Genomic DNA, 56,186 nt, shown 5'->3' with positions numbered 1-56,186 from the left:
GCTGGTTGCGTGACAGTGACGAACAATTTGATGTGATCTTCATCGATCCACCGACGTTCTCTAATTCCAAACGAATGGAAGACGATTTTGACGTGCAGCGCGATCACATGATGCTGATGCAGAATCTGAAACGTCTGCTGCGTCGCGGTGGCACCATTATGTTCTCGAATAACAAGCGCGGCTTCAAAATGGACCTCGACGGCTTAGCCGCTCTGGGTCTGCAGGCGCAGGAAATTACCCAAAAAACGTTGTCGCAAGATTTCGCACGCAACCGTCAAATTCACAACTGCTGGCTGGTTAGCCACGCCGGTAAGGAATAAGTTTTATGTCACTGATCAGTATCCATGGCGCTTACCTCTCATTCAGCGATGCGCCGCTGTTGGATAACACCGAACTGCACATCGAAGAGGGCGAACGCGTCTGTCTGGTGGGCCGTAACGGTGCCGGTAAATCCACATTAATGAAAATCATCAACGGCGAGCAACCGCTGGATGATGGCCGCATTATTTACGAACAAGATTTGGTGGTGGCACGTCTGCAACAGGACCCACCTCGCAACATCACCGGTTCAGTCTACGATTTCGTCGCTGAAGGCGTTGCGGAACAGGCTGAGCATCTGAAAGCCTATCACGCGATTTCTCATCTGGTGATGGAAGATCCTAGCGAGAAAAACCTCAACGAAATGGGTCGTCTGCAAACTATTCTGGATCATCAGAATTTGTGGCAACTGGATAGTCGTATCAATGACGTATTGCAGCAGATTGGTCTGGAAGCCGACACCGAGCTTTCCTCGCTCTCCGGCGGTTGGCTGCGTAAAGCCGCGCTGGGCCGTGCGCTGGTGAGCAACCCGCGGGTGCTGATGCTCGATGAACCGACTAACCACCTCGATATTGAAACTATCAACTGGCTGGAAACCTTCCTCAAAACCTTTACCGGCAGCATCGTGTTTATCTCGCACGACCGTTCGTTTATCCGCAATATGGCGACGCGTATTGTCGATCTCGACCGCGGTAAACTGGTTTCATGGCCGGGCGATTACGATCAATTCCTGGTGGGTAAAGAAGAAGCACTGCGCGTCGAAGAGATGCAGAACGCGGAGTTTGACCGCAAGCTGGCGCAGGAAGAAGTCTGGATTCGCCAGGGCATCAAAGCGCGCCGTACCCGTAATGAAGGCCGCGTGCGCGCATTAAAAGCGCTGCGTCGTGAACGTTCAGAACGCCGTGATGTGATGGGCAAAGCCAACATGCAGGTTGGCGAAGCCGCGCGCTCAGGCAAGATTGTGTTTGAGATGGAAAACGTTAACTACAGCGTGGATGGCAAAACGCTGGTGCGTGATTTCTCTACTCAGGTGCAGCGCGGCGATAAGATAGCCCTGATTGGTCCGAACGGCTGTGGTAAAACCACCTTACTGCGTCTGATGCTGGATGAGTTAAAAGCCGACAGTGGTCGCGTGCACTGCGGGACTAAACTGGAGATCGCTTACTTCGATCAGCACCGTGCCGAACTGGATCCGGACCGTACCGTGATGGATAACCTCGCGGAAGGTAAGCAGGAAGTGATGGTGAACGGCAAGCCGCGCCATGTGCTGGGCTATCTGCAGGACTTCCTGTTCCATCCGAAGCGTGCGATGACGCCAGTGCGTGCGTTATCCGGTGGTGAACGTAACCGCCTGTTGTTAGCGCGTTTGTTCCTGAAACCCAGCAACCTGTTGATTCTCGATGAACCGACCAACGACCTCGACGTGGAAACGCTGGAGCTGTTGGAAGAGCTGGTGGATGGTTATCAGGGCACCGTGATGCTGGTGAGCCACGATCGTCAATTCGTCGATAACACCGTGACCGAATGCTGGATCTTTGAAGGCAACGGTGAGATTGGTGCCTTTGTCGGTGGCTATCACGATGCACAGCTGCAGCGCAGCGCGTACAAGCAAACCAAATCCGCCACGGTGAAAGCCCCCTCGGCTGCACCAAAAGCCGCAGATAAAAATGAGCCAAAACGCAGCGCAAACAAACTAAGCTATAACCTGACACGTGAACTGGAACAGCTGCCGCAAAAACTGGAGCAACTGGAAACGCGTATTGGTGAACTGCAGGCGAAGATGAGCCACCCAGACTTTTTCAGCCAGCCGCATGACAAAACTCAGCCCGTTTTGGATGCCTTAGCGCAGACCGAAAAAGAGCTGGAAGTGGCGTTTGAACGCTGGGAAGAGTTAGAAGCGCTGAAAAACGGCGCGTAACACAGAGGACGTCAGTATGTGTGCAACGGATCAGGCGCATCAGTGGATTCTCTGTCCACAGTGTGATTTAACCGTAAAACTGCCTGCCGTGCCGGTGGGCAGTCGCGCGCGCTGTCCACGTTGTCATACCACGCTGACGGCTAACTGGCATGAGCCGCGAAAACGTCCCACCGGGTACGCTTTCGCGGCACTGTTTATGCTGGTGTTGGCGAATCTGTTTCCCTTCATCAATATGCATGTGGCCGGGCTGAGCAGCCAAATCTCGCTGCTCGATATTCCCTCGGTGATGGACCGAGAAGATTACCGCAGCCTGGCGACACTGTTCCTGCTGTTCGTGCAGGGAATTCCCGCGTTTTGCATGATCACCATTCTTCTGTTGGTGAATCGCGTGCGTATGCCGCACAGCTTGCGTCTTGGGCTGGCGCGTATTTTATTCCAGCTACGCAGTTGGGGCATGGCCGAAATCTTTATGGCGGGCGTGCTGGTGAGCTTTGTGAAACTGATGGCCTACGGCGAAATTGGCCTTGGCAGCAGCTTCTGGCCGTGGTGTCTATTCTGTGTATTACAGCTGCGCGCATTTCAGTGTGTAGATCGGCGCTGGGTGTGGCAGAGCATTGATCCACTCCCGGCATTGCCGAGGGTGCCGCAAGCCGGAATCAGTGGGTTGAAGCAGGGACTGCGCAGTTGTCCTTGCTGTACCGCTATCTTATCTGTCGGGCAGGCTGAGTGTCCCCGCTGTGGCGTGGTCGCTGCACCGCGACGTAAGCACAGCTTGCAATGGACGCTGGCACTCTTGATCACCTCGGTGATGCTGTACATTCCCTCAAACATTATGCCGATTATGGTTACCGAGACGCTCGGCTCGCAGTATCCCTCGAACATCATGGCCGGGGTGATTCTGCTGTGGAGCGATGGATCCTGGCCAGTGGCGCTGGTGATCTTTATCGCCAGCATCATGGTGCCTTCACTCAAGATGCTGGCAATTGCCTGGCTATGCTGGCATGCCAGCGGTCGTGGTCAGCGTGATGATGAGAAAATGCACGTGGTGTATGAGGTGGTGGAATTTGTTGGCCGTTGGTCAATGATTGATGTCTTTGTCATCGCTGTGTTATCCGCGCTGGTGCGGATGGGGCAGCTGATGAGTGTTTACCCTGCGCCAGGCGCGCTACTGTTTGCCATGGTGGTGATTCTTACCATGTTTGCAGCGATGACGTTTGATCCGCGCCTGATTTGGGATCGATTACGGGAAACTGAACGAAAGGAGCCGCGTCTTGACGGACAACCATCACGGGACTGCTAAGGTCGACCAGATTAAACGCTGGTCACCGGTCTGGATTGTACCCATCGTCACGCTATTCATTGGTGGCTGGATTTTATTTTATCATTTCAGCCATCAGGGCCCGGAGGTGACATTGATCACCGAAAGCGCTGAAGGTATTGAGGCCGGAAAAACCACCATTAAGAGCCGCAGTGTCAATGTTGGTGTGGTGGAAAGTGCGGTATTAACTGACGATCTGCACCATGTGGAGATCAAAGCACGCCTCAATTCTGGTATGGAAAAACTGTTGCATGCCGACAGCGTATTCTGGGTGGTGAAACCGCAAATCGGGCGCGAAGGGATTACCGGTCTCGGCACATTACTTTCGGGTGCCTATATTGAATTGCAGCCAGGCACGAAGGGCGATCAACCTGAGCACTATCAACTGCTGGATGCGCCACCTCTGGCACCGCCGGATGCCAAAGGCATTCGCATCACACTCGACAGTAAAAAGGCCGGACAGCTAAATGCGGGCGATCCGGTGCTGTTCCGTGGCTATCGCGTGGGTACGGTTGAATCCAGCACCTTTGATACCGATAAACGCATGATGACCTATCAACTGTTCATCGCCGCCCCTTACGATCGTCTGATCACTACCAACGTCCGTTTCTGGAAAGACAGCGGCATCGCCGTCGACATGTCTGCCTCCGGCATGCGGGTGGAAATGGGTTCACTGACTACGCTGTTTAGCGGTGGCGTAAGTTTTGATGTGCCAGATGGCGCGGAATTGGGGCAGATCGCCGAGAATAAAGCGGAATACCATCTGTTTGACGATCAGCGCAGCATCCAGGATTCGTTGTATACCACCCACACCGATTTCCTGCTGTTCTTTACCGATTCGATTCGTGGCTTGCAGGTCGGCGCACCGGTTGAGTTCCGCGGCATTCGTCTGGGGACCGTCTCGCAAGTGCCTTACACCATTCCAGGTGTCAATCAGGCGTTGAATAACGATTATCGTGTTCCGATATTAATTCGCATCGAACCGGATCGCTTTATCAGCCGTCTGGGCGGAGATTTCAACCTTGAGCAGCATCTGCAGGATGGCAAGAAGCGAGGTCTGCGCGCCACGCTGAAAACCGGTAACCTGTTGTCGGGTGCGCTGTACATCGATCTGGACTTCTATGACAACGCACCGGCGTATAAAGGTCCAAATGAGATTGCGGGCCTGGAGGTGATTCCAACGGTCAGTGGTGGATTGAGTCAGATCCAGCAGAAGCTGACGGCAGCGCTGGATAAGATCAACGGTCTGCCATTAAATCCGATGATTACCGAAGCGACAGGCACCCTGAAAGAGAGCCAGCGTACGATGCAGCAACTGCAGAAAACTCTGGATAACCTCAATCACATCACTGCCAGCCCGGCGATGAAAACGCTGCCAGAAGATATGCAGCAGACGTTGCGCGAGTTGAATCGCAGCATGAAAGGCTTGCAGCCGGGTTCACCGGCTTATAACAAACTGGTGGGAGACATGCAGCGACTCGACCAGGTGCTGCGCGAATTGCAGCCGGTGCTGAAAACGCTCAATACCAAGAGCAATGCATTGGTGTTTGAAGCCAAACCGGGCCAGGATCCCCAGCCAAAGAGGGCGAAACAGTGAAAAAAGGGCTGATTATTGGTGCGATGCTGCTCCTGGCAGGTTGTAGCAGCACCATCGAAAACACCTATTATCAACTGCCTGCGGGCAGCAACGTCGCGCGTGTAGACAGCGCATCCAGCGGCAACCAGCCAATGATTTGGGTCGAGCAGGTGTCGGTGCCGGATTATATGGCAGGGAACGGTTTGGTGTATCAAACCAGCGATGTAAAGTATGTGATTGCTGCCAATAACTTGTGGGCCAGTCCGCTGGATCAACAACTACAACAGACATTGATCAGCAACCTCAGCAAAGCGCTACCGGGCCGAATTGTTGCCAGTGCTCCGCTGGGTGAAAGCCATGATACTTTGACGGTGAATGTGACCGGTTTCCAGGGTCGCTATGATGGCCAGGTTGTGGTGAGCGGAGAATGGCTCTTGCAACATCAAGGGCGCTTAATCAAACATGGCTTTAATCTGACTCTGCCGCAAAACGAAGATGGCTATGATGCGCTGGTGCGGACTCTGGCTATCGGCTGGCAGCAAACGGCACAACAAATCGCAAAAAGTGTCATTTCGCTAAATTAAGATTTGTTCGATGCTTATGCTAAGTCCCTGATTTGCCGTTGTGTGACGGACATCAAATCAGGGGCTTTTTTTATCGTCTTATCAGCCAGATATACACGGAATTGACAATTATAGATGTCGTTTTAACGTCAAAATGATGACATTGGCGTGAATTTTGCGCATTGATCTTTCTTCTGCTTGGGGTTAGAACATTACTGTGGTTGAACATTATATCGCCACTCTTTCTTTCCACCCAGAATCCACCAGACCTGAAATGAGGGAATCGAGGCATGAAGAGACAGAAAAGAGACCGCCTGGAACGTGCACATTCACGAGGCTATCAAGCGGGTATTACAGGCCGCTCAAAAGAGATATGCCCCTATCAAATGATCGATGCGCGGTCTTACTGGTTGGGAGGTTGGCGTCAAGCCATGGAGGACAGGTCGGCGGTGGCCTAGCACTGTCGGATGTCCATAAATGAAGGAAGAAACCTCCGCTGAATGCGGAGGTTTTCGTTTGGGGAATTAGAAAGCAGAGGTGTCTTTAAACAGACCCACTTTCAAATCTGTCGCGGTGTAAATCAGGTTACCGTCAACGAAGACTTCACCATCAGCCACGCCCATCACCAGCTTGCGGTTGATCACGCGCTTGAAGTGAATTTTATAAGTGACTTTCTTCGCGGTTGGCAGTACCTGACCGGTGAATTTCACTTCGCCCACGCCCAGTGCGCGGCCTTTACCTTCAGCGCCTAACCAGCCGAGGTAGAAACCAACCAACTGCCACATGGCGTCAAGGCCGAGGCAGCCAGGCATGACCGGATCGCCTTTAAAGTGGCAATCGAAGAACCACAGGTCAGGGCGGATATCCAGTTCGGCTTCCACAAAACCTTTGTCAAATTTACCGCCGTCTTCGGTCATAATGACCACGCGGTCCATCATCAACATGTTATCAGAGGGAAGCGGCGGTCCATTTTCGCCAAACAGTTCACCGCGACCTGAGGCAACCAGGTCTTCTTTGCTATAGGATTCGCGTTTATCTACCATGTTCTCAATATGCCTTCTTTTAGTGAAGCCCGAATATTAGCGAACAGTTGTACGCTGGGCAAATCAATCAGCTGTGGTTGAACCAGTTGAGCCAGCGGAATGGCCACGGACGATGACGAATTTCCTGCTGGTTCAGCTGTGCAATACGTTCCTGAATGGTATTGAGCAGTGACTCGCCGCTCTCACTTTGCCATGCGATACCGGTTAATAAGGGTAACGCTTCATCCACGCTTTCGATTGCCCAGATGTGGAATTGCTCTTGCTTCACCGCATCGACCACAGCTTCGCTGAGGCTCAAATGGCGCACATTGCTGGCTGGCAGAATAACGCCTTGTTTACCTGTCAGCTCGCGTGACTGGCAAATGTTGAAGAAGCCTTCGATTTTTTCATTCAGGCCGCCAACAGGCTGCACATTACCAAATTGGTCCACGGAACCGGTCACCGCAATATGCTGGCTCAGTGGCTGGTTGGCCAATGCGCTAATCAGCGCGCAGAGTTCGGCCAGTGAGGCGCTATCGCCATCCACTTCGGAATAGGACTGTTCAAACACTAACGAGGCTGAGAAGGGCAGCTGTTGCTCGAGTTCAAGTTCAGCTATCAGATAAGCTTGCATAATCATCATGCCTTTCGCATGAATATTACCGCCCAGCTCGGCTTTACGCTCAACGTCAGTGAATTCACCATCACCTGGATGAACAACACAGGTGATACGTGACGGCTCGCCCCACGGACGCGGATGACCAGGAAACTCCACTACCGACAGACCGTTAATCTGTCCCACCACTTCACCTTCAGTTTCAATCATAATCTGATTGAGCAGAATTTCGTCACGCATGCGGTCAGCCAGGTAGCTTTCACGCCATTCGCGCGCTTCCAGTGCTTCTTTTAATGCTTCAGCATTGATGACGTCACCGTGCAGCGCGGTTTCCTGCAGCTGACGGCGTAACCAGCGCGGGCAGAGCGGCAGGGTTTCTTGATCACCCGTGAAGCGAACCGCCTCATTGATCAAGAGCGGCCAGAAGTCGGCTGCAGGCTGGTCCAGACCGGCTTGTTCAGCTTGCGTGAGCGTCCACTGGCACCAGAAGGTCATGTCCTCTTCATCGGTGATCTGCAGGTTCTCTTCGAACTCGCTGTACAGTGCCATTTCATGCACTTCTGCATCCAATTCCTGGAAGCTGGCTAACGCATCACGATCGCCACAAAGTACCAGGCGCAGTTGCAGCGGCAGGGAAGGGATGGCCACTGGCAACGGTTGGCGTTCGTCCTGCGAATACCAGTCAAAGCGGCCTTGCTCGATGCACTTACGCAGACGCAGCCATAGCAGTGGTTGAGCCAGTAGCGTATTCACGGAGAGGATTAAAGTGCCGCCATTGGCTTGATGAATCAATCCTGGCTCGGGCTGGATACGATCTTTGTACTGACGCACACAACCAAACAGCTGTTCTGCTTCAATCCAGTCGGCAAAGTGAACACCGCCCTGACTGGTGAAGGGCCGGTTAGCATCGCTGGGCGGCATCAGGCTGACCGTGTCGCCCATGACATGATAGTCACCGCCATACAGCGCGATCTCTTCAGGCTGGAAGCGCTGCGCAGCTTCGGCGATGCACGCGAGATAATCGCTGTTTTCCTGGCTGCGTAATAGCAACAGAGGAAAACCTAAGGTTTGATGATGCAAATGCGCCAGCGCATTCAGCAGACGCGGCTGAACCGCGGCAAGACTATCGCTATCTTCCAGTGAGACGTTTGAGAAAATGGATTGGTAGCGGATGCTATCCGGCTGCAGGGCTTGCCACGTAATTTGAGTGCTGGTCAAAATATTCGCATTAGTCAGATTTAGGAAAAGCGCGATTATACAGGAATCAACCTTGTTAAGCACTGCGGAGTTCCAGCCCGAAATGTGATGACCACTACATGTTTTTCCTTGCTGCATCCGGGAAAAAAGCTGTTATTCTTAGTTTGTTACGTGATCACGATGAGATTCCGATGAAATACCAGCAACTCGAAAATCTTGAAAGTGGATGGAAGTGGAAATACCTGGTGAAAAAGCATCGGGAGGGTGAATTGATCACCCGTCATCTTGAGCTTAGCGCCGCGCAGGCTGCGGTGGATGCCTTACTGGCGATGGAAAATAGTCCAGTAGAGGTTGCGGAATGGATAGCTCAGCACATTCACCCAGATCTCGAGAACCGTCTGAAGCAGACTATTCGTGCGCGCCGTAAGCGGCACTTTAATGCGGAACATCAGCATACGCGTAAGAAGTCGATCGATCTTGAATATCTGGTGTGGCAGCGTTTGGCAGGATTGGCGCAGCGTCGCAGCAATACGCTATCAGAAACCATTGTGCAGTTGATTGAAGATGCCGAGCGTAAAGAGAAGTATGCCAGCCAGATGTCAACGCTTAAGCAGGATCTGCAGGCGATTCTGGGTAAAGGCGGATCAGAGAACGAATAGCGCTGATGTGTGCAGGATGATGGTGTTGTGAGTCAGTTGAAAAGAGATAAAAAAAACCCCGCCAGAGCGGGGTTTTTTATTGCGTGATAACTTAAGCCTGTGGCTGAGTTACAACGTCTTTGATACCTTTCACGTCGATTTCAACGCGACGGTCTGGCGCCAGGCAGTCGATCAGGGCATTACGGCCTTTCACGCTGTCACAGGTGTTGCCAGTTACTGGGTTAGATTTGCCCATACCGCGTGCAGAGATCTTGTTAGAAGGGATACCTTTAGAAACCAGGTAATCAACTACAGACTGAGCGCGTTTCTCAGACAGTTTCTGGTTGTACTGCTCTGAACCGATACGGTCAGTGAAGCCCAGTACTACAACAGAACCGTCTTTAGGATCCATTGAGCTCAGCTGGCTGTACAGCTGATCCAGAGCCTGCTGGCCTTCTGGTTTCAGAGTCGCTTTGTTGAAGTTGAACAGTACGTCAGACTTCAGAGTGAAACGCTTGGTTTCAACAACTGGCGCTGGAGCAGGTGCTGGAGCAACAACTGGTGCTGCTTCTTCATCCTGACCGAAACGGTAAGAAACGCCGACGCTCAGCATGCTGTTGTCTGGACGCGCACCAACGGTACCTGCGTCACCGATGTTGTTAACCCACTGGTAGTCCAGGCGAGTCGCCCAGTTTTTGGTCAGTGCATATTCAACACCAACAGCAGCCAGCGGAGAAACGCCGGTGTCGTGGTTGCTGATGCGACCAACAGTTGGGTTGGTCTGAGTAGAGTCTGCACGCCATACCATGCCGCCCAGACGGGTGTACACGTCGAAGTCGTCAGTGATTGGGTAGCTCAGTTTAGCAGCCAGCTGAACGCCTTGTGCTTTGAATGCGCCGTTGGTCACGCTGCCTTTGTTAGGCATGCGGCCCAGCCAGTCATAGCCCAGCTCGAAGCCCAAGTACGGGTTAGCCTGGTAGCCCATGAATGCACCAGCACCCAGCTGAGATTCGTGAGTTGGACCGTTGTTGTTCTCGTAGTCGTTACCGTAGTAACCAGTATCGTGATACTGAGACCAGCCCAGTTTAGCACCGGTGTACCAGGTGTTATCTTTAGGAGCGGCCTGCGCTACGGTAGCGAAGCCAGCCAGTGCCACTGCAATTGCGATAGCTGTCTTTTTCATTTTTGCGCCTCGTTATCATCCAAATAGGCAATGAGCAAAAAGGTTGCTCTTTGTGTTAATCCTTCGCCGGGTCTAAACGCTCGCTTTTGACTCTACCGAAAAAACGGAGGTTATTGAGCACCCTGGCGAGATAAAGTCTACAACGAGATTGGAAAGTTACAAGTATGATGTGAGGCCAGCCAGCAAAAAAACAGGGATTTATACACACATTTTAACAAATCACATGGCAAAATCTTCGCCAGCGAATTGAGAAAATGCGGCTAAACCATTGTCAAAGCTGGCGGGAAAAGAATCAGTGGCTTAGCAGCATCCTTAAGAAAAAAAAGCGTGAGAAAATTCCTGGTTTTACTTAATGAAACAAATCCGACGGAATTTTTGGCGTATTTGGTTGTCTGGACAAGACGCGATCGTGACCTTGCGGACGCATAATCAAACCCAGTGCTTCACCTTCTGCCGCTGCCATTTCGAGTTCAAACCGTTCTTCATCATTCAATTCGTACGGAATCCAGGCCAAAACCACACTATAATTTCCCGTGCGCAGAGCCTTCACCATACTTTCCACTGTCGTGAGTCGTTCAGATTCGGTGATATGCATACTTTTCTCAAGCGGTAATCCTGACTGCTGCATCCAGCTGCGATTCAGCTTATGCGCGGGTGTTAACCACAGCTGCCAGCGGGACTGTTCGCTGAGTTGCTTTAACACCGGCAACAGCAGTAACTGCATCATGCCAGGTTGTTCGCTGTAACGTAGTTCAGTAATTCCACCCAGAGAAGGCTGCGTCAGGCTTGAAGAAGCAAAACGTTGAGAACGATCAGCAAGGCCAGAGAATTGAGTACGCATATTTTATATCACTCAGTAATGAACTGTATGGATGTACAGTAATGTCTTCCTGGATAAAGATCAACCTCAATTTCTGAAAACACCTCGCAAATTGTGCACAACGCACACAGCAAATGCTTTTATTCATTGAACAGCTAATGGGTTTTTTCTATCTTCTAACCAGATGAAAACCCAGGATTTTAAGGAATTTTCTCGAATGAGAATTCACGGAAAGGAGCTGTAATGAAAACCAACAATCCACTCGTTAAACAATCCAAAACACAGCTGGCGCCGCTGGGAAAGATCGAATCCCGAACGCAATTTGGTGGCTATGCGCTGACAGTAGAAAAGGTCATTTTTGCGTATATCAATGAAGACGCGCTTTACCTGCGTGCCAGTGAGGCATTGCAGACTTACCACACCCAACGTGCTCTTGAACCGCTGGTCTATCGCAAACGCGGCATACCGGTGCAGCTAAATTACTTCAAAGTGGATGCAAAGCTTTGGCAGGATCCTGAGCAACTATTGCGGTTGTCGGCCAGTTCGCTGCACGCAGCACAGCATGAGTTGGCAAACCGGACAGTGACCTTACGGCTGAAGGACCTGCCTAACCTTAGCCTGCGCATGGAGATGATGCTGCATAAAGTTGGCATCAGTTCAGTGAAAGTGCTGCATGAAATGGGATCGCGCCAGAGCTGGCTCAAACTGCGTGCCGTTAACAAACATATCGGGCTGAAAACGTTAATGGCATTGGAAGGGGCGATTTCCGGACATCACCAGGCAGCATTGCCTGCAGCGATCAGAGATGAGCTCTACGCGTGGTATGTCAAAACGCTCCACCCAAAAACGCGGTGGAGCAACGTTAACTTAATGACTGGATAATGTGCGGCGCAGGCGGGCAATTTCTGGCAGCAGGGCAATCAGTAAACCCAACTGCTGCATCACCAGCGGCGCCTGCGCGTCCGAACTGTTTTTGATATCACTTAATTGCTGCATCACCTGCTGCTGCATGGCTAATGCCTGCTTGTCGTCAACGCGTTCAATCTGCAGCACATCTTCAACAAAACACACTGCATCGTCTAAAATTTTGAGCAATGCGGGATCAGAAAGCCGTTCGCGATGTGCGCCCAGCGCTGAGATGTAGCTCAGGAAAGAGTGATTCAGGCACAGTAACCGGAACGCGTTTTCACGCTGCGGCTGCTGAAGTTTAACTTCGCTACTCATGTTCGAGACCACCGATGCTAATTCCGCATCGGCATTGTGAGCATCACGGCGCGCCACACGATAAGCCAGACGATTATCTTTGCCCTGATGATATTGCTCCAGGATGGCATCGAGATAACGACAATTGGCATTCAGCGTGCGGTCCGCCACGGCGCTAATTTTACGAAAACGCCAATCGGGCCAGACAAATGCCACTGCCAGCCAGGCCAGTCCGCAACCTAACAGTGTGTCAACAATGCGTGGCAACGCCACCTCAAAGCCTTCGCCCAGCAGGTTAAAGCAGAGCAGTACCAGCAAGGTGATGAACAGTGTGGCTTGCGCATACTGAATCTGACGAAAGGCAAAAAACAGTACGCCACTTAGCACGATGAGAATCAGTTGCCCTTCAATAGAGGGCACTAACCACAGTACCGGTAAGCCAATAGCGATACCCGCTAGTGTTCCACCAATACGTAAGGCGAGCCGGCGGCGTGTGGCATTGTAGTTAGGCTGGCAGACAAACAGACTGGTGAGCAAAATCCAGTAGCCGCGATGAAGACCGGTAATCTGAATAAAAGCGTAGCCAACGCAAAGCACGAGGGACATGCGTACAGCATGGCGGAATAATGCTGAACCTGGACTCAGATGACGGCTTAGCCGTAACCGGATATCCGCCCATCCGCTCAGCCCCTCACGCGAAAGATGGTTATCTGCTGAGGCAGGTGGTTCGGCCAGCGCTTGTTCAGATTCAATCGAGGCCAGTTGCGCATCAATCGCACGCAAATTACGCAGCAGCCAAAATAGCGCGCGGATGTGAGGATCCTGCGGATCATTCTGTTGCAATCGTTCCAAAGCTGTTTCAAGCCGGGAGAAGGTGCGCTCAAAACTGCTGTCGTGATGCCATGGCTGGCGTAGCAGGATGCTCTCAGCCAGCTTGCGACAGGCTTGAGCTTGCATATTCAACAGGCGCTGAAAGCGGAACAGCACTTCGTTATAGCGCCAGTCATCGCGCAGCAGGTGATATTGCAGATGGGATGAGCTGGCGCGTTCGTGAATATCCTGCGCGACGAAATAGTAGTGCAAACTGCGACGTGTGCTGCGCGATCCGCGGTCGCCGCGCAAGCGACTCTGAATGGTGGTTTTCGTCTGATTGAGTTGCGCCACCAACTGGCTGTTCACCATCGCCGTGGCAATGGTACTGGCATCATCCTGTTCACCTGCATCTGGATCGAACAAATTAGCCTTGGCCTCCAGATAACTCGCTAACTGAGAAAAGCTGGCCGCCAGTTGCTCCTGCACCGGCCGTACCGGGAAAATCAAATGACCGATAAATGTCAGCAGATTGTACCATAGCGCACCAATCAATAGCAGGGCGGGCTGCATCCACCATTGAGGGAATAAGCCAATACCCAACATGGTATAAACCGCAATGAGCAGCGCACCAAATGCGATAGTGGCATAGCGCTGCCCCAGAGCGCCAAGCAAAATGAAGCCCCAGCTCGAGAGCGCCAACCCGATGGCAAAGGCCCACGGATAGGGAAACAGCAACTCAACCGATACCGAAGCGATGCAGAAACAGACCAGCGTAATCATCAGATTGCGCAGGCGGCCAGTCCATCGATCATCCAGATCGGCCAGCGCAGCCGCCACCACGCCGAGCGTCAAAGGAATGGTCCACTCTATTTGCTGCAGCCACCAGGGAACGGCAGCGCACCCTGCCAGCGCGAAGAAGATGCGCAATAAATAACGCAGGCTGCTATTGAACAAATAGCGTCGCCATCCCGGCATCGCGTTCAGAAGCATCAATCGTCCGCCTTAGTATCGACGACGCGCATTCGCTTCACGCGCGGCCTGAGCCTCTTCCACCGAGACCACACGGCGGCCTACGGGCCAGAGCGCGATAGCGGCAATTTTGAAGTTAGCGATACCGACGGGGATACCGATGATGGTCAGGCATTGGATGATGCCAGCTGAAATATGCATCAGACACAGCCACCAGCCGAAAAACACCAGCCAGAAAATGTTGAGGAAGGTTCCGCCCGCATTCAGCACATGGCTTTTACTGTCAGGGCGCAGCACATCGACATGCACCGCTTCATTACCAAAGGGCAGAAGTGAAAGTTTAGTTATTTCCCAGCAGGATCGCGTTAAAGGCAGGGTAAAGATAAGCACAATGCTGACAAGCGTGGCAAACAGCCAGCTTAGCGTGGTGAACACGCCACCCAAAACGAAGTTAAGAATATTCAATACGGTGCGCATAACACGATTTTCCTTTTGCAATCCGCAATATGTGTCGCCCAGTTTAACGTGTTTTAAGGCTGGAGCGCCAAGGGTCTGACAGGTAAACTGCGCGATAATTGAATTCCACAAGACGGTGCGGACATGGAACTGAAAGCAACATCAATGGGCAAACGTCTGGCTCAGCATCCCTATAATCGGGTGCGTCTGCTGGCCGCTGGCGTGGAAGTCAGTGGCGATCGTCACGAATATCTTATCCCGTTCAATCAGTTAATCAGCATTGCCTGTAAACGCGGCATGGTTTGGGGAGAGCTGGAATTTCACTTGCCAGAAGATAAGGTTGTACGCCTGCATGGCACGGAATGGCAGGAGACGCAGCGTTTCTTCCACTACTTGCAGCATGCCTGGCAGCAGTGGAGCCAGGAGATGAGCGAAGTCAGTGCACAAGTCTTGATGGCTCTGGAACAGGAGATCATCACCTTCACGCAACAGGATCGCTGGTTAAAGCGCAGCGAACTGGCTACGGTAAAAGAGAGCATTCAACGCCAATTTTCCGCCTTACCGTTGCCACTCTCACGCATGAATGAGTTCGATAATTGCCGTGCGCGCTGGCAGTTTTGCCAGCAGTGGTTAGAGCAAGGTGAAACCGCCATTCGCCAGCGCAATCGTGAATGGACGTCGAAGGTCATCAAGGACTACCACGAATTTTTCTCCACTGTCGAAACCACACCGCTCAACGCTTCCCAGTGCGAAGCGGTGGTCAACGGTGAAGACGCCTTGCTGGTGCTGGCCGGTGCGGGAAGTGGTAAAACCTCGGTGCTGGTGGCACGCGCCGGCTGGTTGTTGAAACGCAAGCTGGCACAGCCGGAGCAGATTCTGTTGCTGGCGTTTGGTCGCCAGGCGGCCGAAGAGATGAACGAGCGTATTCAGCAGCGCTTAGGTGAGAGTGCGATTCAGGCGCGAACGTTTCACGCGCTGGCATTGCACATCATCCGCGAAGGCAGCAATAAGCAGCCGGTGATCAGCAAGCTTGAAAGTGACAGCAAGGCGCGGCGGCAACTGCTGATCGACACCTGGCGCGAACAGTGTAATAGCAAAAAAGCGCAGGCGAGCGGTTGGCGCCAATGGTTACAGGAGGAACTGGCGTGGGAGGTCGCTGAAGGCCCATTCTGGCAGGATGACAAGTTGGCGCAACGGCTGGCCTCACGCATGGAGCGCTGGCTGGGGCTGATGCGTATGCACGGCGGTGCGCAGGCCGCCATGATTGCCGATGTGCCAGAAGAGTATCGCGATAATTTCAGTAAACGCGTGAAACTGATGGCCCCGCTATTAAAAGCCTGGAAGGGTGCGTTGAAAGAAGAGGGGGCAGTCGATTTCTCCGGGCTGATCCATCAGGCGATTGCCATTCTCGAAAAAGGGCGCTTTATCAGTCCGTGGAAGCATATTCTCGTGGATGAGTTTCAGGATATCTCGCCACAGCGCGCCGCTTTATTGACTGCGTTACGTCAGCAGAATAAGCGCACCAGTTTGTTCGCGGTGGGCGATGACTGGCAAGCAATATATCGTTTCAGCGGTGCCGAGATGAGTCTGACCACGGCTTTCCACCACTACTTTGGAGATGGCGATCGCTGTGTGCTGGACACCACCTATCGTTTCAATGATCGCATCGGTGAGATTGCCAACCGCTTTGTGCAGCAGAATCCCCATCAGCTGCGCAAGCCGCTCAACAGTCTGAGCAAGGGGAATAAGAAGTCAGTCACGCTGCTGCCGCAGGAGCAACTGGAACCGCTGCTGGATAAATTAAGTGGCTATGCGAAACCGGAAGAGCGCGTGCTGATGCTGGCGCGCTATCACCATTTGCGTCCGGGCATCCTCGATAAAGCCAAAACACGCTGGCCGAAATTGCAGATCGATTTCATGACCATCCATGCCAGCAAAGGGCAGCAGGCAGATTTTGTTATTATGCTGGGGCTGCATGAGGGGCGCGATGGCTTCCCCGCCGAGGCACGTGAATCGATTATGGAAGCGGGATTATTACCCCAGCCGGAAGATTTCCCGGATGCTGAAGAGCGGCGGTTGGCCTATGTGGCCATTACCCGTGCACGTCAGCAGGTGTGGATGTTGTTTGATAAAGATCGGCCTTCCGTTTTTGTCGAACACTTCCGCGAATTGGGCGTGCCGCAAAGTCGGAAGGCCTGAACATTACGCTTTCAGGCGGTCGGCAAGATAGCGCTGATAATCGGGGATTTGGATCTCAAACTGCTGGGCGAACATCGGTGCCTGAATAATGAAATCTGCGGTGGCGCGATTGGTCGCCACCGGGATATTCCACACGGTGGCCAGACGTAGCAGGGCTTTGACATCGGGATCGTGCGGCACCGCATTTAACGGATCCCAAAAGAAGAACAACACATCGATTTTCCCTTCAGAGATTAAAGCCCCCACTTGCTGATCGCCGCCCATCGGGCCGCTTAGCATGGCGTTGACGTCTAAACCGGTGTGGCGATTAATCAGATTACCGGTGGTGCCGGTGGCATAGAGCACATGCGGTTGCAGCGCGCTCTGGTTGGCTTTGACCCACTCCAGTAGCGTTGCTTTGCAGTGATCGTGGGCAACGAGGGCAATGTGTTTCTGAACGTTAAGGGTACGAACGGTCTGCTCCATAGGGCTTCCTGTTTCTTCTCATGCATTAATTTTAAGGCATGAGTTTACCCCTGACATTTCAACACTATCAACTTGCGCGTAAGGTTTTCATCCAACTGATAAATCTCAGGCGTGTAGCAGCATCAAAACGCTGAAACCACTGTTGCAGATAAGGTAACTCACCCACATCCTGCCAGGCAAAATCGAGACTCATCTGGGCATCCGACGCACTCACCGATTGCAGCGCAAAGCGAGGAACCGATGCCGCCTGGGCAGTACGGTTATAATTCAACATGGCCTTTTCCAGATCGCTATCACTACCCTGTGGTAAGCGATCGCGCACGCTGGTGATTTCATTGCCTCGTTCATCAACTAACTGGAAATTGAGCGCCTTATCGAACGTGCTGCGTTCCCGGCGGTTGGCCAGAGCGGGTAAACGAATCGCGACTGAGGTGGCGCTGGCATTGAACGTGACGATCATCGGCACCGACTGAAAATGCGTGGCATCCGCACAAGGTTTTTCAACGCGAAACAGGAATTGATGCTGCCCACGCTCCAGCTCCAGGCTGTCCGCGCCTTTCAGCAACGAGCCTGAGATTTTGCGACCATCGAGCACCAGCAAATCGATTTCAGGATCGAGTTTCAGGGTGATGGCATGGCAGGATGCCGATACGAGTAACACGAGTAAACTCGTAACAGCCAAAGACAGCTTCATTTCAACTCCCGGAGGATGGGGATTAAGGGTGATGTGTAGCAAATTATTACATTATGGCAGTAAATTTACATTTACACATATTTATTCGTGCTGAGGCGCAAAGTTTTTATCCGAGGGGCTTGCACTGTGTCACGCAATGGCAACTACACTCAGGCGAACGAACAAGGAGAAAAAAATGAATGATCAAACGATTCGTGATGTGTTGAGCCGAACCAAACGCATTGCATTGGTCGGGGCGAGCGATCGCGCCGATCGCCCAAGCTATGGTGTGATGAAGTTTTTGCTTGATCAGGGTTATGAGGTTATTCCGGTGAGTCCAAAACTGGCTGGACAGCAATTGCTGGGGCAGACCGCTTACGCCACGCTGGCAGAAATTCCGGGTAAAGTGGATATGGTAGATGTGTTTCGCAATGCTGAGGCCGCGTGGGGTGTGGCACAGGAAGCGATTGCCATTGGTGCCGATACGCTGTGGCTGCAATTGGGCGTGATCAATGAGCAGGCGGCTGTGTTAGCACGAGATGCCGGCATGACGGTGGTGATGGATCGTTGCCCTAAAATTGAAATTCCGCGCCTGGGCATAGCGCCTCTGGCACAGTAAAACAGCAACGGCGACCAAGGTCGCCGTTAGCATTAATGGCGCAGGCTGGGTGCCTGCAACTGCTGCCGGATAGAAGCGGCGAGTTCATCCATCGAAGGTTGCTCAGGATGCTCATACGACGTTTCACCTGCTAATTGAATTTCGGCGACATAGGTGTGTACCTGTTCGCCTTCTTCATCTTCCATCACCACGTGATACCAGGGTGCGGCACGCAGGGTTTCACTGGCGGCCACATCATCCTGTTCGGGTTCATCGAGTGAAAACTCCGGGTCGACATCCACGATAACGCCGAGCACCCCGGAGAGACGGTGACGGACCTGCTGTCCAATTCCAAATTTACTGGTAATCATTGTGCCTCCCAAAACTGTGCCCTGTCTCTAATATGGAGGCAGGGTGCAGATTTTCAAGTCACAGCACGCGGCAGGCAAATCCTTTCAGATAAAGCCCTTCAGGGTAGCTCGCGATCACGGGATGATCGGCTGCCTGACGGAACTGCTCAACAAATTGTACATCACGACCCGCATCGACTGCGGCATCGGCGATAATTTTCTGGAACAGATCGGTGGCCATCAGTCCTGAGCATGAGAATGTCAGCAGAATGCCGTTAGGATTGAGCAACTGCATCGCCAGCATATTGATATCTTTATATCCGCGGCAGGCGCCCATCAGCTGGTTCTTGTTCTCAACAAACTTCGGCGGATCCATCACAATGACGTCAAACTTTTCGCCGCTGTCACGATAGCGACGCAGCAGTTTGAACACATCATCACGAACGAACTGTGCACGCGATAGATCGAGGCCATTCAGCTCCACGTTCTGTTTCGCTACATCCAGCGCATCCTGTGACGTATCCACGCTGATCACTTCACGGCAGCCGCCCATCAAAGCTGACACGGCAAACCCACCGGTGTAGGAGAAACAGTTCAGCACACGAGCGTTCTCAGCGTAGCGACGCGTGGCAAAACGGCTGTCACGTTGATCAAGGTAGTAACCGGTTTTATGGCCACCCTGAATATCGACCAGCAATTTCATACCGTGTTCGGTAATCGGCAATAGCGGCGGAGGCAGCTCGCCGGTCACCGGACCTTGCGTCAGTTCCAGTCCCTCTTTTTTGCGCACGGCAACATCAGAACGATCGTAAATAGCGCAAGTTGGGAAGCATTGCTGCAAAGCAGAGAGAATCGCCGGACGTTGATATTCAGCCCCGGCAGAGAGCAGTTGCAGCACCATAAAGTTGCCGAAACGGTCAATGGTCACGCCAGGCATGCCGTCCGATTCACCGGCAATCAGGCGATAGCTATCAAGGCCATCGCGCTGCGCAAGCCATTCGCGCCACTGCTGCGCTTTTTCGAAAGCACGCACAAAAAAGGCGATATCGATTGACTCATCCTGCTGCCAGCTCCAGACGCGCGCGCGAATTTGTGACTGCGGGGAATAAGCGGCACGGGCCAGCCATTTACCATTGCTGTCGCAGACATCAATGGTTTCACCAGACTGGGCTTTGCCTTCCATACGGGCAACGGCACCTGAGAACACCCACGGATGGCGGCGGAGCAGGGATTTTTCACGTCCCTTAGCGAGAATCAATCGAACAGTCATGTTTGCTATGCTTACCTGAAAAAATGAGGCGCCATTTTCCGGTGGATGGCGGCAAATTGCAACGCACAATGGGGAGATCGCCATGGCGAACACTTGCTATAAAATTTGGGTGCACGGTATTGTGCAAGGCGTGGGCTTTCGATATTACACGCAGTCACAGGCCAATAAATTAGGCGTTACTGGCTATGCGCATAATCTGCGTGACGGCAGTGTTGAAGTACTGGCCGCTGGCGATGAACAAAAGGTGGATGCGTTAATCGCCTGGTTAAAAGCAGGTGGGCCGACCAGCGCTCGGGTTGATAAAGTGCTGGTGGAACCTCATCAACCCACGCCGATGCCCACGCGATTTACGACTGGCTAATTACAAACACTTGGCAGGTTTTGGCAAACCGGCAATTTTAGTGGCTTGTTTTGCCGGACCTTCCGGGAACAGTCGGAACAGGTAACGGCTATTGCCTTTTTCCTCGCCATATTTCTGCGCCATGGCTTTCACCAGCATGCGCACCGCAGGGGAAGTATTGAACTCCTGATAGAAGGCGCGCACAAAGTGCACCACTTCCCAGTGAGCCTCACTCATCACAATGGCTTCATTCTCCGCAATCACCGCAGCGAGTGCTTCGCTCCAGTCCGCACTATTTTTTAAGTAGCCTTCCGCATCGGTGGCGATCTCTTTACCGGCAAAAATCACAGTTATTCCTCACAGCATTAAGGCGCGTATTGTAAGTTCGCCTGCGGTAAAAAAGCAAAAACCCCGCCGAAGCGGGGTTAGTCGTGTTAACTGCAATGACTTAATCTTTGCTGGCGAAACCTAACAGGCTCAGCAGACTGACAAAGATATTGTACAGCGAGACATACAAGCTCACGGTGGCGCGGATGTAGTTGGTTTCGCCACCATGAATGATGTTACTGGTTTCCCACAGAATCGCACCCGCAGAGAACAGGATAAACAGCGCACTGATCGCCAGATGCAGCGCTGGTAGTTGCAGGAAGATATTCGCCACAACCGCAACCAGCAGCACCACGAAGCCAGCCATCATCATGCCGCCGAGGAAGGACATGTCACGACGTGTGGTCAGGACGTAGGCCGAGCAGCAGAAGAACACCAGCGCCGTGCCGCCCAGCGCCATGGCAATCACATCGCCCATGCCCGCAGCGAGGAAAGAGCTCAGAATGGGACCGAGGCAGTAGCCGAGGAAGCCGGTAAAGGCGAAGGCCGCCAGAATCCCTGCCGGGCTATTTGCCAGACGATAGGTCAGGAACATCAGACCGTAAAAACCGACCAGCATCAAAATTAAGCCCGGAGAGGGCAGAGCAAACACGGTGCTGAGCGTGGCGGTGACCGCGGAAAACGCCAGCGTCAGGCCCAGTAAGAAGTAGGTATTGCGCAGCACTTTGTGGGTGCTGATCAGCGATTGCTGCTGTGACGAGCTAATAATTCTATCCATCATGCGCTCCATTATAGAGAGAGAACACCAAATATGGCCTGAGAATACGCAACGGCTCCCAGACAGCAAAGTCGTTTTACCCATCTTTACGCGATAAATTGCTGTTTCACTGAGCAGAATGGTGATTTTGACAGCGAAAAAATGGATTTTGGCTGTTTTTCAGGCGAACGATTCAATCGACGCTTTACATCGTTCGGGGGGATGTTTATAGTGCGCCTCATTGCGGAGGGGTGGCCGAGTGGCTTAAGGCAACGGTCTTGAAAACCGTCGATGGGAAACCATCCGAGAGTTCGAATCTCTCCTCCTCCGCCATCACTCTTGCAGAGTGAAGTGACAAAAAGATTTCCGGAGGGATGGCCGAGTGGCTTAAGGCAACGGTCTTGAAAACCGTCGATGGGAAACCATCCCAGAGTTCGAATCTCTGTTCCTCCGCCATATTAAAGAAGCCCGCAGAAATGCGGGCTTTTTGCTTTTCTGCGTTCCTGAATTCCGAAAAACATCCCGTTGCTTTTCAATCTGCTGCCGTAACCCGACGGCACGCGCGTTTACTGCTATATTCCATTCACGGTTTTTGTAAACATCTGGCGATTTTCCGAGGCAAGCTGGGTTACACTGTGCGGTAATTCGCTCAATGGCGAGCTAATCGTTTGAATGCCAGAGTGTTTCACTGATGAATTATGGAATAGGCACAATGATCAAGAAACTGAGTCTTTGCGCGTTGTCAGTTATCGCTGCGCTCCCGATCGGTATGTCTGCTTACGCGGCAGATGGAGATATGCAGTTACAGCAAGTGCTGATGCTGAGCCGTCACAATCTGCGCGCACCGTTAGCCAACAACGGCAGCGTGCTGGAACAATCCACTAAGAAGAATTGGCCGCAGTGGGATGTGCCCGGCGGCGAGTTAACCACCAAAGGCGGCGTGCTGGAAGTCTACATGGGTAATTATACCCGTCAGTGGCTGGCACAGCAGGGCCTGGTGGAAAGCGGCACCTGTCCGGACAGCAGCAACATCTTCGTCTATGCCAATAGCCTGCAACGTACGGTAGCGACCGCGCAGTACTTCATTACCGGTGCTTTCCCGGGCTGTGATATTTCCGTGACGCATCAGGATGCGATGGGAACCATGGATCCTATCTTTAATCCGGTCATCACCGACGGTAGCGACGCATTCAATAAGAAAGCGCTGGCGGCGATGACGGCTGCGAATGAGAAGCTGGCGCTGAAACCGGCTTTCCAGCAGTTAGAAAAGATTGTTGATTATAAATCTGCACCGGCCTGTAACGGCAAAAAACAGTGTGATCTGAGCAGCGGCGATAACACCTTCAGCGCGGAAAATGGCAAAGAGCCTAACGTGAACGGGCCGCTGAAAATCGGTAATTCCCTGGTCGATGCCTTCACGCTGCAATATTACGAAGGTTTCCCCGCCGATCAGGTGGCCTGGGGACAGATCAAAACCCCTGAGCAGTGGAAATCTCTGGCAGCGATCAAAAATGGTTATCAGGATGCGCTGTTTACTTCTCCCGATGTTGCACGTGAAGTGGCAGCACCGCTGGTGGATTACATCCGCAGCCAGTTAGTGGATCAAGACAAAGCGAACGCACCGAAAGTCACGGTGATGGTGGGGCACGATTCGAATATTGCTTCACTGCTCAGCGCATTGCAGGTTAAGCCATACGAGCTGCCGGGCAACGATGAGAAAACGCCTATCGGTGGCCAGGTGGTGTTTGAGCGTTGGCACGATGCTAAAAACAACAAAGACCTGCTGAAAGTGGAATACGTTTATCAGACCGCAGAACAACTGCGTAATGCCGATGTGCTGAGCCTGAAAAACCCGCCGAAGCGCGTCACGCTGCAACTGGCAGGCTGTGATGCCGATGCCAACGGTTACTGCAGCTGGGATCAGTTTGCTACCGCGTTGAATACTGCTCTGCAGGGCACACCGCTGCAGCCGGCTGCTCCAGCAGCGCAGCCAGCGGCACAACCTGCGCCTGCTGCCAATGACGACGCTAAGGCCAAAGCAGATCAAGCCGCGGCTGATAAAGCGGCCGCCGACAAAGCCGCAGCAGATAAAGCAGCGGCGCAGAAAGCGGCTGATGCTAAAGCAGCTGAAGAGAAAGTGAAGGCGGATAAAGCGGCTGCGCAAAAAGCAGCAGAGGATAAAGCGAAAGCCGAGAAAGCCACCGCGCAGAAAGCGGCGGAGGACAAAGCGAAAGCTGATGCGGCTGCAGCGCAGAAAGCGCAGTCAGATGCGACGCCAGCCAAGCCGGAAGGCGAAGCGGCAAAACCGGCACCTGCCAGCAACTAACGTTGCTACCATGAAAAAACCCCGTCGCGACGGGGTTTTTTATTTGCGTTAACCAGCCACGACCACCAGTTTTTGGTTCGCAAACTCCTTCAGGCCTAGATCGGACAACTCGCGTCCATAGCCTGAGCGTTTCACGCCACCAAACGGCAATTCTGCGGCGGTATCGCTTTGGGAATTAATAAACACCATACCTGTCTCGATCTGCGATGCCATGTTGCGCCCACGCAGAATATCGCGCGTCCAGACTGAACCGCCTAAGCCATAGTGCGAATCATTGGCCAGCGCGACGGCGGTGCGATCGTCAGCCACCACATAAACCTGTGCGACGGGTCCAAAGAACTCCTGGTAATAGGCAGGGTTTTGCGGCGTAAGGCCGGTGAGTATGGTCGGCTGATAATAACAACCCACGCCTTCAATCACTTTGCCGCCCAGTTCAACATGCGCACCCTGCTTAATCGCATCTTCAACCTGCTTCACTAAACGGTCGCGTGCCTCTTTCGATGAAAGCGGACCCAGCGTGGTGCTCTCATCCAGTGGATCCCCCGGTTTGGCCGATTGCAGGGCCGCACTAAACTTCGCCATAAACTCAGTCGCGATTTTTTCGTGCAGGATAAAGCGTTTAGCTGCCGTACACACCTGACCACAGTTGCTCAATCGCGCCTGCGCACCCTGGCGCACAGCTTCGTCGATATCGGCATCGTCCAGCACCACGAATACATCATTGCCGCCTAACTCCAGCGTGGATTTTTTCAGATGCTTACCAGCTTGTTCCGCCACGGCGCTGCCGGCACGTTCAGAGCCCGTTAGCGCGACACCTTGCACGCGCGGATCGGCAATCAGATCGGCGACCTGTTGATTCGAGATAAAAAGATTAGTCCACGCACCCTTTGGCGCACCCGCTTCTTCAACCAGTTTTTCGAAGACATCCGCACAGTGCGGCACAATGTTGGCATGTTTCGCCAGCACCGGATTTCCCAGTGCCAGATTCGGTGCCAGCACACGCATCAACTGGTAATAAGGGAAGTTCCAGGGCTCGACGGCCACCACCACCCCTATCGGGTGATACTCAAGCCAGGCATCGCCCACTGTACTGGGGTAGGGTTGTGCCTGTAACAAGTGAGCCGCATGTTCCGCATAATATCTGGCGATCTGTGCGCAAATTTTTACTTCACCTCGGCTCTGCCCGATTAACTTGCCCATTTCACGACTCGCAATCACCGCTAATTCATCAACGCGTTGATCAATCAAATCGGCCAGTCGGTGCAGCACTTGCAGGCGTGGCTGCATATCGCCTTTGCACCACGTAGAGTGGTAGAGTTCGTCAGCCGCGCTGAGTGCCTGCTGCATAAAGGTGTCATCGTGATTAGGCCAGGATTTCAGCAGCTGATTATTGGCCGGATTGATGCTTTGGTAGGCTGACATAAAGGGTTCCTTGGCAGTAAAAATGGCAAAGGCGGGACATGCCCGCCTGCGTTTTAAACGTTTTTACGCTCGACGGTTTTGTCGTCCCACGTCAGAACGTCCTGATCGGTCTTATCAAAAGCGCGGAGCAGCACATCGTCGCTTCCTTGCTGACGCCAGATTTCTTCCGCGAGTCGTTCGTCATATTTCGCCACCTCAAAAATGGCTTCAGCAATTTCAGGTGAGGTGTGGCGCAACGTGGCCCATTCGCCCACGTGGTGAGCTTTCGACTGTTCTGTGGCCATAAAGGTCTCCTGTTGTGGATTTATCCTTGCAGTTTTACCGCCAGTCCGGCGACGTATTGGCCCTGATAGCGGGCAATTCCCAGTTCCTCCGCAGACGGTTGGCGTGAGCCATCACCGCCAGCAATCGTGGTGGCGCCATATGGCGTGCCGCCCCGAACCTGAGAAATATCGAAAAGTTCTTTGGTGCCATAACCAATGGGCACGATGACCATGCCGTGATGGGCAAGAGTGGTCCATACCGAGGTAATCGTTTGTTCCTGACCGCCACCGGTGCCAGTCGAGGCGAACACACTGGCGAGTTTGCCGTACAGCGCGCCAGAGGCCCACAATCCACCAGTGCGATCCCAGAAATTACGCATCTGACCGGCCATGTTGCCAAAGCGGGTTGGCGTACCTACGATGATGGCGTCGTATTGGGTTAAATCTTCAGGTTTTGCTTCAGCCGCTGGCTGATTCACCTTGCCGCCCACCTGCGCAAATCTCTCCGCATCCATGCTTTCCGGTACACGAAGAATGGTGACTTCCGCACCGCTCACACTCTTTGCGCCTTCAGCCACGGCTTGCGCCATGGTTTCGATATGTCCATACATTGAGTAATAAAGCACAAGTATACGTACATTTCGCATCATTCTGTCTCTTTCAGTTTTGACCGTTTCACGAGTATAGTAGACGCAGAGAGGTAGCGAATTTTATGGCAATGATCGTGCAATACATGAGGTGGTCGAGCACTGAACAGTCCAGTGGTGACAGTCTACGTAGGCAGCGTGATATGGTGGCACAATACCTCGCCAGTCATCCTGACGACCACGCACAGCCACAATTTATCTATATCGACAAAGGTATGTCAGGTTTTAAAAAGAAGCCTGTCCAGGTGGCTGATGGTGAATGGATAGAGCAATCCTTAAACCGTTCCACAGGCGAACTCAAACGATTATTCGATGATATTCGTAATGGTAAAATTCCTCGTGGCAGCAAACTTTGTGTTGAGGCGTTTGACCGATTGAGTCGGGCAGAACCTTTCAGAGCTTTTGCCGATATTGGCGAGATAGTTGATGCAGGGATCACCATCGTTACATTACAGGATGGCGCAGAGTACGATTCAACATCACTCAGCCGCAACATGTCACACCTGATGATGGTGCTGATGAAATCCTTCGTGGCTTTCGAAGAATCATTAAAGAAATCGGAGCGTGGTCTTGCTGTGGCGGAAGGGAAGTATCAACTCCACCAATTGGACGGCAAACCGATGAAGTTCGTGACACCTGGCTGGCTCAGATTGGCTGACGGCGTGTTTATCGTTGATGAAGCGAAAGCTGAAATCGTCAGGATGATTTTTAACTACCGAATGCAGGGTGATAGTTTCTACCGCATCGCCATCCGACTGAATGAAGCACGGACACCAACCATCAACCACAGGATGATCCGTTCTGACCGTAGGAAGAAGATTCTCCAATTACAGGCTGAAGGCAAAGATGCGTATGCTGGAGATTGGTCAAGAGAGAGCGTGAAATACCTGCTTCAATCGGAGACGGTGATTGGAACTAAGCCAGAGACTCCATCCAGACCAGCAATCAAAGATTATTATCCTGCAATAATTGATATGCTGACCTTTCGCACTGTCCAGGACATGTCACAAGGTAAACCTCGGGGTAAATGTTCAACAACTGACAGCCCAATTTACCTTAACATCTTCCGCACTCTACTGACGTGTGGTGACTGTGGTCTGACAATGACACCATCAGCGATGCGTGCACCTCTTTACTATGGCGTTTACCGCTGTAATAGCTTTGTTGAGCGTAGACAGAGAGACCCTAATGCAAGTCCTTCACCTGTTCGTTCCCGTGGCGCAGGTAGACGCTCAGACGCAATTCAGGGTACAGAATGTCGCACAGCTTCCCGAAAGGCGTTTGATATCAATCTGTGCAGAGGTTTGTTCGCCTATCTTAAAACAATTTCTGGCAACACAACGGATCATGTCACGCTGAGCAGGCTCGAAACGTTGAAGGCAGAGAAAGAGAAGGTGATTACCAACCTGACTCAAACCATCGTATCGCTGGCTGCTGTTGGTGTACCGCCAGATGTGTTGAAACAGATGGGGAGAGTGAAGAAGGAACTCAATCAGATTGAAAAGGACATCAAATCCGAATATCTGAAAGCCGATGTGCTGAATTCTAACAACCTCGGTAATCTGGATCTCCTGAATTCGAAAGCTGACCGTGCGCAAGCGCAGTCAGTCATTTTGAAGCTTGTCAGGAAGATAACCATCTATGGATCCCGCCAAACCTGTGACATTCATCTATATAACGGCAGCGTAATCTGCAATTTCGAATATCTGAAAGAGTATGACGCAACATGGCAGTTCCAGATTGCCACCGATGATGAACGTATCGCTGAGTGGAATATGCTTGCTGGTGTGTCTGGTGGGATAACAGTGAATGCCGCCAAACCACAAGAAGTTGACAGTTTCCCTGATATGTCTGAATGGCCTGAAGTAGAATCAGACTATCCAAACAAGGATGATTAAAACGCTTTAAGGCGCATACAAAGTTACCCTGTAAGAATGGTGGTGAGTTGAAAGCGGGGAGCATACCCCCGCAATAATCATTTCTGCTGCTCTTTCTCGTGCATCTCTTTGACAGCTTCTACCCAGCGCTTATGACAACCATCACACATCCACATTTCCCTATCTGGTTGATAGTCGCCACACCTTGCCGTGGTAATACCCCCGATCACTTTTCCACAACCATTCTGTAAACGTAGTTCTGCTTTGCTGTAACTGCTCAGATGTCCCATTAGTTACCACCTTTCAATATTAGAGTTGCTGATTTATTTTGAGTGATAATGAAAAATACTGATAAAAATTGACGTTTTCTTGACACCATGTGAAGATCATTCAATGGGGTTTCACCTTAAGAGTTCCCCTCTTAACAGTATTCTTTACAGATTTCTGTACAGACGGAGCAATCTGGATTGCGACCCAGCAACTTATACAGCGAAGCAAGTTGCAGAGTAAACATTACCCTTCCCAAAACTGGTCAAACCGTACAACGTACACCACATACCTCAAAGACAAATTTCAACAGTTCTCGCTTGCCCGTTTCTATGTCATTGAAAAGCACCGAGTGATATATCTCATTCTCCCCAGCGAATAGGTGACGATACTCTGGTTTAACCTCAACCGATGTTGCTCGTTTCAACGTGTCAGGTGAGCATCTTGTCCTCTAACCTTCACCGTACTTCTGAAGCATGTGCACACCCGTCGATGAGTTACCATTCCGAACTAAGCTAACCATTCGCATCTCTCCCAAACTCTTAAAAAGCACCATATAGTAGGTTCAGTAAAGAACCTGACCACTACGCGACAAACCCTTATGCACCAAGGTCTGCGAAGGATTCTCACCCTTTAAAGTGGGTCACTTTTCGCGTAAAAACATCATAATTTCTGCTGCCGAGATTCTGTCAATCACTCTGCTGAAATCACTCGCTCTTACCATTAATAAATATTGTTGTCAACAATTATATTGACAATTTTGTAAACTCTGGCATACTTAAAGTAAGACCAATAAAAAAACTTTTGAAATTCAGGAAAATGACATGAATGACACTTCATCATAAAAAGTGTCCTGTCTGCGGTACTCTCTTTACAAGTCGCGCTATACATTGCTCTGAATCATGCAAGATGAAAGCAAAGCGCCAGAAGCAACAGACAGACACTCATCAGTACCTACGACACACACCCCTTGTCCAATTCATCCTCAGAAACGCTATTCGCTCGGGTACAATCGCAATTCTTCAAGGTGTCGATCTTCAGGCTCTTTCAGAACTGGTCAACTCTTCCAAACACCTCTGCTGGCAATACTCATCGGCTGTTCACATTTCACATTATGTCTCAGCAAAAGACCGTGGAAGCATCTCACCAGCTAATCTCGGTCTATGGCCTGCCCAGCTCAACCAGCAACAAGGCTCAGTCTCCCTGCTGAATATTGGGCATCGTGTTTCAGACCGCGATTGGCATAACTCATCATTCTTCGTAAACACACCTGACGAAGCATGGAAGAAGCTGATCAAATATCACGGCAGAGAATTACTGAAAATCTCTGGTTTACGTAAACCGAAACGCCTTGATCAGTTTCTCTCTTTACAGCGTCGAGGCTGCAAATATTCATTCAGCCACATTGCCAAACTCTCTGAACAGGACTTCTCCACATTACTTATCAAGCATGGGCTGAAACCAAAACTTCCAGTCGAAGTCCCTGAAAATGAACGTGTGACCAAGCGCCAGCTACTGATCAGAGAACTGAAACGCCAGATCTCTCTATACCCGCACCTTAGAGCACAGCACACATCAGTGCTTGCTAAATCCATTGAACACTATGACGAAATTGCAGAAGAAGCACTATCACTCGCAATCGTCCATAAACACAACGAGGCACTAACAATGCTCAGAAATACCGAGAAACGCTCACAAAACCAAAGCCCAAAAGCATGGCGTGATACAGAAGGGAAATTTCACCCTGTAATTAATCCAACACATGCAGAGGTAGCCGAAATCTACAAATTCCTTGATGCACCAGACTCCGAACAACAGCGCCAGATCGCTAAGTTCTGGAATGCTAAACCAGGCTGCACATACGATATCAAACTACGAAAAGTGATCCGCACATCATCTACATATTCATTCTTCTAAAACAAGGCATTCTCAGAAATGTACAACCTTTCACTTTCACCGACGCCAGAGGTGATCAGTTTTCTGGCTCTTATCCAGTCTGGACAGACAGCATCAGCAGCAGCCAAACAGTCTGGACTGAACATCCACGAATCAATCCTTGTACGTAAAATGGCTGGCTTACCAGTGACAAGTCCTCAGAAAGACATTCCTGAAAAGGTAATCGCACTCCGTTCTCAGGGTCTGAAACATAAGCAGATCGCCTCAGCCCTCCACACCTCACAAAGTAACGTTAACCGTATTTTGTGCCTCAGCCGTAAACAGGGTTTAATCTAATGTCACCACATTTTGTCCAACACTTCTTATTTGATATTGCGCCAACAGCAATGTTTACCGTCCTGTGCCTAAAACTGCTGGATATAAGATAAATTATTGATTTTATTGTCATAAATCTGGCTTTTCCCTGTGGAGATGTTAATAGTCATCACCGTAGGGCTACCCAGCTATCCCCCTCATTTGGAAAAATTGCATAATGTCCGAAAAAAACAATATTCAACCTGCCGATAACTCAGCCACTGCACCAGCTTTACTACGCACCTGCATCAATCCAGCTGACATTGACCTTTTCCAGGCTGCTGTGTTCTACCGTGATCCTCTACTGCTGAAGTTGTTCTCCCTCACACCTGATGATGTTCAGCTAAAAGACCAACTCGCAGTGATGGGTAAATTCAACGCTGACCGAAATGCACAACGCAGACACGACCAATCCAAGGTTAACAAGCAACTAAAAGGTTTGACTGACCAAGCAGATCCAGCATCAGCAGTTACAACATCCAATAATGTGACTTCTGCTACACCACCAGCACCAACTCAGCCGATGTTCTTTTCATCAGTGGCATCAGGGCAAGACCATATCTTAGCCCAGCGTAAAGCATCAGCAGCGTGATACCTGAAAAGCCCCTCTAAGTAGGTTCAGCAGTATCTGATCAGTTACCTAAAAAACCTCCTTTCATACATATAGATAACCTCTATCCAGTAACTCAAAGTGGGTCACTTTTCCGTAAATCTGTACTGGTCAAAGTCTGCTGAACACTGTTCACACTTGAGTCTCATTTGAGTAGACAGCATCGAGACCTCTGAAATATCCTCCTTTTTAGTCTCATAAATGAATTGTTTTAACTTATATGATACTGTATTATCAAAGTCACTTAATTGAGACTCCGTGAGACTAAACATGAAAACGTTCGGATATGTAAGGGTAAGCAGTAAGGATCAGAATGAGTCACGCCAGATTGAGGCTCTGAAAGGTCTGGTGGATGAAATTCTTATCGACAAATGCAGTGGTAAAAATGCTGATCGTCCACAGTTACAGGCATTGTTCCAGAAGGTGCGCTCTGGTGACACGGTCAAGATAAAAAGCGTGGACAGGTTAGCTCGTAATACACGTGATTTACTCGAAATCCTCGATCACCTTACTTCACAGGGCATCAAAGTTATATTCATTGACAACAATATGACTTTTGATGACACACCCACCAGCAAGTTCTATGTGACCATGCTCGGTGCAGTAGGTGAGTTGGAACGTTCATTCATCAGACAGCGTCAACAGGAAGGTATTGAAATCGCCAAAGAGAAGGGCGGTGTCTTTAAAGGTCGTCCTAAAGATGAAGAACTTCGCAAGACGGTTGCTGGATACCTTGCCAAAGGCAGCTACACAAGTCAGGAAATCTGTAAACTTGCAGGTGTTAGCAGGGCGACATTTTTCCGCATCAAGAAAGAACTCGTATGAATGTTCTTATAAGGTGGCTATATGTGGTTGGAGTTTGATTGCACTATAAACAGAGTCTGACCACCGGCCTTATTTCCCTATCTGGACAGGAAAGTCCATCATATTTTGAAATTTTGCCAGAAAAGCGTTCTCATTCTCCACAGCCCTTAGCACCTGTATAGCCACTTCAAAGATATTTCCCACCAACCCCGATGACCACCAGCAATTGAGACCACTCGCGTTAAAAAAAAATTAAAAATCACAAATAAATCCAACTGTCAACAAATAAAACTTGACCTTTTGTTAACATTCCTGTAACATGTACTTGTAGATCACAAATCTCCTCCAAACTCTATTAAGAGAGCCATAGCGCGGTGTTCTGTGCCACCGCCTATTCTCCAGTTCGTATCCGCAAAGCCTTCTTGTTCGGTCGGCCTCAAATCCTGAAAGTCTCAGCGCCCCTCTCCAGCGTCTCCAGACTCAGGTGCAAAACCACTCCCCCTGTTTCCTTGCAGGGATTCACAGGTGTGTGTTGGTGGTCTTTGCGATGCGTACTATCTCGTGTCAATCCTGAATTCATATCTCATTGATATAAATAGCCTGTTCCTACTGTGATTAGGGCAGGCACTTTTTCAACTAAACATGGAATCCCTGCAAATGCTATCCACACTCGTCTTAACCTTTGGCGTTCTTGCTATATGGCATATTGAATCACTCCACCAGCAAGAGGTGACCAAATGAACAATCAAATTGATGAACAAGGTTTAAGGGTAAAAGCACGTAGGAAATACCTCTCTGAAAGTGTTAACCCTCTAATACTCAAAGAAATCAAAAACCCCTCGAAAGAAACCATTCCCGCTGAATATTTCCAACCGACCAAAAAGCCAACTGCGCAAGAACGACATGAGGCATTGCTGAAAGAAATGAACAGCCCTGAATTTCAGATGGAAATTAACACTGCTGCTGAAAGAGCCGCGAATGCAGAACGAGGGACACGATAATGAACATTATCCAATGGCGTAATGAGAGTGATCTTTCTGAAGGTTTCATTCTCGATATGGAAAACCTATCTGCACACGACCTCATACAGTTTTACAGCAGAGCCAACGAGCACATCTCAAATTTTACCGATGCATTTTTGATGATGGGTTTAGACATTCATCTTGCGGAAGAAGCAGCAAGAGAAACCTACACCAAGGCAAGAACATCCCTTAACAATATCATCGACAAATATCGTGACATGCCCGTGAATTATCTACCCGCTTCACAATCACCTTTACAATAAGAGTCCCTGCAAATGAACACCTTTGACATCCTTCCCGACGAAGAACAGCAACAAACATACCGTACATCTGACACTGCTGATGAACTTGGCACACCTCAAAAATCAGACCAGCTCAAAGCTCGTGAGAGAGAAGCTAATGGGAAGGCATTAATCGCACAGCTTAATCCAACCCCTGTATCCTCTACTGGCGTGTATCGCTCAGAGTGGGACGACATAACAGGCAGGCTAAAACAAGTTCCAATTAATCAGTTGGAAACAGTTGATGATCTCGCAGACCGTTTCCAACAGGAAGCGGAGGCGTTCAATCAATCCCAACGTGACCAGCGAGAAAATGAAAAAGACGGTAAAAAGCAAGATTTTGACTCATTGTTTCCATCTGAACAGCGCTTGGCAATTGAACGTTACTACACACCATTAATTCGCAAGCTATCTTCAGAGCACGTTGAATGCTGTGATCGTGTCACTGAATTTGAAGCCGACGAATTACGCTACCGGAGCCTTATCGAGAATAATTGGGCATTCGAAGGTAAACATCCCGATGTTAAGATCCTTTACTCAGCAGGCGCACAGCATTTTAAACATATGCTTGAGTCTGGCGCATTCAACGTTGATGGTTACAAGCTCGCAGCACAGCGTACAACTACAGGTGGCGCGTCTCGTGTCTTCCTGATCCCTCAGAATGTACCAAATCTGATGTCATATGCAGACGCATCAGAAGCGAAAGCCCTTAGCCAGACAGAATATCAGCGTGATCTTGAACGCCTGATTACCAAGCGTAAACAGGCTGCTGTGAAACTGACTGATACTAAGAAAGCAGCACGCGATGCCCTGGCATCAATCCCTTCGTTTGAAGAACTAATCAGTGACTCGGTGAAACGTGCGCTACGCAAATAACAATCAAGACCCCTCTTAGAAGCTCACGACATTTCGTGGGCTTTTTCTATTTTTAAGGCTCATAAATGTCCAACCATCAAACCGTGGATCAGTTCGTCATTGAACTTGGATTCTCAGAGAAAGTCCTTGCTGGCCTAAACCGTGTCGAAAAGCAGGTTATGCCTATAGCCACCAGAATTGAAAAGCGCCTCGACAAAGTCTTTTCAGCAAACCGTTCACAGAAGATGGAACCAACCTTCCGAGCTATCGAGAAACGCGCAGCCTTGGCAGGGCGCAATATCCAGAGATCATTATCCAGCGGTTTCAATATTCATAATGCTGACAGTGGTATGTTCACCCGTTTCCAGAGAGAAGGGCAGGCCGCAGCAAGGGAAGTGGGGCGCTCAATCCGTGATGCTTATCGTATCCGTGGCTCTGCCATCCCACCTCTACCGCCATTACAGCGCCCAGGACAACCTCGCCAGCAGAGAAACCCTCGTCAGGTGATTGAAGACCTCCACCAGCGCCAGTTGACCTCTGGTTTTTACGGAAATTTGACCTTACGTGATGCTGATCGTGCTGCACAGTACCGTTCTCGCCTTGAACGCTTGAGAATGGAATCCACCGCTGCTGGTGATATTCGTGGTTTTAGAAATGGTCTACGAAGTCTCAATTATGAGTTTGCCCAAGGCCAACGTCAGGCAAGCATTCTACGCTCTCAGCAGCGCCTACAAGCACTCGAAGCATCTAACGCTGGGAGTGGGTTATCGCGTCTCACAGACTCCGCTACAGGGCTTCTGGCTGGCTTCTTCGCCCTAAACAAAGCAATGAACTTTTTGCAGGAAAGTATAACCGTTGGCGGAAAATTTCAGCAGGCTCACACGATGGGCGTAGTTGCTTATGGTGATGAGGCTGAAAACAACCGCATGACGATTAAAGCTGACCAAACCTCACGCGCATATGGCCTTGACCCTCTCCAAACCAGAGAGCAACAAGCGCAGATGCGCATGACCATGCCAGACTCTTTCAGCAACGACCAGATTTCTCAGCTTTTTGAGAATGAATCCGTATTTGCGCACACAACGGGCATGTCTCCAGATGCTGTAGGTCGCTTGAATTACGCTTTTCAGCAGATTGCGACAAGTGCTCACCTCATGGGCCAGGACTTCCTCCAAGTCGTAAATGCCAGTCCTGCACTGATTCGGGGGCTTCAGAAACTTCATGGATTCACGAACAGCAGCCAGCTCAAGGAATATTACAAAACAGTGCCAGGCAGCGCGTTTGTCTCTGACAGTCTCAAGGTGATGACTCCGACAGAGCAACAGAAGCAACTTGCCCAGAATAATATCATCGCTGCACAGGGCAGACTTGCGGGATCACTCCAGTTTGCTAAACGAGACTTCTTTGACTCGATGGAACGTCCTATGGTGCGTCTGTTCGCTACTCTGACAGAATCAGCGGATAACCTCGGCTCAACGCTTAAACCTGTAGCAGTGTCAGTAGGATTCCTTGCAGACAGACTTTCTGACGTGGCAGAGAATGCCAACTCAGCAGCATCGAATCTTACAGGCTATGCGGGTCTCGCTTCAGAACATTGGGATGATTTCTATTCTGGTCTCGACAAGTCCACCCAACTGAATTTGACCAAGTTATCTGGAATTTTTAACGAATGGTTAGATACGTTGCTTGTGATTATCGCTGGTAAACTTGCGATTGCTGGAGCAGGCAAACTTGGCAAGATGGCTGGATTAGGCTCAGCAGGTGAAATGATGGGAGCGGCTGGACGCACTTTCGGAATCGCGGCTGCTGTGGTGATGGGCAAAGAACTTGGAGACCTGTTGTTTGATAAGTTTATCCCGCAGTTCGAAAAGTTTGCTCATGATAAATGGGGATGGGGTGGTAAGGATGGCACTGAAACCACACATGGTGGTAACGCTCTGAAAGACAGTCCTGTTGACCGTGTCTGGACATGGGCAGACAACATGATTGATATGATTAAGAAGTCACCAATGCCCAATGCTGGCGGTTTTCCTTCTTTATCAGGTGCGATTGCCAGTCCACCAGCTTTACCTCCTAAGCCTATCACCTTCGCGCCATTGAAGATTGAAGTCGTGTCCAACGGCAAGATCAATGTGACCATGCCCGATGGCACTATGCAGCGAGTTGCGCTCGATGTTGTACAGCAGCAACATGAAGTACAAATGATGAGCTCTCAGGGATTAGAGGGAAGCTGGCAGGGTGCTGGACAGAATGCTGGATGGAACCCTTCATCTCTTCTCCGAAGCAACTAACCATGTTAACCCCGTTCAGTGAAAGCTGTTCGGGGTTTCAATTTATCCGTATTCGGATAAATATATAATATATAAGAGATATATTCACAACATGATAGTGCTTTTTACTTGTAATGGTAAGGTGAAAGCCTCAATATTGGTTGTAATGTAAACAGTAGATGGAGCAAAAAAATGCAGCCAGAACAAACACAATCCTATAGTTACAGCAGCAAAGATGAGGTTGATTCAATGCTATTGGATATGTCTAAAGACCCGACCATATGGAATCTTGATGAGGTAACACGAAGATCACACATGCATCTGTTCGACACTGAAGAATTAAGAGAGTATTTTTTAATCAAAGGTAAACAGATGCTTGGTGAATAACACTATTTAAGCGATAAAACCCCGTGGTTGAAATAACCAGCGGGGCTTTTTATTTTATTAAAATTGTGGCGGGATGGTTACATAATAACTTCCATTATCTTGAGTCTTGATAGCAATATTCAATTCACGGCCATTATCAAGTATCGCTCTTCCTTTCGAAAAGTTATCTGTGACCTTCTCAGTAATAGTCACTTTCACACATTTTGCAGTGTTATTGTTATTCTCCATTATCTCAGTAACTGTCCCACACGCTGCTTTTTCCAAGTAGTCTTGGTTAATCTGGTGGTCTGCCCAAAAGTATGAAGCAAAGATGATAAGAGTCCATACAACCACCTGTAGCATATGGCTATCAGTCAGCACGGCACGCCTTCTGAGATAGATGGCGGGGATGATTACACCGAGTATTGAAGGTGCCATCCAACCTTGCTTAACAACTTCTTTCCTATCCATATATGCCGCAACAATCACCACTGCCCAATAGACAATAAGAATAATTGTCCAGTCAAACGGTAAAAAGAATAATAATGCTGAAACAGCTAAAATCCCTGCCCAAATGTTTTTCATGTTGTGTAGTCCATAATCTAATTATCTGGTGCGTTAATACAACAGCCACCATGAATAGGAGAGTACCCAGGTTAATATGCTCTTGCATTTGGTTACTGTACTGGAAAGCACAAACCAACCAGTTTCTAAATCTAAATTTTAACCAGCAGCTTACCCCCTTCAATGATTTTTCTACAAAGTTCACCATCAGCACCATACACGGTGACGTGGCATTTGGTTCGCTCAATTCTACCACTCGACCAAGTCACCCATTCACCACATACGAACACGGTTGAGCCTTCCGGGATGTGAGTAATAAACATCTCTCTCACCACATGAACCCTATGGTCTGCAACTGTCTCTGCCAACGCCAGCAGTTGTTCTTTTACCATCTGATTAAAATCCTTCTAAAGTTCATTATCCGACACACTGAAGCTACAGTGCCCACTGAACCCTACATTAACCGTGATACTGTGACCGTGGCTATCATAAACGCAGATGAGATCGTTGTTCTTGTCCCGGTATTTATCCTTCAACTGTGCAGCGTTAGCATTGCCAGCCACCAGCAACACTATGCCTATAAACACGTACTTACTCATTTTCCACCCAATTACCCATTAAAAACAGATGGTCAAAAACTTCATCAAGATGTCTCACTCGATTTCATGCAGATGCATTGTAATAGAGTTTATTTGACCAAAACTTTTGCCATGGTTTTCTATCCTGCTGAGGGTGATGAGTATTCAGAAGTATAGAAGAGACTGCGTAAGGTGCCGGAAGGGAGGATAAATGAGGCAGTTCAGCGCTGCGCTTTTTGCCGGGCTAACCGCTTGTAAGCTGGAGATTAATCTGGTTTATGATGGATAAATAAGTGAATTATGTGTTTCAAAGTGTGAATATTAGCTGAATATCTAGTAGAGTTGACTATTCTTTCATCAGGCGGCGCGAATACTCCGTCGTCTCGCTTTTCACCCTATTGGATGAAAAGGTCTAACCACAGATGCTCAATCCCTGGAGGAAATGATGGCACAACATCGTGGAGGATCAGGTAATTTCGCGGAGGATCGCGAGAGAGCCGCGGAAGCCGGACGTAAAGGCGGCAAAAATAGCGGCGGTAATTTTAGGAACGACCCGCAACGCGCTTCCGAAGCAGGTGAAAAAGGGGGACGCAGTCGCAGTAAGAAGTAATGTGATTGTGTTTGATTCCCCCTCCGCCGGGTTCGCCCGGCGGTAACAAAGATTGCATTTCCCCTCATGACCAGGCAAAAATGACCGCCAATCGATTATTTTGGTGCGTTATGTCCGCTTCAAGCTCACGTCTCAGCCTGCGTATTACGCGTCAGGAACTTGTCCTTATCTTCATCACCATGGTTTGGGGTGGCACCTTTTTGGTGGTTCACCGGGCGATGGCGCACTCTGGTCCGTTTTTCTTTGTGGGGCTGCGCTTTGCGACGGCATCGCTGTTGCTGGCCTTCTTCTTTCGTCGCTACCTGAAAAACATGACATGGCTCGAAGTTAAGGCCGGTGCGTTGATAGGACTGGCGATTGCAGGTGGCTACGGCTTACAAACCTGGGGAATGCAAACCATTTCCAGCAGTCAGTCGGCGTTTTTAACGGCGCTGTATGTGCCGGTGGTGCCATTGCTGCAATGGATATTTCTGCGCCGCCCACCTGGATTAATGGCATGGATTGGCATCATGCTGGCGTTCACCGGTTTAGTGCTGGTGGCCGGGCCGCAAGATGGCAGCCTGACATTAAACGCCGGTGAAATAGCCACATTGCTCAGTACGCTGGCCATCGCGGCTGAAATCATTCTGATTAGCCGCTTTGCCGGTCAGGTAGATGTGCGTCGTGTGACGCTGATTCAGCTGATGGTCGCATCGGCCTGTGCCTTTGTCTTTATGATCCCTAACGGCGAGTCGATCCCAACAATCTCAACGCCATTGCTGTTGAGTGCACTGGGGCTAGGTGCGGCCAGTGCGTTGATTCAGGTGACAATGAACTGGGCGCAGCGCAGCGTGTCGCCGACACGTGCCACAGTGATTTACGCCGGTGAACCGGTCTGGGCTGGGGTGGTAGGGCGTATTGCGGGTGAACGTTTACCGGCCGCCGCCCTGTTGGGTGGTGCGCTGATCGTCTGTGGGGTCATCGTCAGCGAGTTACGACTTCGCCGCAAGAAAGCGGTGCCTGAGCAGGCACCGCTGGAGCCTTAAGGTTGCTGTCGTGCCGCCTGGTTTGCCAGTGCGGCACCACGACGTTTGAGGATCGCGTTAAGAATGATGGCACCGAAGGTTGCTGTGCCAATTCCCCCAATGGTGAAACTGCCGATCTTCAAAGCGAAATCGCCAGCGCCCAGCACTAACGTGGTGGCCACCATGATTAAATTGCCGTTCTGACTGAAATCAACGTTGTTTTGCACCCAGATTCGCGCACCTGCCACGGCAATCAAGCCGAATACCACAATAGAGGCACCGCCAATCACCGGGCTGGGAATGGTATGGATCAAGGCACCAAACTTCGGTGAAAAGCCGAGTATCAGCGCAATCACTGCTGCCGCGACAAACGCCAGTGTCGAATAGACTTTGGTGACCGCCATGACGCCGATATTCTCTGCGTAAGTTGTCACGCCGCTACCTCCCATCGAACCTGACAGCATGGTGGCGAGGCCATCCCCGACAAACGCACGCCCCATCCAGGGATCAAGATTGCGCCCCGTCATACCGGCAACGGCTTTAATATGCCCAAGGTTTTCAGCCACCAGAATGATGGCGACAGGGGCAATCATCACTATCGCCTGCATATCAAACACCGGTGCGGTGGTGTGCGGTAAACCAAACCAGGGCGCATTGGCGACACCGCTAAAATCGACCGGCTTGCCCAGGCCAAACACATTGGTGAGCAAGGCGTAGATCGCCCAGGCGACAATCAGGCCAACCAGAATCAGTAAGCGCTGAACCAGACCGCGAGTGAAAACCGCGACCACGCCGATGCATAACACCGTCATCACCGCCATCCAGCTGTCAAACATCGATGCAGAAACACCGTGCACGGCGATTGGAGCCAGATTAAGGCCAATCGCCATCACCACTGCACCGGTGACGACGGGCGGCATCAGGCGTTCAATCCAACCCGTACCGACTTTCATCACAATCAGGCCAATCAGGGTATAGAGTGCGCCACACGCAATGACCCCGCCCAGTGCCAGGGCCAGATTAGGGTTCAATCCCTGGCCGTTAAATCCGGTCACCGCGATAATAACCCCAACAAAGGCGGCGCTGGATCCGAGATAACTGGGGACGCGGCCGCCGGTCACAACAAAAAACAGCAGCGTGCCGATGCCGGAAACCAGAATCGCCAGATTGGGGTCCAGTCCCATCAGCAACGGCATCAATACCGTCGCGCCAAACATTGCTACAGCATGCTGCAGGCCCAGCACAAATGTCTGCCCAAACGGCAGGGTTTCATCCGGTGCAATCAGCCCATCTTCGGTCATGGCAGACTTTTTCTGCCAGCGGGGGAACCAGGAATTCGCCATCGTTTTCTCCAGGATATCGGTGGAACCGGGCCGCGCAGGGCGGCGTTAGCGGGCGTCCTGCCGTAAAAGGTGATGATATCCACGGTCAAACCACGCCAGGCCATGGGAATCATCGTTACGTACCAGCGCCAGCGCTTCACACATCAAAACGTCGTGTGTGCCAACACTGACCACCTGGGTAATTTTGCAATCAAACGACACAGTGGCGCCCTCCAGCAGCGGTGAACCGCTGGTCAGCGTGTGCCAGTTAGCCGCAGCAAAACGCTGATCCATCGGCGTTTTACCACCAAACAGCGTAGAAAGATCCTCATGACCGGCTGCCAGGGTGTTGACGCACAGATGGCCATTATCCCGAAAGGTCGGCCAGACCGATGCCGAACGATTCAGACACACCAGCAAAGTAGGCGGCGTATCCGTCACGCTGCAGACCGCAGATGCGGTGAATCCGGCGCGACCCGCCGGACCGTCGGTGGTGATGATATTCACCGCAGCACCCAATCGTGCCATGGCATGGCGAAAAGCATCGCGGTCAACATGGGGCGGCAGCGACAATTCATGCACACTCATGATTCAACTCCTCTGTTCAACTTGCGGCACGCTGTGCAGGTGCAGCGGTTTCGGCCAACCATTGCAGCAGCAGTGCGTTGAAGTTATCGGCATCGGTCACGCTCATTGCATGTCCACCCCACGGCATCTCAATCAGACTGCTGTCAGGCAACGCCTGGGCCAGCAGTGGCGAGCAGCTCCACGGCACCAGTAGATCGTCCTGGCTACAGATGGCTAACACCGGTTGCTGAATCCGCGCCGCATGGGCACGAAAATCACAGTTCATTAATGCATGTAATCGACGTAGCAGATTCTCCATACCCTGAAAATGAGCCACGTGATGAGCATCTTCAGCCGTGATACGCGCCTGATGGCGCGCCAGCCACTCGGCCGGATAGAGGAACAGCGGCTGCGCCCGTACAAAGGCTTCAACGCCCACGTTGAGCAGGAGATCCTGCCGCACCTGGAAGCAGCGTTGCGTATGAGGATCCAGCGACAGCCAGCCATTAATCACCACGATGCGGCCGACACGGTCGGGATAATCCAGCGCCAGCTGCAGGCCAATCAGGCCACCCAGCGCGTGGCCAATAATGTCGTAATGGTGAATGTCATGTTGCGCCAGTCGTTCAGCCAGTTCGGCGGCCATCATCGCCATGCTGTAGCCTTCAGGCAGCGTATCGGCACTGCGACCGGTACCGCGCTGATCGTAAGTCACCACCCGATAATGGGGAGTGAGCGCCGCCAGCTGGGGTTGCCAAAAGCCCGCCACGCCACCCAGGCCGGACGACAGCACCAGCGTTGGCGCGTCGGCAGCGGTTAAACCATGAATCTCAAGGTGCATTACGCCTCCTGGGGACCGATGTGCGCGACGCTGGCAATTTCAATCAGCGCATCTGGTTTAACCAATCCGCACTGAATGCAAAAGCGTGCTGGCTTGTCGCCGGGGAAATACTCGGCATAAACCTGGTTAATCGCGGCGTAGTTGCTCCAGTCGGTGAGGAATATAGAGTTGAAAGTGACATCACTCATCTTGCCACCGGCGGTCTCGATCACCTTTTTAATGGTTTCCAGCACGTGGCGGGTTTGTGCCGCTGCATCGCCGACGTGGACCACATTGTTACTGGCATCGAACGGTAGCGTGCCTGACACGTAAACCACGCCATCGGCCAGCGTTCCCGGCACAAAGGGCGCAATCGGGGTGCCGCTACCGGCAGGGATAATCACACTTTTAGGCATCGTCGCAGTTCCTTATCGTTATGGTTTTGCAGGTGAGATTGGCCTTAAGCCTTCAGGGCTTCACAAAAGGTGTCTGTGTCACTGACCCAGCCAAAGAAGGTTTCGATGTTGAAAATCGCCGCCTGCTGAGCAAACGGCGGTCCGGCCTGATAAGTGGCGTCTTCCAGCACCACGCCAAAATATTCGAGGAAGAAGCCATCACGCAGCGTGGATTCGACACACACGTTGGTGGCAATGCCGGTGAACACCAGATGGCGGATACCGCGGCTGCGCAGCATGCTGTCGAGTGGGGTATTGAAGAAGCCACTGTAGCGCGGTTTGGGCAGCACGATGTCTCCTGCCTGCGGCACCAGTTCATCCACCAGCGCATAATCCCAGCCGCCTTTCGACAGCAGCGTGCCCTGTAACTCCGGGCGCTTACGCATGGTTTTCAGTGCATTCGACTTATGGAAGTTAGGCGAGCCAGCATCACCTGCTTCGACGTACTGGTCGTCCCAGCCGTTTTGGAACCAAATAATCTGCATGCCAGCGGCGCGTGCCGCGGTCACCGCCTGATGAATTTTGGCGATCACGGGTTTTGTGGCGGAGACATCAAAGCCAGCAAGATCCAGATAACCCCCTTCGGTGGCATAGGCGTTTTGCATATCCACGACAATCAAGGCGCTTTGCGCCGGCGGCAGTGCGATAGCTTCTGGTCGGGCGGGCAGGGTGATATTGGGCAAACTCGACGTATGGGCACAGGTTACGGTACTCATCAGGCAACCTCCTTCTGCGAAGTGATAACGTTTTGACGACACTGCATTAATGGCTGGATACGCTCACCGAAATCTTCAATACCTTGCAGGAAGTCATCGAAGGTCAGAAGTACGCCCTGCGTGCCGTCAACCTCAGCAACTTCATCCAACATTCGTGCCACATTGGCGTATGAACCCACCAGGGTGCCCATATTGATGTTGACGGCTGAAGTGGGATCGGCCATCTGACGCACGTTGGTATCGCTACCGGATTTGGTGTCCTGCTGGCTTTGCGTGGTGAGCCAGGCAAGCGCTTCTTCATCAGCACCTGCTTTGTAATGCTCCCATTTGGCACGCGCGGCCTCATCGCTTTCGGCGGCGATGATCATAAACAGCACGTAAGAACCGACATCTCGCCCGGCGTGATCCGCTGCGGCTTTCATGCGGCTGGCGGTCGGGGCGAAAGCGGTGGGCGTGTTGACCCCTTTGCCGAAGCAGAAGTTGTAATCGGCATGCTGCGCGGAGAACGCCATACCGGCATCGCTCTGTCCGGCGCAGATCACCTTCATCGGTTTCTGCGGTTGCGGGCTGACGCGGCAGTCGTTCATGGTGAAAAATTCACCCTTGAAGTCACTCTGACCGGTGCCCCATAAATCGCGCAGCACGGTGACGTACTCGGTGAGGTATTGGTAGCGGCTGGAGAAGTACTCATCACCCGGCCACAATCCCATCTGTTCGTATTCAGGTTTCTGCCAGCCGGTGACCAGATTGACGCCGAAACGGCCATTGGAAATCGAATCGATGGTGGCGGCCATGCGCGCCACAATCGCCGGGGGCAGCGTCAGAGTGGCTGCCGTGGCATAGATCTCAATCCGTGAGGTCACCGCCGCGAGCCCCGCCATCAGCGTGAAGGATTCGAGATTGTGATCCCAGAATTCGGTTTTGCCCCCGAAGCCGCGCAGTTTGATCATCGAGAGCGCAAAGTCGAAGTGATAATGCTCGGCCTTCAGCACAATCTCTTTATTCAGTTCAAAAGTCGGTTTGTACTGCGGCGCATGGGTGGAGATGAGCCAGCCATTGTTGCCAATCGGGATAAACACGCCAATTTTCATGTGAAACCTCTCTGCATTGAAGGGGCATTGCTTTACGCGCTGCACTGCTTCCTGCACGCATCCTGCGAGCGGCGCTCAGTCACAAAATTGCAAAGCTTGTGCCACATTTTTAAATGCCTTATACAACAATGTGTTAAAAAACATTAAAGGATGAAAGTAGAGCGGTTGGTCTAAATCAGACCGTTTGGTCAAAACTTTTTGCACGTTTTTCATGCGCGCGGTGGTCAAAAAAGGTGCAGGGCGAGCGATTAGGCAGGAAAGAGGGGCTTTGTTATGATGCGGACAGGCAGGATTGAAGAGGTAACAGTGTGAAAAGCGATGAAAAACAACCGGGCCGACGTTCACGTGCCGTTGCCGCAAAACGGGCTGCGATACTGGAAGCGGCGTTAAGCTTCTTCTCGCAGTTCGGTATTCACGGTACCAGCCTCGATAAAGTGGCAGAGCGTGCCGATGTCTCCAAGACCAATTTGCTTTACTACTATCCCTCAAAAGAGGTGCTGTATATCGCGGTTCTGAAGGAGATCCTTGATGTATGGCTGGCTCCACTGCGCGCACTGCGCCACGATCAGGACCCCCTGACCGCCATTCGGAAATATATCCGTCTTAAGCTGGAGGTGTCGCGCGATCACCCCCAGGCCTCGCGCTTGTTCTGTCTCGAGATGCTACAAGGTGCCCCTTTACTCAAAGGTGAACTGGCCGGGGATTTAAAAGCGCTGGTAGATGAGAAGGCGGCAATCATCGAGCAGTGGATTGCGGAAGGGCGGTTAGCCGGTGTGCAACCTCAGCATCTGTTTTTCCTGCTGTGGGCCACCACGCAACACTACGCGGATTTTGCTTCACAGGTTGAAGCGATCACCGGCCAGACGCTGAACGATCCTGCGTTTTTTGAACAAACGCTGGAGAATGTACAGCGCATGATAATTGAAGGGATCCGCGTGCGTTGATCCCGCTTTAGCCAGGAGAGTGCATGGATTCGCTATCACAACTGACGTTGGGCGCGGCGGTCACCGTTGCGGTGATGGGCAAGCGCGTGCCGTTATGGCAATCTGCGCTGGTGGGTGCGATTGCAGGCACCTTGCCCGATCTTGATGTGTTTATCGATCATGGCGATGCGATTCGCAATATGACGCTGCATCGTACTGAGAGCCATGCGCTGATATGGCTCACGTTAGTTGCGCCCCTGCTGGCCTGGCTGATCGCAGGTGCAACACGCAGTCGCTCCCACTGGCGCGGCTGGTGTCTGGCAATTTGGCTGGCCCTGATTACGCATCCATTGCTCGATCTGACAACGGTGTACGGCACGCAACTGGGGTTACCGTTTACCGATTTCCCCTACGCGATTGGCAGCATGTACATCATCGATCCGTTGTATACCCTGCCATTGCTGATTGCGCTGGGGGTGGCGTTATGGCGGCGTGATGGAGTAGGACTGCGCTGGAATCAGGCGGGTTTACTGATCAGTACGCTGTATCTCGGCTGGAGCATGGTGGTGCAGGGCGTGGCGACGCAGCATATCGATCGTGATCTGACTGATCAATCCATCAAGCCGCAGCAGGTGCTGGTGACGCCAACGGCGTTTAATACCCTGGTGTGGCGAACCGTGATTATGACCCCCGATCGTTACGGTGAAGCCTATTGGTCACTGCTGTCACCCGATCGTGCACTGGAAATTCATTGGCATCCGCGCAACCCGCAATTGTTCGATGCGTTTAAAGGCGACTGGTATGCCGAGCGAGTGGCGTGGTTCAGCCATGGTTTTTACGCCATGCGCCAGCAGGGTGAAGATACCTTGATTTCGGATTTAAGGATGGGGGAAGCGCCCAATTACACCTTCACCTTCAATCTGGGATCGGCACATGTTCCCGAACCGGCACCGGAAAGGGAGCCTTCGGTACGGCCTTCACTGGCGCAGGCATGGCATAAATTACGCGAAAGGTTATAAAAAAAGCCCCGAATGCTCGGGGCTTTTTGTCGGCAGTGCTATCAGGCTTTACGACGACGTAACAACCAGCCCATAGTGAGAATGACGAACCACAGCGGCGTGACCATCAACGCCTGGCGAGTATCATCTTGCAAGGTCAGCAGGACAATGACAAAGGCGAAGAACGCCATGCACACCCAGCACATCAGCTTGCCCAGCGGCATCTTGAACTTCGACTCAGCATGACGTTGTGGATGCTGTTTGCGGTAAGCCAGATAGCTGCACAGGATGATGGTCCAGACGAACATAAACAGAATCGCCGATACCGTTGTAACCATGGTGAATACCGTCATCACATCGGGAATCAGGTAAATCAGTGCCACGCCGCACAGCAGGCAGAAGCAGGAGAAAAACAGCCCGGTGGTGGGAACCGCGCGTGCCGACAGGCGGCCAAACGCTTTGTGTGCCACGCCTTGTTCTGACAGACCGTACAGCATACGGCTGGTGGAGAAAATGCCGCTGTTGGCGGATGATGCAGCAGAAGTCAGCACCACGAAGTTAACGATGCTGGCGGCGGCGGGTAATCCGATCAGCACAAACATCTCAACGAAGGGGCTGCGGTCTGGCATCACCTGATTCCACGGCGTCACCGCCATGATCACCAGCAACGCCAGAACGTAAAACATAATGATGCGCAACGGAATGGCGTTAATCGCGCGTGGCAACACCTTGTGCGGATCTTTGGTTTCTGCTGCGGCTGTTCCCACTAACTCAATGCCGACGAAGGCAAATACCGCAATTTGGAAGCCAGCAAAGAAGCCGCTCAATCCTTTCGGGAACATACCGCCATGATCCCAGATATTGCTCAGGGCCGCGGCGCTGCCGTTAGGCGAAGGATAATGCATGCTGACCAGCACGATGCCGGTCACGATCAGAGCAACAATCGCCACGATTTTAATAATCGCGAACCAGAATTCCATTTCGCCAAACAATTTCACCGTTGCGATATTGAGTGCCAGGAACACAAATATACACAGCAGCGCACTCATCCAGATGGAAAAGTCGGGGAACCAGAGTTGGAAATAGGCACTAATGGCCACGACATCAGCAATGCCCGTTACCACCCAACAGAACCAGTAAGTCCAGCCGGTAAAATATCCCGCCCATGGCCCGAGTAAGTCGGCAGCAAAATCGCTGAATGATTTATATTCAAGATTTGAGAGCAGCAATTCGCCCATAGCGCGCATGACGAAAAACAGCATAAAACCGATGATCATATAAACGAAAATGATCGAGGGGCCGGCCAGGCTGATGGTTTTACCTGAGCCCATAAACAACCCGGTGCCGATCGCGCCACCGATAGCAATCAGTTGGATATGGCGGTTATGCAGATTACGCTGGAGCTTATCGGGCTGTTCGGCCTCGATAAGCGCCTCTTTGGATTGATCAACCATAAATATATCTTTCCTGTTTTGATGTTGTGTCAGCTCTACTGGCTGTTAGATAACGTGCCGTTTGATAGGGCAAGTGGCATAAGATAGTGGAAAGGTTGCAACTCTCGGTAATTGTTTTTTTACAATTGTGACCTTTTACGGGGTTTCCTCTGTCAGTAAATATTTACATGGCATAATCCACGGTGCATTTGCGTAAATCTTCAGCAATTAAGCCTTTTCTGCGTTATCTCCCCATTTTGCCACCTACACTTACGTCTTCTTTTTATGAGTAAACGTGAGGTGTGATGCGCGCATTATTAGCGATTGCTCTGTTGGCATTATGTGGCTGGTGGAGTTTGCCGTGGCTGAAAACGCATTTGCCGCCGCAGTGGAATCCGTTTACGCCGCTGTCGGTCACTGACCCACAAGGATGGATGATGCGCTACAAATTGCAGCGCCTGAGTCACGATCCTGCGGCCTGTATGGCGGTGATGCAGCGAGCCAGTCAGCAGGGATGGGTAGAATTTCGCGCCGTGCCAGCACTGAAAGGTGATTGCCCTATTGAACAACCTTTACGCGTGAGTGGTTTTGGTGAAGTGACATTGAGCAGCAGCTTTCTTGCCAGTTGCCCGATGGCAGTGAGCAGCACAATCTATGTCGTCAACAGCACTCACGCCCTTCAGCAGGCAGGTATCAACAGCCCGATTCGGCACATCAGCCACGTCGGCAGTTACGCCTGTCGAAATATCTATCATCGCCAGCAGGGGCGTTTAAGCGAGCATGCAACAGCAGATGCATGGGATGTGACAGGGTTTCAGCTTGCCGATGGACGCTGGCTGCAGGTGGCAAAAAACTGGCATCAACCTGAGGATGCGGCTGCAGGGCTCCGCGCTTTATGGCACAACGGCTGTGCGACCTTTGGCAATGCGTTAGGACCGGATTACAACGCCGCGCATGCCGGACATTTTCACCTGGGCATGCGCGGCGGCGGATACTGTCGTTAGTTAGACGGCGGGATTAAGTCCCCGTTTTATCAGGAAATGATTAGCGGGCCAGGAGAATAGAAAACCGATGATCATGGCCAGTTGTAACATAAACCAGAAAGCGACCAGCAATGGATTGATTTGTTGGTTGAGAACAAATTTTAGTGCCAGTGCCATAAAGATAAAAATACCTAATTGATAAATCAGCAGGGGAAACGTTTCGGTTTTTAATGCTAATAATAACGCCCGGCCAAATGAACGTTTTTCACGTTGGCGAATCGCCAGGAACTGGAAAAATAAACCCACCACCAGAGAAACTATCAAGCAAATAATTGCCTGCATCCAAAGCGTTGGCATAATGGCGAACTGATTTAGTAAGGTGATTATTGGTAGGGTCATTATGTCGCCAAATATACAGGCCGCAGCAGATAATGAGGTGGAAATAAATATTGTTTGCCAGCTGGCATTACTCTGAATTTTTTGAGGAACCAGCAGCGCAAGTTTTACCTGACGTGAAGGTTTACGGCCCAGATACCACCAGGCTAACCATCCGATGAACGGCATATAGAGGCCGGTCAGCGGCCAGATGATATTCATGATGGCCACCGGATGCGGGTGACGGAAAAGATCTTTTAAGATCATCAGCGCTGTACAACCGCCCAGTACAAGGAAAGGTAATGCCAGTTGGTTCATCATAGTCAGCCCCGTTATGATGCTCGAATACGCATGACAATGCGCCAGTATGCGTGAGGGCGCAACGTCTTCCCCTGAAAAGTCCACCGCGTCATCCCCCGTACATCCTCTAAGCGTAGCTGGAAAAGAGGGTGACGGAAATCACGTTATACCGCTCACCACAGAAATCACTGGGATTAAGAATGAGCCGAATAGGCGTCGTCCCACAAATACCGCTATTACCCTCAGTAACCGCTTTCAAAGTGAGTGATTTTAGTTAATGACGATGCTAAAAATTTATCAATCTAATGATGATTTTCGATGAATAGGGTGATTGAAACTCCTTCGGAAAAATCCTATTCTAATCAGGAAAGAGGATTAAAGTTGTGAAGCTGTTGGCAAAATGTATCTGCTTTCAGTTCCCCATAATGGTAACGCATTGACAACAGGATGGTTATGATTGTTACCCCGCGGGCTGCTCTCATTTCAATCAATATTTTTTCTCTAGTTAATTTATTTTTTGTGTTAATCAGAACGAATAACAAGTTAAAGCGTGAAACAACGCTGAGGCAATAATGACGACCGATAATTATTTCGTCTGGCGTGGCGAAACTGAAAATGAATTTCAGGCGCTGACGGAAGTGATTCAAGTAAAAACGCTATTACAAAAACACATTGAAGCGATGGGTTTCGATTCATTCGCTTTCCTGGTTCAACATCCCGTGCCTTTTACCCGGCCGCGCGTGTTTTTGTTCAGTACTTACCCGGAAAGCTGGGTTAAGCGCTATGAAAGCGAAAATTATTATGCTGTCGATCCGGTGCTGTTACTTTGTCAGCGGCCGGGACGAGGCGTGGAATGGACACGGGATTTATTTACCGGTGCCGGTAATTTATGGGCTGAAGCGAATGCGGCCGGGCTTAACAGCGGCTTTTCTTGTTCGGCAATGGCGCCAAATCGTGCCATTGGTATATTATCTATAGCATCATCGCTTCACAGTCAGACTCAACACTTACGCGTTCAGCTAGAGGTGAAACTGCACCTTCTGGCGGAACTGAGTTTGCGCGTGCTGGAGCGGCTAAATGATAGTTCAATGGCGGTTTTATCTAATGATTTTAGCCAACGCGAACTGGAAATTTTGAAATGGACGGCAGAAGGAAAAACTTCTGCGGAAATTTCACTGATTTTAGCGATTTCAGAACATACGGTGAATTTTCACCAAAAGAATATGCAAAAGCGTTTTAATGTTTCCAATAAAACGCAGATTGCGTGTTATGCGGCGGCAATTGGCCTGATATAGCAAAAAGGCAACTACTAATTTTAGTAGTTCCCACTCTTTAGTCAGTTGTCTACCCTGCGCCGGAACTTTGCCAGGCTGGCGCAAAGAAATCATTGCAAACATGGGGATGTCAGGGGCGCATGATGAAAGTAATTCAAACACAGCTTAAGGATATGCCGTCCTCTCTGTTGGCAGAATTAGGAACGTATCGCTATAGCGTTTTTGCGCGGGGTGAAGGTTGGTCTATCCCGCCGCGCTTAAGTACGCCTGGACAGGAGTATGATCGCTTTGATCGCTCCGATGTCACCTGGATGATCGCCTGGAATGCGCGCCAGGGGATCTGCGGCTGTGCACGTTTGTTGCCCTGGCATGAACCAGAAGTGCCTGAAGGCATGGTGCTGCCGTTCGATCAGGAAAAAGTCTGGGAAATGTCACGCTTTTCGGCACGCCTTGAGGTGGATGCAGAACTGCCACTGACGATTTTGTGGCATGCGGTGCAGTTGGCGGAACTCAGCGGTATGGAGTACCTGATCAGCTCAGCAACGCCGATGCTGGAAAAAATGTTTGAGCAGCACCATGTCGTGTACGAACCTTTATCACCTGGTTTGATTCAATCTGAGGATAATCTGTTTGCCATTCGTATTCCGGTTCATCAACCGGCACTGGCGGACAAGTATCGCGGCACACGCCGGTTTAGTCCGGAAGAGGTGCTGCCGTCACTGGGTGTTTCAGTGAACTGGCAGTCGCACAGTTGATCACCCCGCGCATCGCGCGGGGCTTCACCGCTTACTGACGGTAGGCGGTTTTAATCTGACGAATGGTGTTGCTGAACACCTCCGCCTGCGGCTTATCCGCTAACGCGCTTTGCACATAGCGCTCCATGTTAATGATAACCTTACCGGCATCCGCCTGGCCCATCCCTTTCAGAATCAGCGTCACCATCATTTTCAGGCAAGCCACTTCATCGGCCAGTGCCTGGGTATCCCGCGATGTTGAAAAGTCTTCATCACTCATCTTTGACTCCTTGGTGGTGTTACTGAATGTAGACACAATATCTGTGTGTAAAAAACAGAGTATATCATATGGTTGAATGAGGAATTTATCCCAGGCGAAGCGGTGGAGATTAAACCAACATTAAATGGATGTTTGCGTTATTAACATGCAGGGAAAATCAGGCGTTGAAGTTATTTTTATTTACCAAAGCCCAGCGGTCAATGAAAAGAGCATAAATTATAACATAATGATATTAGTCACAATTTCACATTTTAATTCTTGCATGCTAGTGCGTTTCACTCAAAAGATATCTGGGAATGAGCTCAATTTGATATGTATCATTTCATTTGGGATTTATCTGCGTAACCAGATGTTTTTTCCCCGGCAAACCCGGTAAGATGGCCCTCCTGAAATATATTTTTCCCCTCACTAACCTGCGGAGTACGTCCCGTTGATCAGTCTGCTTCTTGTTGATGACCATGAACTGGTACGCGCCGGTATTCGCCGCATACTGGAAGATATGAAGGGATTGGTAATTGCCGGGGAAGTGGCTTGTGGTGAAGACGCGGTGAAATGGTGCCGCAGCAATCCGGTTGACGTGGTGCTGATGGACATGAATATGCCGGGCATCGGCGGTCTTGAAGCCACGCGAAAAATTGTGCGCTTCAATCCTGACATCCGCATTATTATGCTGACCATCCATACCGAAAATCCGCTGCCGGCAAAAGTGATGCAAGCCGGTGCGGCGGGTTATCTGAGCAAAGGTGCGGCCCCGCAGGAAGTGGTGAGTGCGATTCGTTCGGTGCACTCAGGTCAGCGCTATATCGCATCAGATATTGCGCAGCAAATGGCGCTTAGCCAAATCGAGCCGCAAAAAGCCGAATCGCCCTTTAGCTGTTTGTCGGAAAGGGAATTGCAGATTATGCTGATGATCACCCGAGGGCAAAAGGTGACGGAAATTTCCGAGCAGCTTAATCTCAGCCCGAAAACCGTTAACAGTTACCGTTATCGCATGTTCAGTAAGTTGAACATCAGTGGCGACGTAGAGTTAACGCATCTGGCCATTCGACATGGTCTCTATAATGCGGAGCCGTTAATCAGTAGTGAGTGACGTTTTCAATTCCAAAGCCTTTCTGAGCACCGTGACCAGTCAGCCCGGCGTCTACCGCATGTATGACGCGACAGGCACGGTGATCTATGTCGGTAAAGCGAAAGACCTCAAAAAGCGCCTGACCAGTTATTTCCGCACTCAGGTGGGCAGTCGAAAAACCGAAGTTCTGGTCAGTAACATCCAAAACATCGACGTGACGGTGACGCATACCGAAACCGAAGCTTTGCTGCTTGAACACAATTACATCAAGCTCTATCAGCCTCGCTATAACGTGCTGCTGCGTGATGATAAATCCTATCCCTATATATTCCTGAGTGCAGACGCGCATCCGCGACTGGCGATGCATCGTGGTGCCAAACACGCGAAAGGGGAATACTTTGGGCCTTTCCCTAATGGCTATGCGGTGCGTGAAACCCTGGCGCTGTTGCAGAAAGTGTTCCCGATTCGACAGTGTGAAAACAGTGTTTATCGCAACCGCTCTCGCCCTTGTTTGCAATATCAGATTGGCCGTTGCCTTGGGCCGTGCGTAGCGGGTTTGGTCAGCGAAGATGAGTATGCGCAGCAAACGGACTACGTGCGGCTGTTTCTTGCCGGTAAAGATGATCAAGTGATCAACCAACTGGTCAAACGCATGGAAGAGGCCAGCTATGGATTGCGCTTCGAAGAAGCGGCGCGTCTGCGCGATCAGATTCAGGCGGTACGACGCGTCACTGAGAAGCAGTTTGTCTCCAATCAGGGGGATGACCTTGATGTGATGGGGGTGGCATTCGACGCCGGTATGGCTTGTCTGCACGTGCTGTTTATTCGGCAGGGCAAAGTGCTGGGCAGCCGCAGTTACTTCCCGAAAGTGCCAGCCGATACCGATCTCACCGAAGTGGTGCAAACCTTTGTCGGCCAGTTTTATCTGCAGGGCAGCGAAGCACGCACTTTGCCAGCTGATATTCTGCTGGACTTTAGCCTGCCTGAACGCGAGTTGCTGGCCGATTCTTTGAGTGAATTGGCCGGGCGCAAGGTCAATATTCAAAGCAAACCGCGCGGCGATCGGGCACGCTACCTTAAACTGGCGCGCACCAACGCTGCCACCGCGTTGACCACGAAACTGTCTCAGCACTCCACTATTCAGCAACGCCTGGCGGCGCTGGCGGTGTTTCTCGAACTCGATATCATCAAACGCATGGAATGTTTCGACATCAGTCACACCATGGGTGAGCAGACGATAGCTTCGTGTGTGGTCTTTAACCGCGATGGACCGCTGCGTTCAGATTACCGCCGCTATAACATTGAAGGCATCACGCCTGGCGATGATTACGCCGCGATGAACCAGGTATTACGTCGTCGTTATGGTAAAGCGCTGGAAGAGGACAAAATCCCTGATGTCATCATCATCGATGGCGGTAAAGGCCAGCTGGCGCAGGCGAAACAAGTGTTCGCAGAGCTGGATGTGCCCTGGGATAAAGATCGTCCCATTTTGCTGGGCGTGGCAAAAGGCACTGACCGTAAAGCGGGTCTGGAAACGCTGTTCTTTGAAGCGGAAGGCGAGGGCGTTTCATTGCCGCCAGACTCGCCTGCACTGCATGTGATTCAACATATTCGTGATGACTCTCACAATCATGCAATTTCGGGGCACCGGAAAAAACGTGCGAAAGTGAAGAACACCAGTGCACTTGAAAGCATTGAAGGGGTCGGGCCAAAACGGCGTCAACAGCTGCTTAAGTATATGGGGGGCCTGCAACCCCTGATGAATGCCAGCGTGGATGAGATTGCTAAAGTGCCGGGGATTTCCTTCTCGCTGGCGGAAAAAATCTACTACTCGCTGAAACACTAGCATTGAAACAGGGGGGGCAATGTAGGAACATACGTTAAATTCTACTCACACCAGACAGTTACTGGCATATGCAATTTAACATTCCGACGTGTCTTACCCTGTTTCGAGTTGTACTGATTCCATTCTTTGTGCTGGCATTTTATCTGCCTTTTCAATGGGCACCTTTTGCCACTGCATTGATCTTTGTGGTTGCCGCCGTGACTGACTGGTTTGATGGTTTTCTTGCCCGCCGCTGGAAGCAAACCACGCGTTTTGGCGCTTTCCTCGATCCTGTAGCTGACAAAGTGATGGTGGCCATTGCGTTGGTACTGGTTGCCGAGTATTTCCACGCCTGGTGGATTACCTTACCGGCAGCGACCATGATTGCACGCGAAATTATCATCTCAGCCTTACGTGAGTGGATGGCGGAGATTGGTAAGCGCAGCAGCGTAGCGGTTTCCTGGATTGGCAAAGTGAAAACCACGGCGCAGATGTTCTCTCTGTTCGCCTTGCTGTGGCGCCCAGACGCTACGGTGGTGGGGGTGGGTGTCGTCGCACTGTATATCGCCGCGGTGCTGACCTTCTGGTCAATGTTCCAGTATTTGAGCGCCGCACGCGGTGATTTGCTCGATAGCTGATCGATGCGATTTAAAAAGCAGCAAACGGACGCACTGTGTGGATAATTCTATTGACTCATTGCGTCAGATAAGTAGAATGCATCGCATCGAACGGCAGCGAGTCTGCAAGAAGCTGAGTAAAATCAGCGAGTTCGGTGAATTAAAGAATCAAGTATTTCAGTTTTCAGCAAGGCGGCGACTGAACGAACCACAGAGAGCTTACTTCAGTAAGTGACCTGTGTGAGTGAAGGAAGCTAACGCAGCAGTAAAGTGAAAGACGAAGATTATGCGGGAATAGCTCAGTTGGTAGAGCACGACCTTGCCAAGGTCGGGGTCGCGAGTTCGAGTCTCGTTTCCCGCTCCAAATTTAGTCGTCTGTTGCTGACAGATGACACATCAGAATAAAGGCGCGTTGGCAGAGTGGCCATGCAACGGATTGCAAATCCGTCTACCTCGGTTCGACTCCGGGACGCGCCTCCAATTTACACCCTGCCCGGGTGGTGAAATCGGTAGACACAAGGGATTTAAAATCCCTCGGCTTATGGCTGTGCGGGTTCAAGTCCCGCCCCGGGTACCATATTTAGTAGTCGCTAAAACCAAATAAAATCAAAGCAATATGCAGTAATGTCGTGACCGCCCAAGGGCGGTTTTTTTGTGCCTGCGATTTACTTCATAATATCAATTCCTAATATCTATCCTCGATATCAACTGCCCGTTACAATTGCTCATCTGCTCATCTGCTCATCTGCTCATCTGCTCATCTGCTCATCTGCTCATCTGCTCATCTGCTCATCTGCTC

At 51.1% G+C, this 56,186-nt stretch carries 57 protein-coding genes and 5 tRNA genes (1 of these 62 running past the window's edge); 36 read left to right on the top strand and 26 right to left on the bottom strand.

Annotated features, from left to right (window positions below; genetic code table 11):
* From rlmKL to rmf, 6 genes are all read left to right on the top strand, one after another.
* Nucleotides 1-320, top strand: the final stretch of a protein-coding gene (rlmKL, locus tag ACCW76_RS11860; RefSeq protein ID WP_436338618.1) for a bifunctional 23S rRNA (guanine(2069)-N(7))-methyltransferase RlmK/23S rRNA (guanine(2445)-N(2))-methyltransferase RlmL. It extends 1,798 nt beyond the left edge of the window; only the last 320 of its 2,118 coding nucleotides appear in the window; its start codon lies off the left edge, out of view; it ends in the stop codon at nt 318-320.
* Nucleotides 321-325: 5 nt separating this feature from the next.
* Nucleotides 326-2,236 carry an ABC transporter ATP-binding protein gene (locus ACCW76_RS11855; RefSeq protein ID WP_436338617.1) on the top strand — a complete coding sequence of 637 codons (1,911 nt, stop codon included), beginning with the start codon at nt 326-328 and terminating at the stop codon, nt 2,234-2,236.
* Between the two features lie 16 nt (nt 2,237-2,252).
* Nucleotides 2,253-3,536 (top strand): membrane integrity-associated transporter subunit PqiA, encoded by a 1,284-nt coding sequence (gene pqiA, locus ACCW76_RS11850; RefSeq protein ID WP_436338616.1) that lies wholly within the window; start codon nt 2,253-2,255, stop codon nt 3,534-3,536.
* Nucleotides 3,508-5,151 (top strand): intermembrane transport protein PqiB, encoded by a 1,644-nt coding sequence (gene pqiB / locus ACCW76_RS11845; RefSeq protein ID WP_436338615.1) that lies wholly within the window; start codon nt 3,508-3,510, stop codon nt 5,149-5,151. Before pqiA ends, pqiB begins: the two co-directional genes overlap by 29 nt.
* Nucleotides 5,148-5,714 carry a membrane integrity-associated transporter subunit PqiC gene (gene pqiC, locus ACCW76_RS11840; protein WP_034820450.1) on the top strand — a complete coding sequence of 189 codons (567 nt, stop codon included), beginning with the start codon at nt 5,148-5,150 and terminating at the stop codon, nt 5,712-5,714. The genes pqiB and pqiC overlap by 4 nt, the downstream gene beginning before the upstream one ends.
* A gap of 269 nt (nt 5,715-5,983) precedes the next feature.
* On the top strand, nt 5,984-6,151 hold the full coding sequence (gene rmf / locus ACCW76_RS11835; RefSeq protein WP_007887362.1) for a ribosome modulation factor: 168 nt from the start codon (nt 5,984-5,986) through the stop codon (nt 6,149-6,151).
* Nucleotides 6,152-6,217: 66 nt separating this feature from the next.
* On the opposite strand, the gene fabA is transcribed toward rmf, so the two are convergent.
* Both fabA and ACCW76_RS11825 read right to left on the bottom strand, forming a co-directional pair.
* Nucleotides 6,218-6,736 carry a bifunctional 3-hydroxydecanoyl-ACP dehydratase/trans-2-decenoyl-ACP isomerase gene (fabA, locus tag ACCW76_RS11830; protein ID WP_436338614.1) on the bottom strand — a complete coding sequence of 173 codons (519 nt, stop codon included), beginning with the start codon at nt 6,734-6,736 and terminating at the stop codon, nt 6,218-6,220.
* A gap of 67 nt (nt 6,737-6,803) precedes the next feature.
* A complete protein-coding gene (locus tag ACCW76_RS11825; RefSeq protein ID WP_045831668.1) occupies nt 6,804-8,666 on the bottom strand; it encodes an AAA family ATPase in 1,863 nt (620 codons plus the stop codon).
* Between the two features lie 53 nt (nt 8,667-8,719).
* Here ACCW76_RS11825 and matP point away from each other — a divergent pair, with 53 nt between their 5' ends.
* Entirely contained in the window at nt 8,720-9,187 is a 468-nt protein-coding gene (gene matP / locus ACCW76_RS11820; RefSeq protein WP_141399037.1) for a macrodomain Ter protein MatP, read from the top strand.
* Nucleotides 9,188-9,278: 91 nt separating this feature from the next.
* Here matP and ompA read toward each other — a convergent pair whose 3' ends face one another.
* A complete protein-coding gene (gene ompA / locus ACCW76_RS11815) occupies nt 9,279-10,349 on the bottom strand; it encodes a porin OmpA (protein WP_283228504.1) in 1,071 nt (356 codons plus the stop codon).
* Between the two features lie 349 nt (nt 10,350-10,698).
* The gene (gene sulA, locus ACCW76_RS11810; RefSeq protein WP_436338613.1) at nt 10,699-11,190 is read right to left on the bottom strand and encodes an SOS-induced cell division inhibitor SulA; all 492 of its coding nucleotides are present in this window, start codon (nt 11,188-11,190) and stop codon (nt 10,699-10,701) included.
* Nucleotides 11,191-11,412: 222 nt separating this feature from the next.
* Here sulA and ACCW76_RS11805 point away from each other — a divergent pair, with 222 nt between their 5' ends.
* Entirely contained in the window at nt 11,413-12,051 is a 639-nt protein-coding gene (locus ACCW76_RS11805; protein ID WP_436338612.1) for a TfoX/Sxy family DNA transformation protein, read from the top strand.
* Here the strand turns inward: ACCW76_RS11805 and yccS are convergent.
* Together yccS and ACCW76_RS11795 are read right to left on the bottom strand one after the other, a co-directional pair.
* Entirely contained in the window at nt 12,037-14,175 is a 2,139-nt protein-coding gene (gene yccS / locus ACCW76_RS11800; RefSeq protein ID WP_436338684.1) for a YccS family putative transporter, read from the bottom strand. The two genes, ACCW76_RS11805 and yccS, sit on opposite strands and share 15 nt — an antisense overlap.
* Before the next feature lie 12 nt (nt 14,176-14,187).
* Nucleotides 14,188-14,631, bottom strand: a complete 444-nt coding sequence (locus tag ACCW76_RS11795; RefSeq protein WP_034820431.1) for a YccF domain-containing protein — start codon at nt 14,629-14,631, stop codon at nt 14,188-14,190.
* A gap of 123 nt (nt 14,632-14,754) precedes the next feature.
* Here ACCW76_RS11795 and helD point away from each other — a divergent pair, with 123 nt between their 5' ends.
* Nucleotides 14,755-16,809, top strand: coding sequence for a DNA helicase IV (gene helD, locus ACCW76_RS11790; RefSeq protein WP_436338611.1), 2,055 nt, complete (start codon nt 14,755-14,757; stop codon nt 16,807-16,809).
* Between the two features lie 3 nt (nt 16,810-16,812).
* Here the strand turns inward: helD and ACCW76_RS11785 are convergent, their stop codons facing one another.
* Complete coding sequence (locus tag ACCW76_RS11785) at nt 16,813-17,274, bottom strand: methylglyoxal synthase (RefSeq protein ID WP_034820416.1); 462 nt, start codon at nt 17,272-17,274, stop codon at nt 16,813-16,815.
* 67 nt (nt 17,275-17,341) lie between these two features.
* Nucleotides 17,342-17,968, bottom strand: a complete 627-nt coding sequence (locus ACCW76_RS11780; protein WP_436338610.1) for a YccT family protein — start codon at nt 17,966-17,968, stop codon at nt 17,342-17,344.
* A gap of 175 nt (nt 17,969-18,143) precedes the next feature.
* Here ACCW76_RS11780 and ACCW76_RS11775 point away from each other — a divergent pair, with 175 nt between their 5' ends.
* On the top strand, nt 18,144-18,566 hold the full coding sequence (locus tag ACCW76_RS11775) for a CoA-binding protein (RefSeq protein ID WP_045816240.1): 423 nt from the start codon (nt 18,144-18,146) through the stop codon (nt 18,564-18,566).
* 32 nt (nt 18,567-18,598) lie between these two features.
* On the opposite strand, the gene hspQ is transcribed toward ACCW76_RS11775, so the two are convergent.
* Together hspQ and rlmI are read right to left on the bottom strand one after the other, a co-directional pair.
* A complete protein-coding gene (hspQ, locus tag ACCW76_RS11770; RefSeq protein WP_034820407.1) occupies nt 18,599-18,916 on the bottom strand; it encodes a heat shock protein HspQ in 318 nt (105 codons plus the stop codon).
* A gap of 58 nt (nt 18,917-18,974) precedes the next feature.
* Nucleotides 18,975-20,165, bottom strand: a complete 1,191-nt coding sequence (gene rlmI / locus ACCW76_RS11765) for a 23S rRNA (cytosine(1962)-C(5))-methyltransferase RlmI (RefSeq protein ID WP_038647742.1) — start codon at nt 20,163-20,165, stop codon at nt 18,975-18,977.
* 82 nt (nt 20,166-20,247) lie between these two features.
* Here rlmI and yccX point away from each other — a divergent pair, with 82 nt between their 5' ends.
* Entirely contained in the window at nt 20,248-20,526 is a 279-nt protein-coding gene (gene yccX, locus ACCW76_RS11760; RefSeq protein ID WP_038647740.1) for an acylphosphatase, read from the top strand.
* On the opposite strand, the gene tusE is transcribed toward yccX, so the two are convergent.
* Both tusE and yccA read right to left on the bottom strand, forming a co-directional pair.
* The gene (tusE, locus tag ACCW76_RS11755) at nt 20,527-20,853 is read right to left on the bottom strand and encodes a sulfurtransferase TusE (RefSeq protein WP_038647738.1); all 327 of its coding nucleotides are present in this window, start codon (nt 20,851-20,853) and stop codon (nt 20,527-20,529) included. It abuts the gene before it with no gap.
* 100 nt (nt 20,854-20,953) lie between these two features.
* Complete coding sequence (yccA, locus tag ACCW76_RS11750; protein WP_034820380.1) at nt 20,954-21,610, bottom strand: FtsH protease modulator YccA; 657 nt, start codon at nt 21,608-21,610, stop codon at nt 20,954-20,956.
* A 224-nt stretch (nt 21,611-21,834) separates the two neighbouring features.
* Here yccA and ACCW76_RS11745 point away from each other — a divergent pair.
* The 3 genes from ACCW76_RS11745 (at nt 21,835) to agp (ending at nt 23,915) form a co-directional block, all read left to right on the top strand.
* Nucleotides 21,835-21,922, top strand: a tRNA-Ser gene (locus tag ACCW76_RS11745).
* 35 nt (nt 21,923-21,957) lie between these two features.
* Nucleotides 21,958-22,045: transfer RNA gene (locus tag ACCW76_RS11740), tRNA-Ser, on the top strand.
* Between the two features lie 256 nt (nt 22,046-22,301).
* On the top strand, nt 22,302-23,915 hold the full coding sequence (agp, locus tag ACCW76_RS11735; protein ID WP_436338609.1) for a bifunctional glucose-1-phosphatase/inositol phosphatase: 1,614 nt from the start codon (nt 22,302-22,304) through the stop codon (nt 23,913-23,915).
* A gap of 48 nt (nt 23,916-23,963) precedes the next feature.
* Here agp and ACCW76_RS11730 read toward each other — a convergent pair whose 3' ends face one another.
* Genes ACCW76_RS11730 through wrbA form a run of 3 tightly spaced genes read right to left on the bottom strand, consistent with a single transcriptional unit; the run spans nt 23,964 to nt 26,247 of the window.
* Nucleotides 23,964-25,337, bottom strand: a complete 1,374-nt coding sequence (locus ACCW76_RS11730; protein ID WP_436338608.1) for an NAD-dependent succinate-semialdehyde dehydrogenase — start codon at nt 25,335-25,337, stop codon at nt 23,964-23,966.
* A gap of 53 nt (nt 25,338-25,390) precedes the next feature.
* A complete protein-coding gene (locus ACCW76_RS11725; protein ID WP_436338607.1) occupies nt 25,391-25,621 on the bottom strand; it encodes a YccJ family protein in 231 nt (76 codons plus the stop codon).
* 20 nt (nt 25,622-25,641) lie between these two features.
* Nucleotides 25,642-26,247, bottom strand: coding sequence for an NAD(P)H:quinone oxidoreductase (gene wrbA, locus ACCW76_RS11720; protein WP_058959676.1), 606 nt, complete (start codon nt 26,245-26,247; stop codon nt 25,642-25,644).
* A 65-nt stretch (nt 26,248-26,312) separates the two neighbouring features.
* On the opposite strand from wrbA, the gene ACCW76_RS11715 reads away from it, so the two are divergent.
* From ACCW76_RS11715 to ACCW76_RS11675, 9 genes are all read left to right on the top strand, one after another.
* Complete coding sequence (locus ACCW76_RS11715) at nt 26,313-28,145, top strand: recombinase family protein (protein WP_436338606.1); 1,833 nt, start codon at nt 26,313-26,315, stop codon at nt 28,143-28,145.
* A gap of 1,074 nt (nt 28,146-29,219) precedes the next feature.
* A complete protein-coding gene (locus tag ACCW76_RS11710; RefSeq protein WP_436338605.1) occupies nt 29,220-30,308 on the top strand; it encodes a hypothetical protein in 1,089 nt (362 codons plus the stop codon).
* Between the two features lie 511 nt (nt 30,309-30,819).
* Entirely contained in the window at nt 30,820-31,233 is a 414-nt protein-coding gene (locus ACCW76_RS11705) for a hypothetical protein (protein WP_436338604.1), read from the top strand.
* A 288-nt stretch (nt 31,234-31,521) separates the two neighbouring features.
* The gene (locus tag ACCW76_RS11700) at nt 31,522-32,076 is read left to right on the top strand and encodes a recombinase family protein (protein WP_058959649.1); all 555 of its coding nucleotides are present in this window, start codon (nt 31,522-31,524) and stop codon (nt 32,074-32,076) included.
* Nucleotides 32,077-32,792: 716 nt separating this feature from the next.
* The gene (locus ACCW76_RS11695) at nt 32,793-33,056 is read left to right on the top strand and encodes a hypothetical protein (RefSeq protein ID WP_058959647.1); all 264 of its coding nucleotides are present in this window, start codon (nt 32,793-32,795) and stop codon (nt 33,054-33,056) included.
* Nucleotides 33,056-33,340, top strand: a complete 285-nt coding sequence (locus ACCW76_RS11690; protein ID WP_058959646.1) for a hypothetical protein — start codon at nt 33,056-33,058, stop codon at nt 33,338-33,340. The genes ACCW76_RS11695 and ACCW76_RS11690 overlap by 1 nt, the downstream gene beginning before the upstream one ends.
* A gap of 12 nt (nt 33,341-33,352) precedes the next feature.
* Nucleotides 33,353-34,234: a hypothetical protein gene (locus tag ACCW76_RS11685; RefSeq protein WP_436338603.1), complete on the top strand. Its 882-nt coding sequence runs from the start codon at nt 33,353-33,355 to the stop codon at nt 34,232-34,234.
* Nucleotides 34,235-34,299: 65 nt separating this feature from the next.
* Entirely contained in the window at nt 34,300-36,504 is a 2,205-nt protein-coding gene (locus ACCW76_RS11680; protein ID WP_436338602.1) for a hypothetical protein, read from the top strand.
* Between the two features lie 171 nt (nt 36,505-36,675).
* Nucleotides 36,676-36,870, top strand: a complete 195-nt coding sequence (locus ACCW76_RS11675; RefSeq protein WP_058959643.1) for a hypothetical protein — start codon at nt 36,676-36,678, stop codon at nt 36,868-36,870.
* A 57-nt stretch (nt 36,871-36,927) separates the two neighbouring features.
* Here the strand turns inward: ACCW76_RS11675 and ACCW76_RS11670 are convergent, their stop codons facing one another.
* Nucleotides 36,928-37,434 (bottom strand): hypothetical protein, encoded by a 507-nt coding sequence (locus ACCW76_RS11670; protein WP_436338601.1) that lies wholly within the window; start codon nt 37,432-37,434, stop codon nt 36,928-36,930.
* A gap of 131 nt (nt 37,435-37,565) precedes the next feature.
* Nucleotides 37,566-37,805: a hypothetical protein gene (locus ACCW76_RS11665; RefSeq protein ID WP_436338600.1), complete on the bottom strand. Its 240-nt coding sequence runs from the start codon at nt 37,803-37,805 to the stop codon at nt 37,566-37,568.
* A 631-nt stretch (nt 37,806-38,436) separates the two neighbouring features.
* Here ACCW76_RS11665 and ACCW76_RS11660 point away from each other — a divergent pair.
* Both ACCW76_RS11660 and ACCW76_RS11655 read left to right on the top strand, forming a co-directional pair.
* Nucleotides 38,437-38,601 (top strand): general stress protein, encoded by a 165-nt coding sequence (locus ACCW76_RS11660; RefSeq protein WP_071845623.1) that lies wholly within the window; start codon nt 38,437-38,439, stop codon nt 38,599-38,601.
* Nucleotides 38,602-38,711: 110 nt separating this feature from the next.
* Nucleotides 38,712-39,626, top strand: coding sequence for a DMT family transporter (locus tag ACCW76_RS11655; RefSeq protein WP_436338599.1), 915 nt, complete (start codon nt 38,712-38,714; stop codon nt 39,624-39,626).
* Here ACCW76_RS11655 and rutG read toward each other — a convergent pair.
* Genes rutG through rutA form a run of 6 tightly spaced genes read right to left on the bottom strand, consistent with a single transcriptional unit; the run spans nt 39,623 to nt 44,576 of the window.
* A complete protein-coding gene (rutG, locus tag ACCW76_RS11650) occupies nt 39,623-40,948 on the bottom strand; it encodes a pyrimidine utilization transport protein G (RefSeq protein ID WP_436338598.1) in 1,326 nt (441 codons plus the stop codon). The two genes, ACCW76_RS11655 and rutG, sit on opposite strands and share 4 nt — an antisense overlap.
* Nucleotides 40,949-40,993: 45 nt before the next feature.
* A complete protein-coding gene (gene rutF, locus ACCW76_RS11645) occupies nt 40,994-41,515 on the bottom strand; it encodes an NADH-dependent FMN reductase RutF (RefSeq protein WP_436338597.1) in 522 nt (173 codons plus the stop codon).
* A 16-nt stretch (nt 41,516-41,531) separates the two neighbouring features.
* Nucleotides 41,532-42,335: a pyrimidine utilization protein D gene (rutD, locus tag ACCW76_RS11640; RefSeq protein ID WP_038647721.1), complete on the bottom strand. Its 804-nt coding sequence runs from the start codon at nt 42,333-42,335 to the stop codon at nt 41,532-41,534.
* Nucleotides 42,335-42,730: a pyrimidine utilization protein C gene (gene rutC / locus ACCW76_RS11635; RefSeq protein WP_038647719.1), complete on the bottom strand. Its 396-nt coding sequence runs from the start codon at nt 42,728-42,730 to the stop codon at nt 42,335-42,337. The genes rutD and rutC overlap by 1 nt, the downstream gene beginning before the upstream one ends.
* A 44-nt stretch (nt 42,731-42,774) precedes the next feature.
* Nucleotides 42,775-43,485, bottom strand: a complete 711-nt coding sequence (rutB, locus tag ACCW76_RS11630; protein ID WP_436338596.1) for a pyrimidine utilization protein B — start codon at nt 43,483-43,485, stop codon at nt 42,775-42,777.
* Nucleotides 43,485-44,576, bottom strand: a complete 1,092-nt coding sequence (gene rutA, locus ACCW76_RS11625; RefSeq protein WP_436338595.1) for a pyrimidine utilization protein A — start codon at nt 44,574-44,576, stop codon at nt 43,485-43,487. Before rutA ends, rutB begins: the two co-directional genes overlap by 1 nt.
* Nucleotides 44,577-44,884: 308 nt before the next feature.
* Between rutA and rutR the strand changes: the two genes are divergently transcribed.
* Both rutR and ACCW76_RS11615 read left to right on the top strand, forming a co-directional pair.
* Nucleotides 44,885-45,520 (top strand): HTH-type transcriptional regulator RutR, encoded by a 636-nt coding sequence (gene rutR / locus ACCW76_RS11620; protein WP_045816229.1) that lies wholly within the window; start codon nt 44,885-44,887, stop codon nt 45,518-45,520.
* Between the two features lie 23 nt (nt 45,521-45,543).
* Nucleotides 45,544-46,518 (top strand): metal-dependent hydrolase, encoded by a 975-nt coding sequence (locus ACCW76_RS11615; protein WP_436338594.1) that lies wholly within the window; start codon nt 45,544-45,546, stop codon nt 46,516-46,518.
* 41 nt (nt 46,519-46,559) lie between these two features.
* Here ACCW76_RS11615 and cycA read toward each other — a convergent pair whose 3' ends face one another.
* Nucleotides 46,560-47,951: a D-serine/D-alanine/glycine transporter gene (cycA, locus tag ACCW76_RS11610; protein ID WP_038647711.1), complete on the bottom strand. Its 1,392-nt coding sequence runs from the start codon at nt 47,949-47,951 to the stop codon at nt 46,560-46,562.
* A gap of 284 nt (nt 47,952-48,235) precedes the next feature.
* On the opposite strand from cycA, the gene ACCW76_RS11605 reads away from it, so the two are divergent.
* A complete protein-coding gene (locus ACCW76_RS11605) occupies nt 48,236-48,934 on the top strand; it encodes an extensin-like domain-containing protein (protein WP_436338593.1) in 699 nt (232 codons plus the stop codon).
* Here the strand turns inward: ACCW76_RS11605 and ACCW76_RS11600 are convergent, their stop codons facing one another.
* Nucleotides 48,935-49,609: a DUF4396 domain-containing protein gene (locus ACCW76_RS11600; RefSeq protein WP_045831651.1), complete on the bottom strand. Its 675-nt coding sequence runs from the start codon at nt 49,607-49,609 to the stop codon at nt 48,935-48,937.
* 551 nt (nt 49,610-50,160) lie between these two features.
* Here ACCW76_RS11600 and sdiA point away from each other — a divergent pair.
* Nucleotides 50,161-50,883, top strand: a complete 723-nt coding sequence (gene sdiA, locus ACCW76_RS11595) for a transcriptional regulator SdiA (RefSeq protein ID WP_034820310.1) — start codon at nt 50,161-50,163, stop codon at nt 50,881-50,883.
* 122 nt (nt 50,884-51,005) lie between these two features.
* Nucleotides 51,006-51,617 carry an acyl-homoserine-lactone synthase gene (locus tag ACCW76_RS11590; RefSeq protein WP_034820307.1) on the top strand — a complete coding sequence of 204 codons (612 nt, stop codon included), beginning with the start codon at nt 51,006-51,008 and terminating at the stop codon, nt 51,615-51,617.
* Nucleotides 51,618-51,648: 31 nt separating this feature from the next.
* Here ACCW76_RS11590 and ACCW76_RS11585 read toward each other — a convergent pair whose 3' ends face one another.
* Nucleotides 51,649-51,876, bottom strand: a complete 228-nt coding sequence (locus tag ACCW76_RS11585; RefSeq protein WP_034820303.1) for a DUF2594 family protein — start codon at nt 51,874-51,876, stop codon at nt 51,649-51,651.
* A 430-nt stretch (nt 51,877-52,306) separates the two neighbouring features.
* On the opposite strand from ACCW76_RS11585, the gene uvrY reads away from it, so the two are divergent.
* The 6 genes from uvrY to ACCW76_RS11555 all read left to right on the top strand — a co-directional run bounded on the left by uvrY (nt 52,307) and on the right by ACCW76_RS11555 (nt 55,964).
* Nucleotides 52,307-52,966, top strand: coding sequence for a UvrY/SirA/GacA family response regulator transcription factor (uvrY, locus tag ACCW76_RS11580; protein ID WP_034820300.1), 660 nt, complete (start codon nt 52,307-52,309; stop codon nt 52,964-52,966).
* Complete coding sequence (gene uvrC, locus ACCW76_RS11575; RefSeq protein WP_436338592.1) at nt 52,959-54,791, top strand: excinuclease ABC subunit UvrC; 1,833 nt, start codon at nt 52,959-52,961, stop codon at nt 54,789-54,791. The genes uvrY and uvrC overlap by 8 nt, the downstream gene beginning before the upstream one ends.
* A 68-nt stretch (nt 54,792-54,859) precedes the next feature.
* A complete protein-coding gene (gene pgsA, locus ACCW76_RS11570; protein ID WP_034820295.1) occupies nt 54,860-55,408 on the top strand; it encodes a CDP-diacylglycerol--glycerol-3-phosphate 3-phosphatidyltransferase in 549 nt (182 codons plus the stop codon).
* Between the two features lie 267 nt (nt 55,409-55,675).
* Nucleotides 55,676-55,751, top strand: a tRNA-Gly gene (locus tag ACCW76_RS11565).
* A 42-nt stretch (nt 55,752-55,793) separates the two neighbouring features.
* Nucleotides 55,794-55,867 (top strand) — tRNA-Cys (locus ACCW76_RS11560).
* Nucleotides 55,868-55,878: 11 nt separating this feature from the next.
* Nucleotides 55,879-55,964: transfer RNA gene (locus tag ACCW76_RS11555), tRNA-Leu, on the top strand.
* Nucleotides 55,965-56,186: the final 222 nt, after the last annotated feature.

Origin of the sequence: Pantoea sp. C8B4, from assembly GCF_051336905.1 — a bacterium.
Taxonomy (GTDB): domain Bacteria; phylum Pseudomonadota; class Gammaproteobacteria; order Enterobacterales; family Enterobacteriaceae; genus Pantoea; species Pantoea rwandensis_B.
This window is presented reverse-complemented; position numbering and strand designations above follow the sequence as displayed.

Excerpts from the sequence above, each read along its gene's own strand:
- ACCW76_RS11855 (WP_436338617.1), top strand. The coding sequence starts at position 326 with ATGTCACTGATCAGTATCCATGGCGCTTACCTCTCATTCAGCGATGCG.
- pqiA (WP_436338616.1), top strand. The coding sequence starts at position 2,253 with ATGTGTGCAACGGATCAGGCGCATCAGTGGATTCTCTGTCCACAGTGT.
- rmf (WP_007887362.1), top strand. The coding sequence starts at position 5,984 with ATGAAGAGACAGAAAAGAGACCGCCTGGAACGTGCACATTCACGAGGC.
- fabA (WP_436338614.1), bottom strand. The coding sequence starts at position 6,736 with ATGGTAGATAAACGCGAATCCTATAGCAAAGAAGACCTGGTTGCCTCA.
- ACCW76_RS11825 (WP_045831668.1), bottom strand. The coding sequence starts at position 8,666 with ATGCAGCAAGGAAAAACATGTAGTGGTCATCACATTTCGGGCTGGAAC.
- matP (WP_141399037.1), top strand. The coding sequence starts at position 8,720 with ATGAAATACCAGCAACTCGAAAATCTTGAAAGTGGATGGAAGTGGAAA.
- ompA (WP_283228504.1), bottom strand. The coding sequence starts at position 10,349 with ATGAAAAAGACAGCTATCGCAATTGCAGTGGCACTGGCTGGCTTCGCT.
- sulA (WP_436338613.1), bottom strand. The coding sequence starts at position 11,190 with ATGCGTACTCAATTCTCTGGCCTTGCTGATCGTTCTCAACGTTTTGCT.
- ACCW76_RS11805 (WP_436338612.1), top strand. The coding sequence starts at position 11,413 with ATGAAAACCAACAATCCACTCGTTAAACAATCCAAAACACAGCTGGCG.
- yccS (WP_436338684.1), bottom strand. The coding sequence starts at position 14,175 with ATGCTTCTGAACGCGATGCCGGGATGGCGACGCTATTTGTTCAATAGC.
- ACCW76_RS11795 (WP_034820431.1), bottom strand. The coding sequence starts at position 14,631 with ATGCGCACCGTATTGAATATTCTTAACTTCGTTTTGGGTGGCGTGTTC.
- helD (WP_436338611.1), top strand. The coding sequence starts at position 14,755 with ATGGAACTGAAAGCAACATCAATGGGCAAACGTCTGGCTCAGCATCCC.
- ACCW76_RS11785 (WP_034820416.1), bottom strand. The coding sequence starts at position 17,274 with ATGGAGCAGACCGTTCGTACCCTTAACGTTCAGAAACACATTGCCCTC.
- ACCW76_RS11780 (WP_436338610.1), bottom strand. The coding sequence starts at position 17,968 with ATGAAGCTGTCTTTGGCTGTTACGAGTTTACTCGTGTTACTCGTATCG.
- ACCW76_RS11775 (WP_045816240.1), top strand. The coding sequence starts at position 18,144 with ATGAATGATCAAACGATTCGTGATGTGTTGAGCCGAACCAAACGCATT.
- hspQ (WP_034820407.1), bottom strand. The coding sequence starts at position 18,916 with ATGATTACCAGTAAATTTGGAATTGGACAGCAGGTCCGTCACCGTCTC.
- rlmI (WP_038647742.1), bottom strand. The coding sequence starts at position 20,165 with ATGACTGTTCGATTGATTCTCGCTAAGGGACGTGAAAAATCCCTGCTC.
- yccX (WP_038647740.1), top strand. The coding sequence starts at position 20,248 with ATGGCGAACACTTGCTATAAAATTTGGGTGCACGGTATTGTGCAAGGC.
- yccA (WP_034820380.1), bottom strand. The coding sequence starts at position 21,610 with ATGGATAGAATTATTAGCTCGTCACAGCAGCAATCGCTGATCAGCACC.
- agp (WP_436338609.1), top strand. The coding sequence starts at position 22,302 with ATGATCAAGAAACTGAGTCTTTGCGCGTTGTCAGTTATCGCTGCGCTC.
- ACCW76_RS11730 (WP_436338608.1), bottom strand. The coding sequence starts at position 25,337 with ATGTCAGCCTACCAAAGCATCAATCCGGCCAATAATCAGCTGCTGAAA.
- ACCW76_RS11725 (WP_436338607.1), bottom strand. The coding sequence starts at position 25,621 with ATGGCCACAGAACAGTCGAAAGCTCACCACGTGGGCGAATGGGCCACG.
- wrbA (WP_058959676.1), bottom strand. The coding sequence starts at position 26,247 with ATGCGAAATGTACGTATACTTGTGCTTTATTACTCAATGTATGGACAT.
- ACCW76_RS11715 (WP_436338606.1), top strand. The coding sequence starts at position 26,313 with ATGGCAATGATCGTGCAATACATGAGGTGGTCGAGCACTGAACAGTCC.
- ACCW76_RS11710 (WP_436338605.1), top strand. The coding sequence starts at position 29,220 with ATGACACTTCATCATAAAAAGTGTCCTGTCTGCGGTACTCTCTTTACA.
- ACCW76_RS11705 (WP_436338604.1), top strand. The coding sequence starts at position 30,820 with ATGTCCGAAAAAAACAATATTCAACCTGCCGATAACTCAGCCACTGCA.
- ACCW76_RS11700 (WP_058959649.1), top strand. The coding sequence starts at position 31,522 with ATGAAAACGTTCGGATATGTAAGGGTAAGCAGTAAGGATCAGAATGAG.
- ACCW76_RS11695 (WP_058959647.1), top strand. The coding sequence starts at position 32,793 with ATGAACAATCAAATTGATGAACAAGGTTTAAGGGTAAAAGCACGTAGG.
- ACCW76_RS11690 (WP_058959646.1), top strand. The coding sequence starts at position 33,056 with ATGAACATTATCCAATGGCGTAATGAGAGTGATCTTTCTGAAGGTTTC.
- ACCW76_RS11685 (WP_436338603.1), top strand. The coding sequence starts at position 33,353 with ATGAACACCTTTGACATCCTTCCCGACGAAGAACAGCAACAAACATAC.
- ACCW76_RS11680 (WP_436338602.1), top strand. The coding sequence starts at position 34,300 with ATGTCCAACCATCAAACCGTGGATCAGTTCGTCATTGAACTTGGATTC.
- ACCW76_RS11675 (WP_058959643.1), top strand. The coding sequence starts at position 36,676 with ATGCAGCCAGAACAAACACAATCCTATAGTTACAGCAGCAAAGATGAG.
- ACCW76_RS11670 (WP_436338601.1), bottom strand. The coding sequence starts at position 37,434 with ATGAAAAACATTTGGGCAGGGATTTTAGCTGTTTCAGCATTATTATTC.
- ACCW76_RS11665 (WP_436338600.1), bottom strand. The coding sequence starts at position 37,805 with ATGGTAAAAGAACAACTGCTGGCGTTGGCAGAGACAGTTGCAGACCAT.
- ACCW76_RS11660 (WP_071845623.1), top strand. The coding sequence starts at position 38,437 with ATGGCACAACATCGTGGAGGATCAGGTAATTTCGCGGAGGATCGCGAG.
- ACCW76_RS11655 (WP_436338599.1), top strand. The coding sequence starts at position 38,712 with ATGTCCGCTTCAAGCTCACGTCTCAGCCTGCGTATTACGCGTCAGGAA.
- rutG (WP_436338598.1), bottom strand. The coding sequence starts at position 40,948 with ATGGCGAATTCCTGGTTCCCCCGCTGGCAGAAAAAGTCTGCCATGACC.
- rutF (WP_436338597.1), bottom strand. The coding sequence starts at position 41,515 with ATGAGTGTGCATGAATTGTCGCTGCCGCCCCATGTTGACCGCGATGCT.
- rutD (WP_038647721.1), bottom strand. The coding sequence starts at position 42,335 with ATGCACCTTGAGATTCATGGTTTAACCGCTGCCGACGCGCCAACGCTG.
- rutC (WP_038647719.1), bottom strand. The coding sequence starts at position 42,730 with ATGCCTAAAAGTGTGATTATCCCTGCCGGTAGCGGCACCCCGATTGCG.
- rutB (WP_436338596.1), bottom strand. The coding sequence starts at position 43,485 with ATGAGTACCGTAACCTGTGCCCATACGTCGAGTTTGCCCAATATCACC.
- rutA (WP_436338595.1), bottom strand. The coding sequence starts at position 44,576 with ATGAAAATTGGCGTGTTTATCCCGATTGGCAACAATGGCTGGCTCATC.
- ACCW76_RS11615 (WP_436338594.1), top strand. The coding sequence starts at position 45,544 with ATGGATTCGCTATCACAACTGACGTTGGGCGCGGCGGTCACCGTTGCG.
- cycA (WP_038647711.1), bottom strand. The coding sequence starts at position 47,951 with ATGGTTGATCAATCCAAAGAGGCGCTTATCGAGGCCGAACAGCCCGAT.
- ACCW76_RS11605 (WP_436338593.1), top strand. The coding sequence starts at position 48,236 with ATGCGCGCATTATTAGCGATTGCTCTGTTGGCATTATGTGGCTGGTGG.
- ACCW76_RS11600 (WP_045831651.1), bottom strand. The coding sequence starts at position 49,609 with ATGATGAACCAACTGGCATTACCTTTCCTTGTACTGGGCGGTTGTACA.
- sdiA (WP_034820310.1), top strand. The coding sequence starts at position 50,161 with ATGACGACCGATAATTATTTCGTCTGGCGTGGCGAAACTGAAAATGAA.
- ACCW76_RS11590 (WP_034820307.1), top strand. The coding sequence starts at position 51,006 with ATGAAAGTAATTCAAACACAGCTTAAGGATATGCCGTCCTCTCTGTTG.
- ACCW76_RS11585 (WP_034820303.1), bottom strand. The coding sequence starts at position 51,876 with ATGAGTGATGAAGACTTTTCAACATCGCGGGATACCCAGGCACTGGCC.
- pgsA (WP_034820295.1), top strand. The coding sequence starts at position 54,860 with ATGCAATTTAACATTCCGACGTGTCTTACCCTGTTTCGAGTTGTACTG.